General features: G+C 62.9%; 53 protein-coding genes (1 of these 53 only partly in view). 24 read left to right on the top strand and 29 right to left on the bottom strand.

Translation table 11 applies throughout. The features are described from left to right. From ACIQ17_RS02355 to ltnD, 4 genes are all read right to left on the bottom strand, one after another. Window positions 1-1612: efflux RND transporter permease subunit (locus ACIQ17_RS02355; protein ID WP_398464972.1), on the bottom strand; the 1612-nt coding region annotated here is incomplete at its 3' end. Between the two features lie 313 nt (window positions 1613-1925). Further along, window positions 1926-3203, bottom strand: a complete 1278-nt coding sequence (gene otnK, locus ACIQ17_RS02360; RefSeq protein WP_398464974.1) for a 3-oxo-tetronate kinase — start codon at window positions 3201-3203, stop codon at window positions 1926-1928. After that, window positions 3200-3982 (bottom strand): 2-oxo-tetronate isomerase, encoded by a 783-nt coding sequence (gene otnI, locus ACIQ17_RS02365; protein WP_398464976.1) that lies wholly within the window; start codon window positions 3980-3982, stop codon window positions 3200-3202. The genes otnK and otnI overlap by 4 nt, the downstream gene beginning before the upstream one ends. A 14-nt stretch (window positions 3983-3996) precedes the next feature. Then, window positions 3997-4914, bottom strand: a complete 918-nt coding sequence (gene ltnD / locus ACIQ17_RS02370; protein ID WP_398464978.1) for an L-threonate dehydrogenase — start codon at window positions 4912-4914, stop codon at window positions 3997-3999. A 108-nt stretch (window positions 4915-5022) separates the two neighbouring features. On the opposite strand from ltnD, the gene ACIQ17_RS02375 reads away from it, so the two are divergent. Continuing rightward, complete coding sequence (locus ACIQ17_RS02375; protein WP_398464980.1) at window positions 5023-5685, top strand: aldolase; 663 nt, start codon at window positions 5023-5025, stop codon at window positions 5683-5685. A gap of 263 nt (window positions 5686-5948) precedes the next feature. Here ACIQ17_RS02375 and ACIQ17_RS02380 read toward each other — a convergent pair whose 3' ends face one another. From ACIQ17_RS02380 to ACIQ17_RS02410, 7 genes are all read right to left on the bottom strand, one after another. Then, window positions 5949-6149 carry a hypothetical protein gene (locus ACIQ17_RS02380; RefSeq protein WP_398464982.1) on the bottom strand — a complete coding sequence of 67 codons (201 nt, stop codon included), beginning with the start codon at window positions 6147-6149 and terminating at the stop codon, window positions 5949-5951. A 32-nt stretch (window positions 6150-6181) separates the two neighbouring features. Next, window positions 6182-6886, bottom strand: coding sequence for an ABC transporter ATP-binding protein (locus ACIQ17_RS02385; RefSeq protein WP_398465085.1), 705 nt, complete (start codon window positions 6884-6886; stop codon window positions 6182-6184). After that, window positions 6870-7604 (bottom strand): ABC transporter ATP-binding protein, encoded by a 735-nt coding sequence (locus tag ACIQ17_RS02390; protein WP_398464984.1) that lies wholly within the window; start codon window positions 7602-7604, stop codon window positions 6870-6872. Before ACIQ17_RS02390 ends, ACIQ17_RS02385 begins: the two co-directional genes overlap by 17 nt. Then, window positions 7601-8584: a branched-chain amino acid ABC transporter permease gene (locus ACIQ17_RS02395; protein WP_398464986.1), complete on the bottom strand. Its 984-nt coding sequence runs from the start codon at window positions 8582-8584 to the stop codon at window positions 7601-7603. Before ACIQ17_RS02395 ends, ACIQ17_RS02390 begins: the two co-directional genes overlap by 4 nt. Next, the gene (locus ACIQ17_RS02400) at window positions 8584-9462 is read right to left on the bottom strand and encodes a branched-chain amino acid ABC transporter permease (protein ID WP_398464988.1); all 879 of its coding nucleotides are present in this window, start codon (window positions 9460-9462) and stop codon (window positions 8584-8586) included. The genes ACIQ17_RS02395 and ACIQ17_RS02400 overlap by 1 nt, the downstream gene beginning before the upstream one ends. 138 nt (window positions 9463-9600) lie before the next feature. Beyond that, on the bottom strand, window positions 9601-10851 hold the full coding sequence (locus ACIQ17_RS02405; protein ID WP_398464990.1) for an ABC transporter substrate-binding protein: 1251 nt from the start codon (window positions 10849-10851) through the stop codon (window positions 9601-9603). Between the two features lie 82 nt (window positions 10852-10933). Continuing rightward, on the bottom strand, window positions 10934-11752 hold the full coding sequence (locus tag ACIQ17_RS02410) for a putative hydro-lyase (RefSeq protein ID WP_398464992.1): 819 nt from the start codon (window positions 11750-11752) through the stop codon (window positions 10934-10936). Between the two features lie 135 nt (window positions 11753-11887). Between ACIQ17_RS02410 and ACIQ17_RS02415 the strand changes: the two genes are divergently transcribed. The 3 genes from ACIQ17_RS02415 to ACIQ17_RS02425 are packed head-to-tail and all read left to right on the top strand — an operon-like array spanning window position 11888 to window position 15050. Next, complete coding sequence (locus ACIQ17_RS02415) at window positions 11888-12835, top strand: LysR family transcriptional regulator (RefSeq protein WP_398464994.1); 948 nt, start codon at window positions 11888-11890, stop codon at window positions 12833-12835. A 43-nt stretch (window positions 12836-12878) separates the two neighbouring features. Next, window positions 12879-14126 (top strand): Zn-dependent hydrolase, encoded by a 1248-nt coding sequence (locus ACIQ17_RS02420; protein WP_398464996.1) that lies wholly within the window; start codon window positions 12879-12881, stop codon window positions 14124-14126. Between the two features lie 15 nt (window positions 14127-14141). After that, complete coding sequence (locus ACIQ17_RS02425; RefSeq protein ID WP_398464998.1) at window positions 14142-15050, top strand: NAD(P)-dependent oxidoreductase; 909 nt, start codon at window positions 14142-14144, stop codon at window positions 15048-15050. Window positions 15051-15169: 119 nt separating this feature from the next. On the opposite strand, the gene ACIQ17_RS02430 is transcribed toward ACIQ17_RS02425, so the two are convergent. Beyond that, a complete protein-coding gene (locus ACIQ17_RS02430; RefSeq protein WP_398465000.1) occupies window positions 15170-16240 on the bottom strand; it encodes a tartrate dehydrogenase in 1071 nt (356 codons plus the stop codon). Window positions 16241-16376: 136 nt separating this feature from the next. Here ACIQ17_RS02430 and ACIQ17_RS02435 point away from each other — a divergent pair, with 136 nt between their 5' ends. Beyond that, on the top strand, window positions 16377-17150 hold the full coding sequence (locus ACIQ17_RS02435; protein ID WP_398465002.1) for an SDR family oxidoreductase: 774 nt from the start codon (window positions 16377-16379) through the stop codon (window positions 17148-17150). A gap of 165 nt (window positions 17151-17315) precedes the next feature. Here the strand turns inward: ACIQ17_RS02435 and ACIQ17_RS02440 are convergent, their stop codons facing one another. The 3 genes from ACIQ17_RS02440 to ACIQ17_RS02450 form a co-directional block, all read right to left on the bottom strand. After that, a complete protein-coding gene (locus ACIQ17_RS02440) occupies window positions 17316-18245 on the bottom strand; it encodes a 4-(cytidine 5'-diphospho)-2-C-methyl-D-erythritol kinase (RefSeq protein WP_398465004.1) in 930 nt (309 codons plus the stop codon). A gap of 4 nt (window positions 18246-18249) precedes the next feature. After that, window positions 18250-20076, bottom strand: coding sequence for a tetratricopeptide repeat protein (locus ACIQ17_RS02445; RefSeq protein ID WP_398465006.1), 1827 nt, complete (start codon window positions 20074-20076; stop codon window positions 18250-18252). Window positions 20077-20396: 320 nt separating this feature from the next. Then, window positions 20397-22055 carry an electron transfer flavoprotein-ubiquinone oxidoreductase gene (locus tag ACIQ17_RS02450; protein WP_398465008.1) on the bottom strand — a complete coding sequence of 553 codons (1659 nt, stop codon included), beginning with the start codon at window positions 22053-22055 and terminating at the stop codon, window positions 20397-20399. A 154-nt stretch (window positions 22056-22209) separates the two neighbouring features. Here ACIQ17_RS02450 and ACIQ17_RS02455 point away from each other — a divergent pair, with 154 nt between their 5' ends. After that, window positions 22210-23031, top strand: coding sequence for a uracil-DNA glycosylase family protein (locus ACIQ17_RS02455; protein ID WP_398465010.1), 822 nt, complete (start codon window positions 22210-22212; stop codon window positions 23029-23031). A gap of 3 nt (window positions 23032-23034) precedes the next feature. Here ACIQ17_RS02455 and ACIQ17_RS02460 read toward each other — a convergent pair whose 3' ends face one another. The 4 genes from ACIQ17_RS02460 to ACIQ17_RS02475 form a co-directional block, all read right to left on the bottom strand. Further along, a complete protein-coding gene (locus ACIQ17_RS02460) occupies window positions 23035-24543 on the bottom strand; it encodes a glycosyltransferase family 39 protein (RefSeq protein ID WP_398465012.1) in 1509 nt (502 codons plus the stop codon). An 80-nt stretch (window positions 24544-24623) separates the two neighbouring features. Then, window positions 24624-25376 carry a ribonuclease HII gene (locus ACIQ17_RS02465; protein WP_398465014.1) on the bottom strand — a complete coding sequence of 251 codons (753 nt, stop codon included), beginning with the start codon at window positions 25374-25376 and terminating at the stop codon, window positions 24624-24626. A 70-nt stretch (window positions 25377-25446) separates the two neighbouring features. Then, window positions 25447-25905, bottom strand: a complete 459-nt coding sequence (locus ACIQ17_RS02470; RefSeq protein ID WP_398465016.1) for a VOC family protein — start codon at window positions 25903-25905, stop codon at window positions 25447-25449. Between the two features lie 116 nt (window positions 25906-26021). Continuing rightward, window positions 26022-27182, bottom strand: coding sequence for a PA0069 family radical SAM protein (locus ACIQ17_RS02475; RefSeq protein ID WP_398465018.1), 1161 nt, complete (start codon window positions 27180-27182; stop codon window positions 26022-26024). Between the two features lie 161 nt (window positions 27183-27343). On the opposite strand from ACIQ17_RS02475, the gene ACIQ17_RS02480 reads away from it, so the two are divergent. Together ACIQ17_RS02480 and ACIQ17_RS02485 are read left to right on the top strand one after the other, a co-directional pair. Further along, window positions 27344-27913 carry a glycosyltransferase gene (locus ACIQ17_RS02480; RefSeq protein WP_398465020.1) on the top strand — a complete coding sequence of 190 codons (570 nt, stop codon included), beginning with the start codon at window positions 27344-27346 and terminating at the stop codon, window positions 27911-27913. Between the two features lie 153 nt (window positions 27914-28066). Then, on the top strand, window positions 28067-28987 hold the full coding sequence (locus tag ACIQ17_RS02485) for a GNAT family N-acetyltransferase (protein ID WP_398465022.1): 921 nt from the start codon (window positions 28067-28069) through the stop codon (window positions 28985-28987). 150 nt (window positions 28988-29137) lie between these two features. On the opposite strand, the gene moaB is transcribed toward ACIQ17_RS02485, so the two are convergent. After that, window positions 29138-29698, bottom strand: a complete 561-nt coding sequence (gene moaB, locus ACIQ17_RS02490; RefSeq protein ID WP_398465024.1) for a molybdenum cofactor biosynthesis protein B — start codon at window positions 29696-29698, stop codon at window positions 29138-29140. 119 nt (window positions 29699-29817) lie between these two features. After that, complete coding sequence (locus ACIQ17_RS02495) at window positions 29818-30753, bottom strand: neutral zinc metallopeptidase (protein WP_398465026.1); 936 nt, start codon at window positions 30751-30753, stop codon at window positions 29818-29820. A gap of 247 nt (window positions 30754-31000) precedes the next feature. On the opposite strand from ACIQ17_RS02495, the gene ACIQ17_RS02500 reads away from it, so the two are divergent. Together ACIQ17_RS02500 and ACIQ17_RS02505 are read left to right on the top strand one after the other, a co-directional pair. After that, window positions 31001-32134, top strand: a complete 1134-nt coding sequence (locus tag ACIQ17_RS02500; protein ID WP_398465028.1) for a site-specific DNA-methyltransferase — start codon at window positions 31001-31003, stop codon at window positions 32132-32134. A gap of 232 nt (window positions 32135-32366) precedes the next feature. Further along, window positions 32367-32699, top strand: coding sequence for a hypothetical protein (locus tag ACIQ17_RS02505; protein WP_398465030.1), 333 nt, complete (start codon window positions 32367-32369; stop codon window positions 32697-32699). A gap of 110 nt (window positions 32700-32809) precedes the next feature. Here the strand turns inward: ACIQ17_RS02505 and ACIQ17_RS02510 are convergent, their stop codons facing one another. Both ACIQ17_RS02510 and ACIQ17_RS02515 read right to left on the bottom strand, forming a co-directional pair. Next, window positions 32810-34135: a methyl-accepting chemotaxis protein gene (locus ACIQ17_RS02510; RefSeq protein WP_398465032.1), complete on the bottom strand. Its 1326-nt coding sequence runs from the start codon at window positions 34133-34135 to the stop codon at window positions 32810-32812. Further along, the gene (locus tag ACIQ17_RS02515; protein WP_398465034.1) at window positions 34098-34634 is read right to left on the bottom strand and encodes a PAS domain-containing protein; all 537 of its coding nucleotides are present in this window, start codon (window positions 34632-34634) and stop codon (window positions 34098-34100) included. The genes ACIQ17_RS02510 and ACIQ17_RS02515 overlap by 38 nt, the downstream gene beginning before the upstream one ends. Before the next feature lie 198 nt (window positions 34635-34832). On the opposite strand from ACIQ17_RS02515, the gene ACIQ17_RS02520 reads away from it, so the two are divergent. Together ACIQ17_RS02520 and ACIQ17_RS02525 are read left to right on the top strand one after the other, a co-directional pair. Beyond that, window positions 34833-36122 carry a flavin-dependent oxidoreductase gene (locus ACIQ17_RS02520; RefSeq protein ID WP_398465036.1) on the top strand — a complete coding sequence of 430 codons (1290 nt, stop codon included), beginning with the start codon at window positions 34833-34835 and terminating at the stop codon, window positions 36120-36122. 139 nt (window positions 36123-36261) lie between these two features. Then, window positions 36262-38010: a diguanylate cyclase gene (locus ACIQ17_RS02525; protein ID WP_398465038.1), complete on the top strand. Its 1749-nt coding sequence runs from the start codon at window positions 36262-36264 to the stop codon at window positions 38008-38010. On the opposite strand, the gene mutY is transcribed toward ACIQ17_RS02525, so the two are convergent. Continuing rightward, on the bottom strand, window positions 38007-39137 hold the full coding sequence (gene mutY, locus ACIQ17_RS02530; RefSeq protein ID WP_398465040.1) for an A/G-specific adenine glycosylase: 1131 nt from the start codon (window positions 39135-39137) through the stop codon (window positions 38007-38009). The two genes, ACIQ17_RS02525 and mutY, sit on opposite strands and share 4 nt — an antisense overlap. Window positions 39138-39164: 27 nt before the next feature. Here mutY and ACIQ17_RS02535 point away from each other — a divergent pair, with 27 nt between their 5' ends. The 4 genes from ACIQ17_RS02535 to ACIQ17_RS02550 all read left to right on the top strand — a co-directional run bounded on the left by ACIQ17_RS02535 (window position 39165) and on the right by ACIQ17_RS02550 (window position 41591). Then, window positions 39165-39644: a DUF721 domain-containing protein gene (locus ACIQ17_RS02535; RefSeq protein ID WP_398465042.1), complete on the top strand. Its 480-nt coding sequence runs from the start codon at window positions 39165-39167 to the stop codon at window positions 39642-39644. Between the two features lie 105 nt (window positions 39645-39749). Beyond that, window positions 39750-40406 (top strand): DsbA family protein, encoded by a 657-nt coding sequence (locus tag ACIQ17_RS02540; RefSeq protein WP_398465044.1) that lies wholly within the window; start codon window positions 39750-39752, stop codon window positions 40404-40406. A gap of 293 nt (window positions 40407-40699) precedes the next feature. Beyond that, window positions 40700-40951 (top strand): hypothetical protein, encoded by a 252-nt coding sequence (locus ACIQ17_RS02545; protein WP_398465046.1) that lies wholly within the window; start codon window positions 40700-40702, stop codon window positions 40949-40951. A gap of 217 nt (window positions 40952-41168) precedes the next feature. After that, window positions 41169-41591: a GFA family protein gene (locus tag ACIQ17_RS02550; RefSeq protein ID WP_398465048.1), complete on the top strand. Its 423-nt coding sequence runs from the start codon at window positions 41169-41171 to the stop codon at window positions 41589-41591. A gap of 71 nt (window positions 41592-41662) precedes the next feature. On the opposite strand, the gene ACIQ17_RS02555 is transcribed toward ACIQ17_RS02550, so the two are convergent. From ACIQ17_RS02555 to ACIQ17_RS02565, 3 genes are all read right to left on the bottom strand, one after another. Then, window positions 41663-43270 (bottom strand): amidase, encoded by a 1608-nt coding sequence (locus ACIQ17_RS02555; protein WP_398465050.1) that lies wholly within the window; start codon window positions 43268-43270, stop codon window positions 41663-41665. Between the two features lie 202 nt (window positions 43271-43472). Beyond that, a complete protein-coding gene (gene map, locus ACIQ17_RS02560; protein ID WP_398465052.1) occupies window positions 43473-44234 on the bottom strand; it encodes a type I methionyl aminopeptidase in 762 nt (253 codons plus the stop codon). A 16-nt stretch (window positions 44235-44250) separates the two neighbouring features. Continuing rightward, window positions 44251-44463: a ParD-like family protein gene (locus tag ACIQ17_RS02565; protein ID WP_398465054.1), complete on the bottom strand. Its 213-nt coding sequence runs from the start codon at window positions 44461-44463 to the stop codon at window positions 44251-44253. A gap of 42 nt (window positions 44464-44505) precedes the next feature. Here ACIQ17_RS02565 and ACIQ17_RS02570 point away from each other — a divergent pair, with 42 nt between their 5' ends. Together ACIQ17_RS02570 and ACIQ17_RS02575 are read left to right on the top strand one after the other, a co-directional pair. Beyond that, entirely contained in the window at window positions 44506-44778 is a 273-nt protein-coding gene (locus ACIQ17_RS02570) for a type II toxin-antitoxin system HicB family antitoxin (protein ID WP_398465056.1), read from the top strand. Further along, a complete protein-coding gene (locus tag ACIQ17_RS02575; RefSeq protein ID WP_398465058.1) occupies window positions 44775-44984 on the top strand; it encodes a type II toxin-antitoxin system HicA family toxin in 210 nt (69 codons plus the stop codon). Before ACIQ17_RS02570 ends, ACIQ17_RS02575 begins: the two co-directional genes overlap by 4 nt. A 207-nt stretch (window positions 44985-45191) precedes the next feature. Here the strand turns inward: ACIQ17_RS02575 and ACIQ17_RS02580 are convergent, their stop codons facing one another. Then, window positions 45192-45398: a YodC family protein gene (locus tag ACIQ17_RS02580; RefSeq protein WP_398465060.1), complete on the bottom strand. Its 207-nt coding sequence runs from the start codon at window positions 45396-45398 to the stop codon at window positions 45192-45194. A 498-nt stretch (window positions 45399-45896) separates the two neighbouring features. Between ACIQ17_RS02580 and ACIQ17_RS02585 the strand changes: the two genes are divergently transcribed. The 4 genes from ACIQ17_RS02585 to ACIQ17_RS02600 all read left to right on the top strand — a co-directional run bounded on the left by ACIQ17_RS02585 (window position 45897) and on the right by ACIQ17_RS02600 (window position 51859). After that, window positions 45897-46409, top strand: coding sequence for a hypothetical protein (locus ACIQ17_RS02585; protein WP_398465062.1), 513 nt, complete (start codon window positions 45897-45899; stop codon window positions 46407-46409). Between the two features lie 346 nt (window positions 46410-46755). Beyond that, window positions 46756-50220, top strand: a complete 3465-nt coding sequence (smc, locus tag ACIQ17_RS02590) for a chromosome segregation protein SMC (RefSeq protein ID WP_398465064.1) — start codon at window positions 46756-46758, stop codon at window positions 50218-50220. Between the two features lie 212 nt (window positions 50221-50432). Then, window positions 50433-51413, top strand: coding sequence for a small ribosomal subunit Rsm22 family protein (locus ACIQ17_RS02595; RefSeq protein ID WP_398465066.1), 981 nt, complete (start codon window positions 50433-50435; stop codon window positions 51411-51413). 65 nt (window positions 51414-51478) lie between these two features. Beyond that, on the top strand, window positions 51479-51859 hold the full coding sequence (locus ACIQ17_RS02600; protein WP_398465068.1) for a hypothetical protein: 381 nt from the start codon (window positions 51479-51481) through the stop codon (window positions 51857-51859). A gap of 132 nt (window positions 51860-51991) precedes the next feature. On the opposite strand, the gene ACIQ17_RS02605 is transcribed toward ACIQ17_RS02600, so the two are convergent. Beyond that, window positions 51992-55231, bottom strand: coding sequence for an autotransporter domain-containing protein (locus tag ACIQ17_RS02605; protein ID WP_398465070.1), 3240 nt, complete (start codon window positions 55229-55231; stop codon window positions 51992-51994). Between the two features lie 338 nt (window positions 55232-55569). Here ACIQ17_RS02605 and ACIQ17_RS02610 point away from each other — a divergent pair, with 338 nt between their 5' ends. Further along, window positions 55570-56130, top strand: a complete 561-nt coding sequence (locus ACIQ17_RS02610; protein ID WP_398465072.1) for a LemA family protein — start codon at window positions 55570-55572, stop codon at window positions 56128-56130. A gap of 26 nt (window positions 56131-56156) precedes the next feature. Further along, window positions 56157-56505: the start of a M48 family metallopeptidase gene (locus ACIQ17_RS02615; RefSeq protein WP_398465074.1), read on the top strand. Its footprint extends 779 nt past the window's final position; the window shows 349 of its 1128 coding nt (coding positions 1-349); the start codon lies at window positions 56157-56159; its stop codon lies off the right edge, out of view.

Here is a 56505-nt window from a genome sequence, read left to right on the forward strand (position 1 = left end):
GGCGACGCGCCAAGGCGAGATCGAGCAGGCTGTGATAGCCGGCGCGGAATTTCTCGAACCGGCTCTCGAAGCCGCGCTGGAACTTGACCAGCGGATTGCGTGTCGGCGGCTTCTCGCCCTCGTGATGCACATGCGGCTTGAGCAGATACATGGCCATGGTCGGCACCAGGGTGCGCGACAGGATGAACGACCAGATCATGGCGAACATCACGGCCATGGCCATCGGCACGAACAGGAACTTGGCGATGCCGTTGAGGAAGAACATCGGCACAAAGACGATACAGATACAGAGCAGCGAGACGAAGGCCGGCGTCACGATCTGCGCCGCGCCATCCATGATGGATGTCTCGACATCCTTGCCCTGTTCGAGATGGTAATTGATGTTCTCGATGGTGACCGTGGCGTCGTCGACGAGAATGCCGACCGCGAGCGCCAGGCCGCCCAGCGTCATGATGTTCAGCGTCTCGCCGAACAGCGACAGCATGATGATGGCGCCGAGCACCGCGAGCGGGATCGACACCGCGATGATCACCGTCGAGCGCCAGCTGCCGAGGAACAGCAGGATCATCACCGAAGTCAGCGCGGCCGCGATGACACCTTCATGCGCCACGCCCGAGATCGCGCCGGCAACGAACATCGACTGGTCGCCGATATAGGCGATCTTCAGTGCGTCCGGCAGCGCGGGCCGTACCTCCTCGATTTTCTTCTTCAGGCCGGAAATGATGTCGAGCGTGGAGACCGAGCCGGCCTTCAGCACCTGCATCAGCACCGAGCGGTTGCCATCCACATGGACGATATTGGTCTGCGGCGAGTTGCCGTCGCGCACCGTGGCGACGTCGCCCACATAGACCATGGCGCCATTGACCTGCCGGATCGGCAGATTGGCCAGTTCCTCGATCTTCAGCGGCGAGTTGTTGAGGTTGATGGTGTATTCGAACTGACCGATCTTCTGCGAGCCGACCGGCGTGATCAGGTTCTGCGCCGCCAGCGCATTGGCGACATCCTGTCCCGACAGCCCGCGCGCCTGCAACGCACCGGGATTGAGATCGATCGTCACCTGACGCTGCTTGCCGCCGAACGGGAACGGAATCGCGGCGCCGGGCACCGTCACCAGCGAGGTGCGCAGCTGGTTGAAGCCGATATCCTGCAGTTGCTGCTCGTTGAGGCCGTCGCCGGAGAGCGCCACGTTGATGATCGGCACCGTGGAGGCCGAATAGTTCATGATCAGCGGCGGCGTCGCGCCAGGCGGCAGCTGCCTCAGCAACGTCTGCGAGATCGCGGTAACCTGTGCGTTGGCGGTGCGGATGTCGACATTCGGCTGGAAGAAGATCTTGACGATGCCGAAGCCGTTATAGGAATTGGCGACGATATGCTCGATGTCGTTCACTGTCGTCGTCAGCGAGCGCTGGAACGGCGTGGTGATGCGGCCGGCCATCTGGTCCGGCGGCAGGCCGGTGTAGGACCAGACCACGCCGATGACCGGAATGCGGATTTCCGGGAAGATGTCCGTGGGAGTGCGCAGTGCAGCGAGCGGGCCGACGATCAGCAGCAGCAAGGCCAACACCACGAATGTGTAGGGCCTGGTCAGAGCAATGCGCACCAACGCGATCATGTATCGACGGTCTCCAGGCCGCACGCTGCTGCGGTGCAGCGTAATTCCGGCGGGATGATTTAGCTCAACTTCAGCGGTTTAGCTATGCAACGAAGGCTGATGGGCCTTCACTTCGCCGCTATTGTTAATCGTTTGAGCGCGCGGCGTGGCGCCAGGACAACAGTTTTATACTTAAAAAGACGAGGTTTTCGCGCTCGTCACAACGCTGTCACCACTGAATAAAGATGAACGATTTGTAATGCATGAGAGAGTAGCAGAAGCCTGCCCATTCCGGCAGCCCTCCGCTCGTTACATAGGCGCAAAAAGCCGACTGCTACGGCATCAGCTTGAGGGCGTCGGCGAAGAAATCCGGTCCGCCGAAATTGCCGGATTTGAGCGCTAGCACCATGTCACCCTGCGCCGCGCCCACGGCGCGCAGCACCGGAACGCCGGCCGCGATTTCGGCGCCGACGAGGAAACCGGGAATGCCTAGTCTGTCGACCACCGCACCCGATGTCTCGCCGCCGGCCACGACCAGACGCCGGACACCGGCGCCGACCAGCGCTTCAGCGAGATCGGCCATGGCCTGCTCGATGGCGTGGCCAGCCGCGTCGCGACCGTGCCGCTTCTGCAGCTGCGCCACCTGATCCGGCGTCGAACTGCTGGCGATCAGGATCGGACCCTTGCCGAGATGTTCCTTCGCCCAGGCGATGGCGCGCTTCACCTCCTCCTTGCCGGCGACGACCTTGTCAGGATCGAGATGCAGCACAGGCATGGCTTGTTCGGCCTTTGCGATCTGCTGCAGGGTCGCCTGCGAGCAGCTTCCGGCGAGACATGCCGCAGTTCCGCCAACCGGCTTCTCTGTCAGCGAGGTGGCGCTGTCGGCCTTCACGCGGCCAGAGGCCACGAGCCCACGCGCAAGGCCGAGACCCAGGCCGGACGCGCCGACTGACACGCGATGATCGAGCGCAACAGCGCCGATGGTTTCAAGGTCCTTTGCGAATACGGCATCGACAATGGCCGCACCAAAACCGTTTTCCGACAAACCATCGAGATGCGAACGCACGACATCCGCACCGCTGGCAACGATACCCAGATCAACCAGCCCGATATTGGTCTCGCTCTGCCGCGCCAGCACGCGCACGAGATTGGAATCGTGCATTGGATTGAGCGGATGGTCCTTCAGCGGACTCTCATTCAACGGAACCGCGCCGACAAACAGATTGCCCTGATAGACCGTGCGCCCGGTCTCCGGAAAAGCGGGGGTAACCAGCACGAGATGATCACCGGCGTCACTGCGCAGGGCGTCCATGACCGGGCCGATATTGCCCTTGTCGGTGGAGTCGAAAGTGGAGCAGATCTTGAACAGCACGTGGGATGCGCCGCGACCGCGAAGCCACTTGTCCGCTGCGCGCGACTTCTCCACGGCCGCACCCGCCTCGATCGAGCGGCTCTTCAGCGACACCACGACGGCATCCACATCGGGCAGCTTGAGATCGTCGGCTGGAATGCCGATGGTCTGTACGGTGCGCAGGCCGTTGCGGGTCAGCGTATTGGCAAGATCCGAAGCGCCGGTGTAGTCGTCGGCGATGCAGCCCAGTGCGAGCGTCATACTTTCACTCCCGCATAGGGCTTGAACCAATCGAGGCCAGCGACGGTGTCGCCGGCGGGACGATATTCGCAGCCGACATAGTTTTCATAGCCGAGACGATCTAGCTCGGCGAACAGGAACGGATAGTTCAGCTCTTCGCCCGCGGGCTCGTTGCGCGAGGGCACGCTGGCGATCTGGATATGCCCGATCAGTGGCATCATCTCGCGCAGCCGCATGGTGACGTCGCCGTGCAGGATCTGGCAGTGATAGATGTCGAACTGCAGGCCGAGATTGGGAATGGCGAGTTCATTGATGATGTCGCGGGCGAACATGAAGTCGTTGAGGAAATAGCCGGGCACGTCGCGGCCATTGATCGGCTCGATGACCACGTCGATGCCGTGATCACCGAGAAAATCCGCCGCCCATTCGACCGATTTCTTGAAGGCATCGACGGCGGCGGGATCGTTGCGATCGGCAATGCCCGCCATCATGTGCAACCGGCGCACGCCGGTGGCCTCGGCATAGGGCAAGGCCGTGTGCAGGCTCTGGCGCAGATCGTCGAATTTGTCCGGGCGCGCGGCAAAGCCTTTTTCGCCTGCATTCCAGTCGCCGGGCGGGAGGTTGAACAGCACCTGCTTCAGGCCATTGCGCTTCAGGCGGAGGGCAACGTCTTCGGGCTTGTGCTCATAGGGGAAGAGGAATTCGACAGCGGTGAAGCCGGCATTGGCAGCGGCATCGAAGCGATCGAGAAACGGGTGTTCGTTGAACATCATGCTGAGATTGGCGGCGAAACGGGGCATTGATCGTCTCCGACTTACTTGGTCTCGCCCGGGAGCGTCGTCCCGGTCACCTGCGCATACATGCGCGCCACCGACGCATCGTCGTCGCGGCCCATGCCGGCAGCGGATGTCATCAGGAACATCTGCAACGCCGCAGCTGACACCGGCACGGGGAATTTTGCGGTGCGCGCCATGTCCTGGATGATGCCGAGGTCCTTGACGAAGATATCGACCGCGCTGCGCGGCGTGTAATCGCCATCGAGCACATGCGGCATGCGGTTCTCGAACATCCAGGAATTGCCGGCCGAGGCGGTGATGACCTCATAGACCTTGCGGATGTCGAGCCCCTGCCTGGCCGCAAAGCTGATCGCCTCGGAGGCCGCAGCGATATGCACGCCGGCGAGGAGCTGGTTGATCATCTTGAAGGCGGCGCCCTGCCCGGCAGCATCGCCGAGTTCATAGAGCTTTGCCGACATGGCATCGAGAGCGGGGCGCGCCTTGGCGAAGGCGGCAGCGCTACCGGAGGCAAGGATCGTGAGTTCGCCCTGCGCCGCACGCTGCGCACCGCCGGAGATCGGCGCATCCAGATAATGGCGGCCGGTGGCCTCGAGTTCGCCGGCCAGACGGCGGGCGACATCGGGATCCATGGTGGCCGAGGACACGAAGACCGCGCCCTTCGGCAGCGTCTCCGCGACGCCATCGGTGCCGAACAGAATGCTGGCGGTCTGCGCGCCATTCACGACGACGCTCACGACGATGTCGGCATTCTGGGCCGCCGCGGCCGGCGAACTGGCACCCTCGCCGCCATCCTTCACGAAGCGGGCGACAGCCTCGGCCGCGACATCGCAGCCGACCACGGCAAAACCCGCCTTCTTCAGCGACAGGGCCATGCCGTAGCCCATCGATCCCAGACCGATAACGGCCACACGCGGCTTTTCAGATGCAGATGACATGGCGACTTCCTCAGTTCCTCATGAGCCGGCTGGCGCGGCCTTGTCCTTTCGGTAACACGGCTTGGCCATCCTGCGAAAGCATGGGACAAAGCCGTGGCGAGGAACATCATGAACGACACACAGTTGCGTGACGACATTTGCCGGCTCGGTCGCTCGCTGTTCGAGCGCGGGCTGACGCCGGGCTCGTCCGGCAATATCAGCGTCCGCTGTGCCGACGGCGGCTGGCTGGTGACGCCCACCAATGCCTCACTCGGCTGGCTCGATCCCGCGAAACTCTCGCGGCTGGATGCGCAGGGTCGGCTCATCTCCGGCGACAAGCCGACCAAGGAAGTGCCGCTGCATACGGCGCTGTATGAAACGCGCGGCACGGCACAGGCGATCGTGCATCTGCATTCGACCCATTCGGTGGCAGTATCGATGCTGCCCGAGGTCAATCCGCGTGCGGTGCTGCCGCCGATGACGCCGTATTACATGATGAAATGCGGCGCGACCGCGCTGGTGCCATATTATCGTCCGGGCGACCCCGCCGTGGCGGATGCAATCAAGGGATTGGCCGGGAAATATTCATCCGTGCTGCTCGCCAATCACGGCCCCGTGGTGGCGGGCGACAGCCTGGAGGCCGCGGTCTATGCGATGGAGGAGCTGGAGGAGACGGCAAAGCTGTATCTGCTATTGCGCGGGCTCAATCCAAGGCATCTGTCGCCGGAGCAGGTGAGTGATCTGGTGAAGACTTTCGGTCTGACGCTGCCGGAGCACGGGCACGATCACTGATCGTGCCCTCCGCTATTTTAGCAGTTTATCATAGGTCGCGTGAGTTCCGATCCAGAACCATAGCAAACCATCCTCAACGGGCATGGCGAGAGCACGATGATTTCGCCCGACACCAACGGATATGAAGCGGCCTACTTTCTTGAGATACAAAGAGGGATGCTTCGGGTCGACTTTTACCAAGGCAAAGTTCTTGTCTGCCAGTAGCTGGACGTGTCGAGTCAGTTGTCGGTATGCGGCCCAGAAATCCGGACTCGCATGATGCTTCATAACTCGCGAGATCGTCCTGTACGTTGCTCTTTCAAAGCCTCATCGGCCAAACGGTCAAGCCGACCAGCCTCGGCGTCCTCCGCGATCTTTCGATCGAATTCTGCTGCATCGAACGCTTCGAACCAGGCGCGAAACTTCGCCAACTCTGCCGGCGGCAGGCTTTCGACAGCTTTCTCGATGTCCTCGACCTTTGACATGCCGGCAACCTAGCACAACGGCGCCTTGCGGCCTACAGCCCCAGATACGCCTTCCTGACATCGGGATTGGTCGCGATCTCCGACGCCTTGCCCTGCATCAGCACGCGACCGGTCTGCAGGATATAGGCGCGGTCGGCGATCTCCAGCACTTCGGCCATGCGCTGCTCGACGATCAGCACCGTCATGCCCGTGTCGCGGATCTTCTTCACGGCCTGGAAGATCTCGTCCACGAGCTTCGGCATGATGCCTTGCGAGGGCTCGTCGAGCATCAGCAGCCGCGGCCGTGTCATCAGCGCGCGGCTGATGGCCAGCATCTGCTGCTCGCCGCCGGACAAGGTTTCGGCGCGCTGTTCGAGGCGCTCGGAGAGACGCGGAAACAGCTCGAACACGAATTCCAGCGGCTTTTCGCGATCCGCCTGGCTGCGATACATGTAGCTGCCGAGCTTGAGATTGTCCTCGACCGACAACCGCGGAAACAGACGGCGGTTCTCCGGTACATAGGCGATGCCGCGCGCGGTGATCAGATGCTGCGCCATGCCGTTGATCTGCTGGCCATCGAAAGTAACCGTCCCCGAGCGCGGGCGCTCGGCGCCGGCGATGGATTTGATCAGTGTCGACTTGCCAGCCCCATTGGCGCCGCAGACAGCGACGACCTCGCCCTTGGCGACGTCGATGGTGACGTCCGAGATGGCGACCAGCCCCTGATAGGCGGTGGTGACGTCACGCACCGACAGCATGGCGATCCCCGAGATATGCACTGATGACTTCTGGATGCCGGACGACATCCGCGGGTTTGCCCTCGACAAGCTTCTTGCCGAGATTGAGCACGATGGCGCGATCGACCAGCGGCATCACGATCTCCATGACGTGCTCCACCATCAGCACGGTAACTCCGGTCTCGCGGACTTTTCGCACCAGTGCGACGCCGGATTGCGCCTCCAGCGGCGTGAGGCCGGTGAGGCATTCGTCGAGCATGAGCAGCTTCGGCTCGGTGGCGAGCGCACGGGCGACTTCGAGTCGGCGCTTCTCGGAGGGGATGAGCTCCCGCGCGAGCTTGTCGGCGCGCGGTGCGAGGCCACAGAATTCGAGCACCTCATGTGCCTTGCGGCGCGCATCCTTCATCTTGTCGTTCCGAATCAGTGCGCCGACGATGACATTGTCGATGACTGTCATGGTCTCGAAGCTTTTCACCACCTGGAAGGTGCGCGCGATGCCGAGCGCACAGCGCTCGGCGGCGGGCATGCGGGTGACGTCCTTGCCATCGAACCAGATCGAGCCCTGGGTGGGCGGCAGCACACCGGCGATCAGGTTGAACAGTGTCGACTTGCCGGCGCCGTTGGGGCCGATCAGGCCGACGATCTCGCCGGCACCGACGGAGATCGACACATCGCTGTTGGCGACCAGGCCGCCAAAGCGCTGCCAGACGCCACGCGTTTCCAACAGAGGCGCACTCATTGCGGCACTCCTTTCGAGGCCGGGCGGCGCGAGAACAGGCCGATCAGGCCATCCGGCCGCGCCAGCGAGATCAGCACGATGACCGCGCCATAGAGGATGAGATCCACGCCGCGGCCGGAGCCGCCAATGAAGGAGCGCGTGAGCTCGGTCATCGGGATCAGGATGACCGCACCCAGCACCGGTCCCCACAGCGTACCGATGCCGCCGAGCACCGCAGGCAGCGCCATCAGCAGCGAGAACTGGAAGGTCATGACGCTTTCGGGATCGATATAGGAGACGAACTGCGCGTAGAACGCGCCGCCGATGGCGGTGAGAAAGGCGGAGACCGCCGCAGCGCCCATCTTGGAATTGAACACGACCACTCCGAGGCTCTCTGCCGCATCGGGATTGTCCTTCACCGCGCGCCACCAGAAGCCCCATTTCGAATCTTCCAGCCACCAGGTGATCAGCCAGGCGACACAGCAAAACACCAGCGCGAAGTAATAGAAGGGCAGCTTGCTGCGCGTGAACTGGAATTTGGCCCAGCTGTCACCACGCACGGGGATGTCGATGCCGAGCGCGGCGCCGGCCCATTCCCAGTTGTGGAACAGCAGGAAGCCGATTTCGGCGATCACGATGGTGGCGATGACGAAGTAATGGCCACGCAGGCGGAAGGTGGGATAGCCGAGCGCCAATGCGATCACCGAGGAGATCGCGCCGCCGGCCAGCATGCCGAACCAGGGCAGCACACCGAATTTGGTGAACAGCAGCGCGGTCGTATAGGCACCGAGGCCGAAATACAGCGCATGGCCGAGAGAAATCTGGCCGCAATAGCCGCTGAGGATGTTCCAGGCCTGCGACAGCGCCGCATACATCAGGGTCAGCACCATGATGTTCTGCACATAGACGTCCTTGACGAAGAACGGCACGCAGGCGGCGATGGCGGCGAGGAACGCGGCAAGAATGAGGTCGCGGCGGCGGCGTTGGGTAAAGCTGTCCATCAGATCGATCCGAACAGGCCGCGCGGCCGAATGAAGACGACGAGGAGATAGACGGCATAGATGCCGACCGACTTCAGCGAGGGCGGCAGGATCATCGCCGTGGTCGCCTCGACAAGACCGACGATGATGCCGCCCGCGAACGCGCCGAACACGCTGCCGAAACCGCCGAGTGCCACGGTGACATAAGCGATCAGCGCGAAGGACGCGCCGACATCTGGATAGATGTAGAAGAAGATCGCCATCACGCCGCCGGCAAGGCCGATCAGCGCCGAGCCGAGGCCCCAGCCAAGAGCGAACACCTTGTTCTTGTCGATGCCGACCAGCGCCACGGCGCCGGCATCCTCACGTGTGGCTTCCAGCGCGCGACCGAAGTCGGTCTTCTTCATGAAGAAGTACAGCGCGCCGAAGGCGGCAATGGAGATCAGCGCACCGACCAGTTGCGGCACCGGCAGGAAGACGCCGAAGAACGAGATGGTCTTGCCGCCGAGCATCGAGGCCGGGATGCTGCGATAGTCAGGTGTGAAGAAATACTGCGCGAGGCCGCGCATCAGGATGGCAAGGCCAAAGGTCGCGAAGATCTGCACCATGCCGATATTGGCTTTGGCCCGCATCGCGAAGCGGATGATGATCAGATAGATCACCGCACCGAACACGAACATGCCGGCGGCGACGATGGGGATCGACAGCAAGGGATCGACCGCCCAGAACATGAAGAGGAAGAAGGTGAGATACATCGCCAACATCAGGAATTCGCCATGGGCGAAGTTGGTGACGTCCATCAGGCCGAAGATCAGCGCGAGGCCGACGGCGAGCAAGCCGTAAAGCAGCCCCATCAGCAATCCGCTGGCAAGGCTCTGGATGATGGTCGCGGCGGTCACGAAGCAATCCTCTCATGTCATCCCGGCGAAAGCCGGGATCCATAACCACCGTCATCGTAGTGCTTGATGACGGTGAGGCTGGCGTTAGATCAGTTCGTCGGAGGTTATGGGTCCCGGCGTTCGCCGGGACGACAGACCTTACGGCATCGGCCAGATCGCATCCGCCACCGCGGCCTGCGGCGGGAAGATGGTGACGAACTTGCCGCCGGTATATTGCAGCAGCACCGGATCGGCATTGTTGTTCTGGCCCATCTCGTCGAACTTCACCTTCGCCCAAGGCATGATCGTGCTTTCGCCCGGCATGTCGGTGGCGACCAGCGCCTCGCGGATCTTCTCGCCGTCCGTGGACTTCGCGCGGTTGATGGCATCCGCCATGACGATCAGGCCCATGAACTGGCGCGACGAATAGTCGTTGAAGTCCTTGCCGGACTTCTCCTTGAACATGTCGTTGATCTTGCCGACCATCGGACGCTTGGCGGCGAGATCGATGGAGAACGAGCCGCGCGAGATCACACCCGGGATCTTGTCACCGACGGCATCATACAGCGCCTTTTCGGAGAAGCCGGCGTCCTGGGCAACGATGTTCTTGGCCTTGTAGCCGAGCTCACCCATGGTCTTGATGAGCAGAATGCCATCGGTGGTGTAGCTCGACGGCATCAGCACGTCGGCATTGGCCGCCTTGAGCTGCTGCACTTCGGCCGTAAGCGACGGCGAATTGGCGCGATACTTGATGTCGGCCACGATCTTGTAGCCGCGCTCGCTAGCCAGCTTGAGCTGCGCATTGGCGGAGTCGGTGCCGAAGATGGTGTCTTCGTGGAACAGCGCGAGCGTCTCGATCTTCTGGCCCTTCTTCTTCAGCGCATCGAAGAAGTCGAACATCGCGGTCGAGAACATTTCGTCATGCGGCGCAGCGCGGAAGTAATATTTCAGGCCACGACGGTGCAGGCTGGGCGACGAGTTGTCGGCAGACAGGAACGGGATCTGATAGCGCTCGCAGATCTGGCTGACAGTGACGGCGACAGCGCTCTGATAGGTGCCGACAATGGCCGAGACCTTTTCCTGCGTGATCAGGCGCTCGGCTTCGGCGCGGCCCTTCTGCGGATCGGCCTGATGGTCGGCAAAAACAAGGCGCAGCTTGGCGCCGCCAAGGCCGGTAAAGCCCTCGCCCTTCGCCATCGGCAGATCGAAATCGTAGTTCTTGTTGACGATGTCAGCCGCCGTCTCGAATGCGCGCTGCGCATCGACGCCGATCTGCGCGCTGGCACCGGACAAGGGATAGATCACGCCGATCACGACTTCCTTGGCTTGCGCGCGCACCGGCGTCGCAAGCGGAAGCAGCGCGGCAGAGGCAGCGCCTCCAAGCAAAACGTCTCGGCGAGAAATCGGCATGTCAGCGTCCTTTGTGATCGGCGACTATCGATAGGAACTAATCGAGGTTACGGTAAAGCCCGAAAGATCGGCAAGCTGCTTCTTATAAAACAGCGAGTTGCTTATTCTTGAGGTCGGTGATGAGCATCACGCCCGGCGCATGCGTGATCGCAAACGGCACTTTCGCGGCTGCGATGACGGCCTGCGGCGTGACTCCGCACGCCCAGAACACCGGGATCTCGTCATCATTGATGTGCACTGCATCACCGTAGTCGGGCTTACTGATATCCTTGATACCGATCGACTGCGGCAGGCCGAGATGCACCGGCGCGCCATGCACGGACGGAAAGCGCGAGGTGATTTGCACGGCGCGGATCGCATCGGCCGGCTTCAGCGGACGCATGGACACGACCATCGGACCGGCAAAGGGACCTGCGGATTTGCAGGCAATATTGGTGCGATACATCGGCACCAGCGTATCTTGCTCGATGTGACGGATCGGCAGGTCCTCAGCCATCATCGGCTCTTCAAAGGAATATGAGCAGCCGATCACGAAGGACACGAGATCATCGCGCCAGTATTTGCTCACCTCAGCCGGACGATCGATCGCCTCGCCATCCTTCCAGACGACGTATTGCGGAATGTCAGTGCGGATATCGAGATCGAGACCGAGCGCGGGAATACGGGGATCGCCGGGATCGGACATGCCGATGATCGGGCACGGTTTTGGATTGAGCTGGCAGAAGCGGTGGAATGCGGAAGCCTGGGCTTCCGGCAGGATCACCAGATTGCCCTGCACATAGCCGGGTGCGACGCCCGCGGTGCTGGCATATTTGCCGGCCCGATATGCGCGCCGGGCAACTGCACTTGGCTGGTCGCCGGCGTCCGCTTCGTCAAGATCACGCTTCGCCAGATTGCTCATAGCACCCTGCCTGAATATTCGCCTTGCCTGAGTTTTGACCTCGACTTAGTGGGACACAGCGCTAGGATAATGTCTAATCGTGTTTTCTGATCGCCTCCCATAAATCGAATTTATCTAAAGGGACGACACAGCGAGATGGCAGACTTCAAGGCGCTGGAGACGTTCCTCTGGGTGGTCAATCTCGGCAGCTTTCGCGGTGCAGCGCAAAAGCTCCACACGACCCAACCCGCCATTTCGCAACGCATCGCGCAGCTCGAACATGAAGTCGGCGTCCGCCTGTTGCAGCGCGATCGACGTGTCGCCTCTCCGACCCCCGCAGGCCGGCAGATGCTTGTCTATGCGGAGAAGCTGATCGGGCTGCGCTCGGAGATGATGGCCGCCATGGGCGACCGCTCGGCCATGCGCGGGGTGTTGCGGCTGGGTGTTGCCGAGACCATCGTGCACACTTGGCTGTCGAAGCTGATCAAGCAGGTGAACGAGGCCTATCCGAACCTTTCACTGGAGATCGAGGTCGATATCACGCCAAATCTGCGCGCACGTCTTCTCGCTCAGGAGATCGAACTGGCTTTCGTCGTCGGGCCGCTCGCCGCATCGGACGTGCAGAACAAGGTACTATGCGACTATCAGATCGGCTTCCTCGCCAGCCCGTCCCTCGGGCTTGGCAGCGAGACACTGTCGGTCGAGGATCTGGCTAAGCATCCGATCATCACCTTCCCGCGCAAGACGCGTCCCTATGAGATCGTGCGCTCGCTTTTCAACCGGCCTTCGCTGCCGCCCATCCGGCTGCATGCCAGCGCTTCGCTCGCCACCGTGATCCATATGGCGATCGAAGGTCTGGGGATCGCGGTGATCCCGACGGCGATCGTGCAGAACGAACTCGCGGACGGACGGTTGCAGTTGCTCGACACCAATGTGCCGATCCAGCCGCTCACCTTCGCAGCGAGCTGGCTCGCCTCACCCGATACGGTGGCCATCGAACTGGTCGCAAGCCTCGCCGCGCAGCTCGCACAAGAGAGTGCGGCATCATGCACGGCGCCGCATATCAGCCCCTTGGTTGACGCGCTGGCGACGGCGGGTCATTGAAACACACCACATTCCACCACGCGAAACTCCCAGGACGGACGGCATGACCAAGCTCGGCGACAATCTCAAGATCAATTCCGCGCGGCTCTGGGACGCGATCAACGAGACGGCGAAATTCGGTGGCACCGCGAAGGGCGGCGTTCGTCGCCTGACACTCGGGCCCGAAGACAAGCAGGTGCGCGACTGGTTTCGCAAGGCGTGCGAGGATGCCGGGCTCGAAGTGAAGGTCGATGCGCTCGGCTCAATGTTCGCGCTACGCAAGGGACGCGACATGTCGAAGCCGCCGATCGGCATTGGCTCGCATCTCGACACCCAGCCAACCGGCGGCAAGTTCGACGGCATTCTGGGCGTGCTCGGCGCGCTGGAAATGGTACGCACGCTGAACGATGCGGGGATCGAGACCGAAACACCGATCTGCATCGCCAACTGGACCAATGAGGAAGGCTCGCGCTTTGCGCCGGCCATGATGGCCTCGGCGGCCTATGTCGGCGATTTCACCACCGACGATATTCTGTCGCGCAAGGACATCGCCGGAGTGACAGTGGGCGAGGCGCTCGACTCCATCGGTTATCGCGGCGATGTCGCCGTCGGCACGCAGAAATTCTCCGGCTTCGTCGAGCTGCATATCGAACAAGGTCCGATCCTCGAAGCCGAAGGCAAGACCATCGGCGTGGTCGAAGCCGGCCAGGGCGTGCTGTGGTTCGATGGCAAGATCACCGGCTTCGAGAGCCATGCCGGCTCGACCCCGATGCCGCTGCGCAAGGATGCGCTGGGCACGCTGTCTGAGATCGTGCTGGCCACCGAACGCGTGGTGACCGAGATCGGCGCGCTGGGCACCATCGGCGAAGCCGTGATCGCCAATCCGTCACGCAACGTCATCCCGGGCGAGATCGCGTTCACCATGGACCTGCGTAGTGCCGATGAAGGCAAGCTGGAGGCCATCGAAAAGGGTGTACGCGAGGCCATCACGGCGATTGCGGCCAAGCGCAAGGTGGAGGTCGCCTTCGACAAAGTCTGGCACAAGCCGCCGACGCACTTCAACAAGGAGTTCGTCAGCGCCGTCGAGAGCGCCGCGGAGTCATTGGGTTACTCGCACCGCCGCATCACCTCCGGCGCCGGCCACGATGCCTGCAACCTCAACAACATCATGCCGACCGCGATGGTCTTCATCCCGAGCAAGGACGGCATCAGCCATAACGAGCTGGAAAGCTCGACTCGGGACGACTGCGCCGCCGGCGCCAATGTCCTGATGCACACCGTGCTGGCGCTCGCCGGCGTTTCGTCGAAGTAGTCCGGGGGACCATCCATGCGCGGCGTATTCGTCGATGCCAGTGACGAACTGGCGAAAATTCTCGAACGTCTGGCCCAACCGGGTGACATCGCGATCAAGATCAATCGTGATGAGGACATCAAGTCGGCCGACCTGCCAAAAGTGCTGGACGGCGCCGAGATCGCCATCGTCGATCACACCTATGTGCCGACCGATGTGGCGAAGCAGTGCACCGGCCTGAAGCATATCGTCTTCCTCGGCACCGGCGCGCGGAGCTACATGCATATCGAGGAGCTCGCTGGGCTCGGCATCGAGGTGCATCTGATCCGCGGCTATGGCGACACTGCTGTCGCCGAATGCGCCATCGCGCATATGTGGGCCGCCGCGCGCGGTCTTGCCGAGCAGGATCGTGAAATGCGGGCCGGCAACTGGCTGCGTGACGAAGGCATGGAACTGACCGGCAAGACCATCGGCCTGATCGGCTTCGGCGGCATCGCTGCCGAGGTCGCCCGCATCACGCTCGGCTCGGGCATGAAGGTGCTGGCCTGGAATCGTTCGCCGAAGAGCCATCCCGGCGTCGAATTCACCGACATGGAGACGGTGCTGGCGAAGAGCGACGTGATCTCGATTCATCTGCTGCTCAATGACGAGACCCGCGGCATGATCACCCGCGAGCGCATCGGCCAGATGAAGAAGGGCGCCATCCTGATCAACACCGCGCGCGGCGCCATCGTCGATCAGGACGCGATGATCGAGGCGCTGCGCTCCGGCCATCTGCGCCATGCCGGTCTCGACGTGTTCGAGATCGAGCCACTGCCGGCCGGCCATGTTCTGACGACGATCCGGAATGTGACGCTGTCATCGCACTCCGCCTTCCGGACGCCGGAGGCGAGCATCAATCTGATCGATGCGGCGTGGAAGCATTGCAGAAGGATTGCGGGGTAGACGCCGCAATCGCTGCTCTCTCAGTTGTCGTGCCCGGGCTTGACCCGGGCATCCACTTGAGAGCTTGGTGCAAAGCTGGATGGCCGGGTCAAGCCCGGCCATGACGTGGGGTAAAGCTCTTACTCGATCATCTCCGCCACGGCCTTGCCGCAGGCCGTCGTATCCGCCTGACCGCCAAGGTCACGCGTCCGCAGCGTGCGTTCCGCCAGCGTGCGCTCGATCGCCTTGACGATGGAGTCGGCCGCTTCCTTCTCGCCGAGATGCTCCAGCATCATCGCGCCGGACCAGATCATGCCGATCGGGTTGGCAATGCCCTGCCCCGCGATATCCGGCGCCGAACCATGCACCGGCTCGAACACCGACGGAAAATCACCGGCCGGATTGATATTGCCCGACGGCGCGATGCCGATCGTCCCGGTGCAGGCAGGACCCAGATCCGACAGGATGTCGCCGAACAGATTGGACGCCACCACCACGTCGAAGCGATCGGGGTTCATGACGAAATGCGCGGTGAGAATGTCGATGTGGTACTGGTCCCACTTCACATCGGGATAGTTCTCGCCCATCGCCTTCACGCGCTCGTCCCAATACGGCATGGTGATCGCGATGCCGTTGGACTTGGTCGCCGAGGTCAGGTGCTTCTTCGGCCGCGACTGGGCGAGATCGAACGCGAATTTCAGAATGCGATCGACACCGGTGCGGGTCATCACCGTCTGCTGGGTGACGAATTCGCGATCCGTATCCGGGAAGCTGCGGCCGCCGACGGCCGAATATTCGCCTTCGGTATTTTCACGCACCACCCAGAAATCGATGTCGCCCGGCTTGCGGCCGACCAGCGGGCACGGCACGCCGGGCATCAGGCGCACGGGACGCAGGTTCACATACTGATCGAATTCGCGGCGGAACTTGATCAGCGAGCCCCACAGCGAGATGTGATCCGGAATTTTGGCCGGCAGGCCGACGGCGCCGAAATAGATGGCGTCATGCTGGCCGATCTGGGCCTTCCAGTCGTCCGGCATCATCTGGCCGTGCTTCTCGTAATAGTCGTAGGACGAGAAGTCGTAGTGATCGAATTTCACCTTCACGCGGTGTTTCTTGGCCACCGCCTCGAGCACGCGCAGGCCCTCCGGCATCACTTCCTTGCCGATGCCGTCGCCGGGGATGACTGCAATCCGATATTCTTTGCTCACGTGAGGTTTCCTTCGCCAGATTGGATTGCCGGCAGGTTTGGACCAAAGCCGGCGCGCGATCAACGCTGCAGTGCAATGTTGACCGCAATTGGTGCGGCAGAATAATTCGAATGTCATTCCGAGCCGGAGCCCGTCCATGGATCTTCACCTGCGCGGCAAGCGCGTCCTGATCACCGGCGCCTCCAAGGGGATTGGCGCGGCTGCGGCGGAGGCTTTTGCCGAGGAAGGCGCCCATGTCCGTCTCGCCGCCCGCAATGTGGAGAAGATGCAGGCGCTGGCCGACAGCCTGCGGTCGCGCCATCAGATCGACGTATCCATCCATCCCACCGATTTGCGCAAGGCCGAGGATCTTGCCGCCCTGGCGGCGGCCTCCAGCGATATCGACATTCTCGTCAACAATGCCGGCGACATTCCCGGTGGCACGCTGGACAAGGTGGACGAGCCAACCTGGCGGCATGCCTGGGAGCTGAAAGTGTTCGGCTTCATCAATCTGACACGGCTGGTCTATGCGCAGATGAAAGCGCGCGGCGGCGGCGTCATCGTCAATGATATCGGCGCGGCCGGTGAAAAGTTCGACGCCAACTACATCTGTGGCAGCGCCGGCAATGCGGCACTGATGGCCTTCACCCGCGCGCTCGGCGGCAAGAGCCTGAAGGACAATATCCGCGTGGTCGGCATCAATCCCGGTCCGGTGGCGACCGATCGCTATGTCACGCGGATGCAGGCGCAGGCCAAGGCGCAACTGGGTGACGAGAACCGCTATCGCGAATTGGAGAAGAACTTCCCGCTCGGCCGCGCCGCCAAGCCGCGCGAGATCGCCGACCTGATGGCCTTTCTCGCCTCGGATCGCGCCGGCTACACGTCCGGCGTGATCTACACGGTGGATGGCGGATGGAGCGCGGGCTGGTAGGCGGAATCGCACAGAAGCCAGCGTCGAAACTCGATGTCGTCCCGGCGAACGCCGGGACCCATAGCCTCCCGCAATATAATTGAGACGACATCGGCTACGACGACGGCGTTTTAGCCAGCGCTACGGCGGGTATGGATCCCGGCGTTCGCCGGGATGACAGGGGAGTCAGCTCAGCGCACCCGCATGCACCCACCACAGCGGATGCGCGAGCTGGATCGCATGGGCGGCGCGCTGCGCATCGGTGTCATTGTCGAACAGTGCAAAGCATGTCGCGCCCGAGCCGGACATACGGGTCAGGCGAACGCCTTCAGCAGCGCCGAGCGCGGCCAGCACATCGCCAATGATCGGCTCGACCTTCAGCGCAGGCGCTTCGAGATCGTTGGTGCCGGCGCTCACGGCCGCAATCCAGTCCTCGACCGATGCGCCTTCCGCCGGCCATGAGCGCGTCTTCAACACATCGGTGACGCCGACGCGGAGCTGGCCGTTCTTCAGGCCGAGTTCCTGAAACACATCCTTGGTCGCCACCGGCACACGCGGATTGACCAACACGCAAGGCAGCCGCGGCAAGCTGAGCTGCAGCAGGTTTTCGCCCACCCCCGTCATCACGCAGGCATGCGACTGCACGCAGACCGGCACATCGGCGCCGGTCAGACGCGCCACATCCATCACGCGGGGATCGTCGAGTTCGAGATTGTTGGCACGCACCAGAAGGCGGAGCGCCGCCGCTGCATCTGCCGAACCGCCACCGATGCCGGCAGCCACGGGCAGATGCTTGTCGAGCGCGAAGGTGCCAAAGGACAGGCCCTCGACCTGCTCACCGAGCAGCCTTGCCGCCTTGATGACCAGATTATCGGCGCTGTCGCCGCATTCCGCCGCGCGTGGTCCCGTCGCGGTCAGTGCGAGATCGCCACCGGGCTGAAAGGTCAGCCTGTCGGCGCAATCGGCGAACACCACGACGCTTTCCAGATCGTGATAGCCGTCGGCTCGCCGCCCGATGACGCGCAAGGTCAGATTGACCTTCGCGCGCGCACTGTCTTCCAGGGAAGAGCTATCTTCCCGAGCAGGCTGCCCAACGCCCGCCGATGCCCCCGTCATACGCCTAGCCGCCTTTGTCGTTGTCTTTCTTCGCCTCCGGCTTGTCGGCCGAAGCCGCCGCCGGCGCTGTTTCGTTCAATGAGCAGCCTTCCGGCTTCTCACCACCATCGGGCACGCATTTCTGCATCTTGGCCTCGATCTTCGGCAGCTCTTCGGCTTCCGGCTTCAGGTCCTTTGCGTGCTGCCACTGGAAGCGTGCTTCCAGCTTGCGGCCGACGCGCCAATAGGCATCGCCGAGATGGTCGTTGATGGTCGGATCTTCCGGCTTCAGATCGATGGCACGTTCGAGATGCTTGGTGGCGTCCTCGTAATTGCCGATGCGGTAATAGGCCCAGCCGAGCGAGTCGACGATGTAGCCGTCATCCGGACGCTGCTCGACCGCGCGCTTGATCATCTTCATGGCGTCGTCGAGATTGATGCCCTGATCGATCCAGGAATAGCCGAGATAGTTCAGCACATGCGGCTGTTCCGGCTGCAGTTCGAGCGCCTTCTTCATGTCGACTTCAGCCTTGGCCCACTGCTTGGAGCGCTCGAGGCAGATGCCGCGGAAATAGAAATAGACCCAGTTCGGCTTGTCCTGATTGGCCGCAACGACATCGATGCCCTTGGTGTATGTCTCGGCACAATCAGCGAATTTCTTGCGGCCGCGCTCGATATTGCCGAGCGCCATGATGGCTTCGAGATCCTTCGGATCGCTGGTGGTAACGTCCTTCAGGATCTTGATGCCCTCGTCGCTGCGATCGGCGGCGTCGAGATTGGTCGCCTGCTGGATCATCGCATTGCGCTTCAGCGCCGAATTCGCCGGCATGCGCTCATAGACCTTGATGGCCATCTTCGGCTTCTTCACGGACTCATAGAGATCCGCGAGAGACAGCAGCGCCAGCGAGTGGTCCGGCTTGAGATACAGAGCGAGCTGCAGATAGACCAGCGCGAGGTCTTCGCCGCCGCGACGGGTCAGCGAAGCGCCGATGCCATACAGCGCCTCGGACGCACCGGCCTGCGGGCTGTCCACCAGCGCCGGCAGCTTCTTGCCAGCCTTGGTCTCGCGGATGCCTTCCAGCACCAGCGGATGGCGAGCCAGCTTCTTGTTGAAGGTCTCATAGACGGCCAGCGCGGCAGCGTCGTCCTTGTTGCGCGACGTCCAGCGGCCATAGGCATCGACCACGCGCAGCGCGCTGTCGTCGAGCTTGAAGGCGCGTTCATAACGCGTGCCGGCGTCCTTCTGCTTGCCTGCGAGGTCGTAGATCAGGCCGGCATGCAGGTCCTTGAAGATCGGATACCATTCGGGACCGGCCAGCTTGTCGATATTGGAGATGGCGGCCTTGGTGTCGCCGGCGCCGTAGCTCGCCCAGGCGCCGAGCAAGGTCGCCACCAGATCGGTGATCGGACCGCGCACCGACTGATTGATGTTGGTCTGCGCCGCCGCGTATTTCTTCGACTTGAGATCGCGCACGCCGACCACGAGGCGGGCTACGCGATTCGACTTGTCGATGATCAGGATGCGCTCGGCGAGCTTCACCGCCTCGTCGATATCGCCGTCGGCGAGCGATGAGATGAAGGCGCGATCGAGCAGTTCGTTATTCTTCGGATCGGTGCGCAGCGCGGAGCGGTAAAACGCCGCAGCCGAGGTCGCATCGCGTTCCACACTGGCATGACGCGCGGCGAGATAGCTGCCGGCCGTCGTCATCTGCCGCAAGTCCTTCGCCGTCGGGAAGGTCGCCGAATTATCGGCGAGATGATCCGGCGTCTGGGCGAAGGACTGCGCGGGCAGCGCCAGAACGGCGAGCGTGGCTGCAGCGAGCGTCAAGCGGTTGAAACGGGAGGACAACATCAAGTTCGCCTAGCTCCGAGGATCATTGGGCAATCGTGGGCGGAAGTTCGGGCACAAACGCGATCAGAAAAGCGCAACAGGCGCGGATGCGCTGCCGACCCGGCAACATAGCGCAGTGCGACAATGCCGCTTTTGGCGGGTATTCGCAAGGATCGGGGGCGCAGATGCACCAAGGGGGCCTGTCGGGTTCGGGCAACCGGAATGCACCGGATATGCCTGCAAACGCGCTTAGTGTGGCGGGATCGTGACATTACAAACGATACGGGGCGCCGATCACCGACGCCCCGCTCACGACTTTGTGCCTTCTGGCGAATTCGGACTTACATCGCCTCGTAATTCGGACCGCCGCCGCCTTCCGGAGGCACCCAGGTGATGTTGCCGTTCGGGTCCTTGATATCGCAGGTTTTGCAGTGGACGCAGTTCTGCGCATTGATCTGGAAGCGCGGCTCCTGGCCCTCACCCACCCACTCATACACGCCCGCTGGGCAGTAGCGGTTCGACGGGCCCGCGAAGACGTCGTGTTCCGATGACTTCTGCAGCGCCATGTCGGCGACCTTCAGGTGGATCGGCTGGTCTTCCTCGTGATTGGTGTTCGACATGAACACCGAGGACAGGCGATCGAAGGTGATCTTGCCGTCCGGCTTCGGATACGGGATCGGCTTGTAGTCCTTCGCCGGCTTCAGCGTCTTGCGATCGGGCTTGGCGTGCTTCTGCGTGCCGAACAGCGAGAAGCCGAGCGTGTTGCACCACATGTCGAAGCCGGCGAACAGCATGCCGATGCGGTTGCCGAATTTCGACAGGAACGGCTTGACGTTGCGGACCTTGTAGAGATCCGCACCGACGGACGAGCTGCGCCAGCCATTCTCGTATTCGGTCAGCTCGTCATTGGCGCGGCCGGCAGCGAGCGCGGCAGCAACGTGCTCGGCGGCCTGCATGCCGGTGCCCATGGCGTTATGCACGCCCTTGATGCGCGGCACATTGACGAAGCCCGCAGCGCAGCCGATCAGCGCGCCGCCAGGGAACACCAGCTTCGGCACTGACTGATAGCCGCCTTCGGTGATCGCGCGCGAACCATAGGCCAGGCGCTTGGCGCCGACGAAGGTGTCGCGGATCATCGGATGGGTCTTCATCCGCTGGAATTCCTCGAACGGATAGAGATACGGATTTTCGTAGTTCAGATGAACGACGAAGCCGACCGCCACGAGATTGTCGTCATAGTGGTAGAGAAACGAGCCGCCGCCGACATTGTCCGGGAGCGGCCAGCCCATCGTGTGCTGCACCAGACCCTTCTTGTGTTTGGCGGGATCGATCTGCCAGATTTCCTTGAGGCCGATACCGAATTTCGGCGGCTCGCAATCCTTGTCCAGCGCGAATTTGGCGATCACCTGCTTGGTCAGCGAACCACGCGCGCCTTCGGCGAACAGCGTGTATTTGCCGAGCAGCTCCATGCCGCGGGTGAACGAGTCCTTCGGCTTGCCGTCGCGGCCGATGCCCATGTCGCCGGTGGCGATACCGCGCACCGCGCCATTGTCGTCATACAGCGTTTCGGTCGCGGCAAAGCCCGGATAGATTTCGACGCCGAGCGCTTCCGCCTTGGCGCCGAGCCAGCGCGTCACCATGCCGAGCGAGGTGATGTAGCAGTGGTGGTTGTTCATCAGCGGTGGATTGATGAAATTCGGCAGGCTGATGCCGCCGGTTTCGGTGGTCAGGATGAACTGGTCGTCCTTGACCTGGGTCTTGAGCGGGCAGTCCGCATCCTCGCGCCAATCGGGGATCAGCTTGTCGAGATTGACCGGATCGATCACCGCGCCCGACAGGATGTGGGCACCGACTTCGGAACCCTTCTCGACCACGACAATGGACAGGTCCGCATTGAGCTGCTTCAGCCGGATCGCGGCCGACAGGCCGGACGGTCCCGCGCCGACGATGACGACGTCGAATTCCATACTCTCGCGCGGCGGAAGTTCTTCAGTGCTCATAATCTTGATCTCAGACCCGTTTCCAACCCGTTCAGAACGCTTCTAAGGGCTGTTGTTTCCGATTTTTGACGGAAGAACAACCACCGAAATTCACAGAGGGCACTGCCACGGGTGGCGATCCCGGCCGGATGCTGGCATATCTGAGGACATCGCCATGATGCCTGAACCCGCCCCCACCGTTGCCCAGCTGCTCGCCTTCTATCTGGAGGCCGGGGTCGATTGCGCGCTGATGGATGAGCCGGTCAACCGGCTGCTGGACGACGATATCGGCCTGCATCCGCCTGCAGAGGCCGCGCCGAAGCGCCCGCCGCTGACTGGCATGCCAACTCCGGCACCGCGGCCGGCGCCCACCAGGACCGAAGTGGCCCCCGATGTGGCCGTTGCTGCCGCCCGCGAGGCCGCGCGCACCGCGCCTACCCTGGACGCTCTGCGCGGCATGCTGGAGAGTTTTGACGGCTGCGCGCTGAAGGGAACGGCGACGCGCCTGGTGTTTTCCGACGGCAATCCGCAGGCCCGCATCATGTTTGTGGGCGAGGCTCCCGGCCGCGACGAGGATATCGAGGGCCTGCCCTTCGTCGGCCGCTCCGGCAAGCTGCTCGACCTGATGCTGAAGGCGATCGGGCTCGACCGCACCACGGCCTATATCGCCAATGTCATCCCGTGGCGTCCGCCGGGTAACCGCACGCCGACGCCGCAGGAGACGCAGATCTGCCTGCCCTTCATCCAGCGCCAGATCGAGCTGGTGAACCCGGATATCCTGGTGACACTTGGCAATCCCTCGACCCAGACGCTGCTGCAGACCCGCGACGGCATCATGAAGTCGCGCGGCCGCTGGGTCGACTACGACACCGGATCGCGAAAAATTCGCGCAATCGCGACCTTCCACCCGGCCTATCTGCTGCGCTCGCCGTCCTACAAGCGGCTGACCTGGATGGATCTGCGGTCGGTGGCCAAGGCGCTGGAAGCGGCGAAGTAAGAATTACGGACCCTTGGGCCGAATGATCGCCCAACCCACCCGCAGCACCGGGCGGCTGCCGTTGATCAGCCGGTCGAACGCCCGCGGCACCTCTGGCACCAGGCCGGGAAAGCGCGCGACGAGGTCCGCCGGTGGCGTTCCAATCGTGTCGGTAGCGCGCCAGATCACGACGCCACCGGTCTCCATGAACTTCGCCTGCGTGGTCCATGGCGTCCGTTCGGGCTGTGCGTCGTTCAGCAGATGCGGCCGCGCGGCGCCCATGCCGATCAGCGCAGCAAGCTGCTGATCGCCGGTGACGGCGACAAGCTTCTGCCCGGTGCGGCGCTCGAAATTCTCGCCGAAGAAACGCCCGATCTCGCGCGCAGGCAATGCGGTGCGATCCTCGGGTCCATCGACCCATGGAAACAGGATGACATTGACGAGCACCGCCAGTGCCGGCGCCACGATGGCCGCGGCCCAGACCTTGCGCAGCACACGCTGGCGCCGCAGCGTGATCAGATTGCCGGAGGCGACCACCACCGCAAGACCGGACATCACCAGCGCAATGCCGGTGCCCCCGATGACATTGCTGCGGCCATAGAGCGCGGCAAACAGGCTGCCGAGCAACGTCGGCGCGAACGCGAAGAAATAGACATAGGCGCGGGCTGTCACATCGACCGGCGGACGAAAGATTACCGGGGCGTCTTCACCGTCAGGCACGAGCCGGCGCCAGTTCATGGCGGTCAGCACGAACACGCCGGCGGTGGCCGCCACCAGCCAGGCAAGAAGGATGCCCCACTGTTCGGCCTTGCCCACAAGATCCGTGAGCACCGGCGGAGGCGGCAACACGGTGAAGCCGGAGCGGATCACCCAGACGGCGTAAGGCAGCGCCAGCACGGCGATCACGACGAGCGCAAAGAACGGATCAAGCGAGGCGAGATGGCGCCGGCCCCGCGTGGTGGCGAGGCCGAACAGCAAGGGCAACGGCAGCAGCCACATGGCCTGCGGGGTGACCAGCAACAGCAGACCGGCTTCAATGGACAGCGCGAACCACGCGTTGCGACGCCCCTGCCCGATGGCCAGCCATGCATGCAGCAGGAACATGGCCCAGAGCGGACGCGCCAGCACCAGCGGGCCGAACTCGACGCCGGGTGTGGAGAAGGCCGTGACCGTCATGGTCAGCAGCACGGCGATCACCGCCTGCGGACCGCCGACGATATGGCGGCCGAGTTGATAGACCGCGCGAAACATCAGCACGGCGCAGAGCTGCGCCAGCACATAGACGCCGAAAATGTGGTTGCCGGCCGCGCGGAAGGCGATATCGGCCAGCCAATAGGCCAGCGGCGGGCCGTATTCGGTCCCGACCTGATATTCCCGGCCATAGGCCAGCACGGTGGCGAGATCGCCGGGCGGGCCGCGATAGAGCAGCAGCGGCACCACCAGCCAGAGCAGCGCCTGACACAGCACCACGATCCAGAACACCAGCCGCGGCCGGGCGCGGATCAGTTCGACGATCAGGGAAGTGAAGCGCATGAACGTCCGGACCGGCCCGCGAATGACAGAAGCTCACAGGTGATACGGCGCGTAGGCTCTTTAGGCAACCGCGCGGCCGGTCAGGCCGAAAGGTCGAGGGTCGCCTGCACCTCGACGGTCTCGGTCTCGATCACGATGGTTTCGCGGCGCAAGCGTGCGGCGACTACCGGGGCGAACAGGCTGCGGTGATGGATGCTGGGGCCGAGTTCGTTGAGCGCCTTGAGATGCTGCGGCACGCCATAGCCCTTATGGACCTCGAAACCGTAGCCGGGGCATTGCTCGGCCAGCCGGCACATCAGCCGGTCGCGCGAGACTTTTGCGATGATGGAGGCGGCGGCGATGGACAGTACCAGTGCATCGCCGCCGATCACGGCTTCGCAGTTGGCGTCGGTGTCGATCCTGTCGCGCCCATCGACAAATACGTGCTTTGGCGCTTCGGGCAGCGAGGCAACCGCGCGCGCCAGCGCCCACAGCGAGGCGCGCAGGATGTTGTCACGATCGATCCGGGCGGGCGAGGCATAGGCGACAGCGAAAGACGACGTCGCGCAGATTTCTTCGAACAGCGCATCGCGCTTCGCCTCGGTCAGCTTCTTGGAATCATCGAGGCCCTTGGGAATGCGCTTGGGATCGAGAATCACCGCTGCAGCCACCACCGGGCCGGCGAGTGGTCCACGGCCGGCCTCGTCGCAGCCCGCCACCGGCCAGATACCCTGCTTCAACAGCGCACGCTCGCGCTTGAAGCTGGGGGGCCCGACAACGATCGGCTTGCGCGGCCTGGCAGCCGCCGTCTTGGGCGATGCTTTGGCCGGTTTGCTCTTTGAATCCCGAATCATGGGCGGATCGTGCGCATCCCGCCCATGCTGCGCAACCGGGAACCCGGAATCGTGCCCGCTATCCCGACCGCTAGTCGGCCAGATGTACCCGCCGGTCGTCGCCGACCTCGATGCCCGGCGCCACCACGACATCCCAGGCGTGGCCGTCGGGATCAGCGAAATAACCGGAATAGCCGCCGTAATCGGTCGTGTGCGCCGGCTTGATCAGCGTCGCGCCGCAGGAGACGGCGAATTCCAGCACGGCATCGACCTCCTCGGGCGAACGGCAGTTCCAGCCCATCGTGGTGCCACGAAATGCCTGCGGACGCGGCTGGTCCGGCAGCTTGGCGTCATCAGCCAGCTGGTCCCACGGAAACAGCGCCAGCAGACTGGCGCCGGTGTCGTAAAAGGCGATCGCCTCCCCGGTCTCCTTCGCCTTTCGCGTGAAACCGAGCGCTTCGTAAAAGGCGATGCTGCGACGGATGTCATGGACGCCGAGGGTCACTGCAGTCAGGCGGGGCACCAGTTTTGGGCGATTGTCGTTCGTCATTTGCGGTCCTCCTGATCACTCAACACAAAAAGCGGAGAAGGGGTCGCCGGCCGGCTCTGGTTTCCGGTCGGCGCCCCTCCCCCGAGTTGCTCCCAAGATTGCGAGACCTTCAGGAGTTAGAACAAATTCAGTTGCTGGCCGGCCCCGGCCGGCTTTGCGAAATGATCCAGCGTGAGCTTCGCGCGCTTCTTGTTGAGGCCGAGCTTGGCGCAAGCGACCTCGAAACGGCGGCCGATCATCCAGGCCATCGGCCCGGTGCCCTTCATGCGCGTGCCCCACTGCGAATCGTAATCGCGGCCATCACGCATCTCGCGGATCAGCGTGAACACATGGCGATAGCGATCCGGATAATTGGCCATCAGCCACTCACGGAAGAGATCGCGCACCTCCAGTGGCAGGCGCAGCAAAACATAGCTCGCCTCCTTCACGCCGGCATGGGCGGCGGCATCGAGGATGCGCTCGATCTCGCTGTCATTCAGCGCCGGAATCACCGGCGCCACCATCACCGTGGTGGGAATGCCGGCCTCGGACAGCTGCCGCAGCGCCTCCAGCCGCTTTGGCGGCGTCGAGGCGCGTGGCTCCATGGCACGTGCCAGCTTCGGATCCAGCGACGTCACCGACAGCGCCACCTTGGCGAGATTGCGCTTCGCCATCCGCGCCAGGATATCGATATCGCGCACCACCAGCGCCGACTTGGTGACGATGCCGACCGGATGCCCGGTCTTCTCCAGTACTTCGAGAATGCCGCGCATCACCTGGCGCTCGCGCTCGATCGGCTGATAGGGATCGGTATTGGTGCCGATCGCGATCATCTTCGGCTCGTATTCCGCAGCCGACAGCTCCTTCTCGAGCAGCGCCGGCGCATCCGGCTTCACAAACAGCTTGGATTCAAAATCCAGCCCCGGTGAGAGACCGAGATAGGCGTGGGTCGGCCGTGCGAAGCAGTAGACGCAGCCATGCTCGCAACCACGATAAGGATTGATCGAACGGTCGAAGCCGATATCCGGCGACTCGTTGCGCGTGATCACTTTTCGCGCCGTGTCCGTCGCCACCGTGGTCTTGAACGGCGGCAGGTCGTCGAGGCTCTGCCAGCCATCATCGAAGGTGACGCGGGCCTCCTTCTCGTAACGACCGCTGTCATTGGATTGGGCGCCGCGACCACGCCGCCGCTGGCGGTCGATCGCGACCTCGATCGCCGGAAACGGCGATGGCATTCCCGCGATTTCGGACGGCGCGGGAGCAGCCTGCATCTGAAGGGTTGCGGCGTTCTGATTCATGAAGCCACGCTAGCAGCTTCAAAGAACATATCAAGAACAAAGACGCGGGCGAGCTCTTTTCCCACATGCGCCGTCTTAGCCATGATTAGCATCAAGGGCTGTTTTCAGTATGACGAAATGATAACGCAGCCGCACAGGCTTTGAGGTATTATCCACATCCCATGCTCAGCGTGATCATCCCCACCGAAGGCGTCGAACAACCCGCGGTCGCGACTTTGGCGGCGCTGGTGCCGGGCGCCGCTGCGGGTGTGATCCGCGAAGTCCTGCTGGTCGATCGCGCCGGCACCGACGTGATCGAGCGCGTCGCTGATGTAGCCGGCTGCGGCTACCTCACCTCCACCGGCTCGCGCGCCGCGGCGATGGCTGCCGGCGCCAGGGCTGCACGATCGCCCTGGCTGATGTTCCTTCATGCGGGCGCCGTGCTGGACAGCGGCTGGATCGAAGAAACCCAGCAATTCATCCAGCGTGTCGGCAATAGCGATCGTCCCCGCGCCGGTATCTTCCGCTATGCGCGCTCGCCCTATGACGAGACCGGCTTTCGTGATGGCGTGAAGCATCTGCTTCGCAAGGTCACTGGCCCCAAGGCCGACCAGGGCCTTCTCATCGCGCGCGATCACTATGAGCGCCTCGGCGGCCATGCGGATGCCCGTGGCGCTGAAGCCCGGCTCCTGCGCCAGCTCGGCCGGTCGGCGCGCACCATGCTGCGCAGCCGGATCATGATGGTGGCGTAGGTCTTTTCTCCGTCATTGCGAGGAGCGCAGCGACGAAGCAATCCAGCCTCGCGCGAAGGAAGGCTGGATTGCTTCGCTTCGCTCGCAATGACGGACAAAAATTCATTGCCATGATACTTGCCAAAAGCAACCATTTGATTGACATTAGCAACCATGACGCAATCAACCGACCACATCGCTGCCGTCCGCGCGTTCAACCGCTCCTATACGCGACACCTCGGCGTGCTGGACCAGCAATTGCTGGAGAGCCCCTATTCTCTCACCGAGGCGCGGGTGCTGTATGAACTCGCCCACAAGGAAGCGCTGTCGGCCCGCGAGATCGGCGACACACTTGGCCTTGACGCCGGCTATCTCAGCCGCATTCTCAAAGGCTTCACGGACAAGAGCCTGATCACGCGAAAAACTTCGGCCAGGGATCGCCGTCTTCATCAATTGAGCCTGACCGCCAAAGGCCGCCTCGCCTTCGGCCGCCTCAATCGCGGATCGCATGATCAGGTGGAAACCATGCTGGACCGGCTCGGGCCCGATGCGCCGCGCCTCGTCCGGGCCATGACGACCATCGAGAAGCTGCTGGAAAACAATGGGGCGCCGGTGCCCACCGCGACCCTGCGCAGCCCGCGTCCCGGCGACATGGGCTGGGTGGTGCAGAGCCACGGCGCGCTTTATGCGTCGGAATACGGGTTCGATGCCTCGTTCGAAGGTCTGGTGGCTGACATCGTCGCCAAATATCTCGCGGGTTTCGATCCCTCGCGTGAACGTTGCTGGATCGCCGATATCGATGGTCAGCAGGTCGGGTCGATCTTCCTTGTGAAGGGATCGGACGATGTGGCGAAGATCCGCCTGTTGCTGATCGATCCAGCCGGTCGCGGCCAGGGCCTCGGACATCGCCTGGTGAATGAAGCCATCGGCTTTGCGCGGCAATGCGGCTATCGGAAGATCACGCTATGGACGCAGAGCAATCTGCTGGCCGCACGAAAGATCTATGAGCGCGCCGGCTTCAAGCGCGTCGCCAGCGAACCGCATCGCAGCTTTGGGCAAAACCTAGTGGGCGAAACGTGGGAGCTCGTTCTGTGATCAAAGAACTCAATTGTCGTCGCCCGGCCGTACGCGCAATTGCGCGCTAGGACCGGGCGATCCAGTAAACGCCGACGCCTGAGTTCGACCCAAGATGCTTGTGTCTACTGGATCCCCGCTTTCGCGGGGATGACAAGCACCGGGTAATCTTTAGGCCGACGCGCCCTTCGCTTTCGGCCGCCGCAGATGCTCATCCAGTCGCGGCATGATCTCGACGAAATTGCATGGCCGCGTACGGTAATCGAGTTGCGCATTCAATATGCCGTCCCAACCATCGCGGCAGGCACCGGGCGAGCCCGGCAGGCAGAAGATGAAAGTCGCGCCTGCCGTACCGGCCGTGGCACGGCTCTGGATCGTCGAGGCGCCGATCTTGGCGTGGCTCAGCATGTGGAAGGCGATGGAGAATCCATCCATCCGCTTTTCGAACAACGGCTCGATAGCCTCCGGCGTCACGTCGCGGCCGGTGAATCCCGTACCGCCCGTCGTGATGATCGCATCGACGCCCGGATCGGCAATCCATGATCTCACCACCGCACGGATGGCTTCGACGTCATCAGTGACGATCTCGCGCTTCGCCAGCGCATGGCCGGCCGCGGTCAACCGATCCGCCAGCGTCGTGCCGGACTTGTCGTCGGCGAGCGAACGCGTGTCGGAGATCGTGAGCACCGCAATGTTGAGCGGCACGAAGGTCTTGGTTTCGTCGATGGACATGAGATGCTCCGAACTTTGCAACCGTCATTGCGAGGAGCGAAGCGACGAAGCAATCCAGTCCTTGGTTTTCTGGATTGCTTCGCTGCGCTCGCAATGACGGTCGAGGCGAAATCGTGCGATCAAAGCCGATCCGTCCCGAAGGTGTTGCAGGCCTGGATGGTGCCCTGCTGATAGCCGACCATGAACCAGCGCTTGCGCTGCGCGGCCGAGCCATGGGTGAAGGAATCCGGCACCACGCGGCCCTGCGCCTGGCGCTGCAGCGTGTCGTCGCCGATCGCCGCCGCGGTCTGCAGCGCTGCATCGATGTCGCCGGCCTCGAGGAAGCCCGGACGTTTCTTCTCCTCGCGATTGACCCAGACGCCGGACAGGCAGTCCGCCTGCAATTCGACGCGCACCTGCAGGTTATTCGCTTCCGCCTTGCTGCCGGCGCGCTCCTGCGCCTGCGACACGCGCGGAATGATTCCGAGCAGGTTCTGCACGTGATGGCCGGCTTCATGCGCGATGATATAGGCCGTGGTGAACTTGCACGCATTGCCGGAGCAGCCGCGAAACTTGGTCTCGACCTGACGGAAGAAGCTCGTGTCGAGGTAGATCTTCTTGTCGGGCGGGCAGTAGAACGGCCCCATCGCCGACTGCGCGCGACCGCAGCGGCCGCCATTGGTGGCGTTGCGAAACAGCACGATCTGCGGGCCGACATATTTCTGGCCGCTCTCGCGGAAAATCTCGCTCCAGCGATCGTCGATCTCGCCGAGGATGCCGGAGATCATGCTGCCCACCTCGTCGCTCGGCGCGCCCGACTTCGGTGGCGATGAGCGGCGATCGGTCTGATAGGTCGGCGCCTGCCCGCCGCCGGTGAAAATCTCCGCGCCAGATATGAGCAGGCGCGGATCGATTCCCAGCGCCCAGCCGACCAGGCCGAGCACCAGCACCGTGCCGATGCCGAGACCGCCACCACCGCCCGGAATGCCGAAACCGCCACCGCCGCCATAACCACCGCCATCATCGTCGCGACGGTCGTCGATATTGTCGCTGCGACGGAAGTCATCGTAACGCATCGGGCAATTCCTTCATTTCAATTCGCAGCGTTTGAACCAATTGCGAATAACCAGCGCAACATAACGCGGAAACAGCGCAATATTTCCATCGCGTTAAGCATAAGCATTAGCCTGCCCGGCAAAACTTGCCTAGCGCGATTCCATTACCAGTTAAGTCGATTTTTACTTTGCCCGTTCACTATACCAGTCAGTCGGTTGTTTAGTCCCGCGTCGCCGACAGCGTCGCCTGAGTCAGAGTAAGTGAGTCATGGTTGGTTCGCGTAGCGGGGCGTCTTTGAAGGCGTCCCGCACACAACTTGAGTACGGTCTCCAGCATCGCATCGTCGTCGGCGATTGCGTCGCCGAGATGTCAAAACTGCCGGCAGGTTCGGTCGATCTGGTGTTTGCAGATCCTCCCTACAACCTGCAACTGAAGGGCGACTTGAAGCGCCCCGATGATTCCCATGTGGATGCCGTCACCGATGACTGGGACAAGTTCTCGTCATTCGCAGCCTATGACGATTTCACGCGCGCCTGGCTGCTTGCCGCGCGCCGCGCCATGAAGCCGTCGGCCACGCTCTGGGTGATCGGCTCCTATCACAACATTTTCCGCGTCGGCGCGATCATGCAGGACCTCGGCTTCTGGGTCCTCAACGATATCGTGTGGCGCAAGTCCAACCCGATGCCGAATTTCCGTGGCCGTCGCTTCACCAATGCGCATGAGACCATGATCTGGGCCGCGCGCGACGAGAAGGCGAAGGGTTACACCTTCAATTACGAAGCGCTGAAGGCTGCCAATGACGACGTGCAGGCACGTTCGGACTGGCTGATCCCGCTCTGCACCGGCGACGAACGCCTGAAGGGCGACGACGGCAAGAAGGTGCACCCGACGCAGAAGCCGGAAGGCCTGCTGGCCCGCGTGCTCCTGTCATCGTCGAAGCCTGGCGATCTCGTCATCGATCCGTTCAACGGCACCGGCACCACCGGTGCCGTCGCCAAGCGTCTCGGCCGCTCCTATATCGGCTTCGAACGCGATCGCGAATACGCCAAGGCTGCAGAAGCGCGCATTGCCGCCATCGAACCGCTGCCCGATGCCACGCTAGCGCCGTTCATGACCGCCCGCAGCGCCCCGCGCGTCGCATTCGCCGAACTGGTCGAACGCGGACTGATCTCGCCCGGCACCAAGCTCGTCGACGCCAAGAAGCGCCACGGCGCCCTGGTTCGCGCCGATGGCGCCATCATGTTCGGCGACAAGGTCGGCTCGATCCATCGCATGGGCGCCATGGCGCAAGGTGCGGCAGCCTGCAACGGCTGGACCTTCTGGCATGTGGAGACGAAGAAAGGCCTTCGCCTGATCGACGAACTCCGCGCGGAAATCCGCAGCGAGATGGGCGCGGGCTAGGTTTTCGCACATCGATCTGACGACAAAGCCGGGCTACAGCGCCCGGCTTTTTTCATTTGCGCACTCGCCATCCGCACCAATGACAGCAAGCGGCCGATTTTGCCGGCAAAGCTTGCCGAGCAGCATCTCCGCGCCGTCGCCGCGTCAGCGCATCTCTTTCATATTCCTGAGCATTTCCGATGGCGCAGATCTTGCGTTGTGATCCGCACAGATCACGCGCAGAGGAATTCGGATGTCCGGCTCGATCATCGACAGCATGCAGTCTTTCGCCCTGCCGAACAAGTTGCAGGCCAACAAGACCTCGTCCGCGCTCGCGGCCACGAAACAGGTCGAACAGACGGCTGAAGAGAAGTTTCTCGATTACGCCAAGAAGTCACCCGCGGAGAAAATCCGCGATGCATTGCTGCAAAGCATCGGCGTGACCGAGGAAGAGATGAAGAACATGACGCCCGAGCAGCGCAAGGATGTCGAGCAGAAGATCGCCGACAAGATCAAGGAGACGCTGGAGCAGAAAGCCGGCAAGGGCGAGAGCACAAGCGGGTTCTTCACCGACATCCAGGCGTAAGCGCCGATCGTAGGGCGGATTAGCGAAGCGTAATCCGCCGGCCGGGTTTATGGTCGAAGCTCCGCGGCGGATTACGGTTTCGCCTAATCCGCCCTACGGTCCACAGTCCGTCAGGCCACCGCGGCCTGATGCACCAGGCTCTCACGCGCCTCGCTGAGATAGCCGCGAATTTTCCGCGTCAGCAGCCCCGACTGCGACGACAGATCGTCCGAAGCCACCATGGTCGAGGTCGCGAGTTGCTCGGTGTCCTTGGCGGTGGTCGCCAGCGACTGGATGTTGGTCGAGATTTCGCGCACCACCGCAAAGGCTTCGTCGATATTCCGCGCGATGTCTGCCGTGGCCGACGACTGCGCTTCCGAGGCGCCGGCGACCTTGCCGGTGATCTCGTTGACCTCGGCGATCACGGTCCCGATCTCGCTGATCGAGGCGGACACCTTGTCGGTGGCCGACTGCACCTGGCCGATTTCCTTTTCGATCTCGGCGGTGAAGTTCGCCGTCTGCGTCGCCAGCGCCTTCACTTCATGCGCCACCACCGAGAAGCCACGCCCGGCATCGCCGGCACGCGCGGCCTCGATGGTCGCATTCAGCGCCAGCAGATTGGTCTGGCTGGCGATGGCGTTGATCGACGTCACGACCTCACTGATGCGCGCCGCCACATGACGCAGCACATCCACATTGCCCGCGGCATCCGCGACACGCTCCACCGCACGGCCGGCAATGGCCGCCGAACGATTGACATCCGCGCCGACCTCGCTCGCGCTCGACGACAGTCGCGCGGTGGCGGACGCCACCGACTGCATGTTCGCCGCCGCCTGTTCGGAGGCAGCAGCCACCGAGGTGACGCGCGACAGCGTCGAGGACGCACCGCTGCGCAAGTTGCCCGCGGTGCCGTTCATTTCTGCAGCGCCGCTATCGAGTGCCGAAACGATACCGCCTACCGCCGTTTCGAGCTCCGCGGTCTGCTTCTCGAATTGCACGATGCGGTCGGCGATCTTGTCGGTTGCCGCGTTCATCGCACTGGCACCCTGCAGGAGACCACCATGCAGTCCGCCCGGCAGGATGCGGCGATAATATTTGTTGTCGTTGAGCGCAGCCATCGCAGCGGTGGACTCGCGCACGAAGGCGTCGCAGCCGTCGATCATGTCGTTGATGCTGTGCAGCAGCTCGCCGGTAATGCCCTGTACGGGAATGCCGAGGATCCGCGCTTCAAAGTCGCCCTGCGCGATACGCTCGCAGGCGACGCGCGCCTTCTCGATCAATTTCGCGGTCTTGCCCATCAGCACCAGCGCCAGCACGGCTGCGGCGAGCGCGATGCCCTGCAGCGTCATCGAAGCAGTGGAGAAGCCAGCAAATTGCAGCACCAGCCCGAGCGCCAGGCCGGCGATGACGAGCAGCGTGCTAAGCTGCGCGCGTGACAGAAAACATAAGTTCGTCATAGCTGACTTTCTGGGATGCAACGAAATCGGTGAGAGCCTTGTAACCTGCAGCAAGGGACTCCTTGCCGTTGACGTGCCGCTTTTCGATGGCCAGCACTTCGGCATAGAGCGGCGCGATCGTGGTCTTGATCAGATCCGGTGCCGGCATGCGGCGATTGGAATGATAGCCGGTGAGCTTGCCCTGCAAATCGTAGGACGGGGTCACGTGCGCGAATACCCAGTAGTGATCCCCGGTGGCCGCCATGTTCTTCACGAATGCGAAGATCTCGCGCTTTGCCTCGATCGTGTCCCAGAGCAGTTTGAACACGCTGCGCGGCATATCGGGATGGCGGATCAGGCTGTGCGGCTGCCCGATCAGGGCAGCTTCATCGTAGCAAGCCATCGTGCAGAACAGGCGGTTCACATAGGTCATCCGGCCCTTGAGGTCCGTCTTTGACACTATGAGCTCGGACGCCGGGAAGAATGTTTCGCGGCCGGTCGGCCTGATCTGTTGGGACATCGTTGGCCCTGATCCATTTTACCATCGTTAATGTGCAAAGGTATTAGGGGAACGCAGCTGAATTTTGCGTTAAGGCTTCGTGCACCATGGCAGCGCCAAGCAAGCCTTGCCGCGGAACGAAATTGCCGCGAGGCAATTCGGTTGCTCCCCTCGCCCGTCCCATGTCATGACCTCCCTGAAATCAGGGGAGGGAAAACTATGACCGTTCTTATCGCCGGCGGCGGGATCGGCGGCCTGACGCTCGCGCTCAGCCTGCATCAGATCGGCATTCCATGCCGCGTGTTCGAAAGCGTGCCGGCGCTCAAGCCGCTTGGTGTCGGCATCAATGTGCTCCCCCATGCCGTGCGCGAACTGATGGAGCTCGGCCTGCACGACAAGCTCGATGCAGCCGGGGTACGGACCCGCGAACTGGCCTATTTCTCGAAGAACGGCAAACCGATCTGGAGCGAGCCGCGCGGCGTCGAGGCCGGTTACAAATGGCCGCAATTTTCGATCCATCGCGGCACCCTGCAACAGATCCTTTTGGACACGGCCATCGAGCGCCTCGGCGCCGACAACGTGCTGACCAGCCACCACATCACCGGCTGGACGGACACCGATAGCGGCATCCGCGCCGATTTCATCGACCGCGCCACCGGCAAGCCGGTGGGTAGTCATGACGGCACGCTGCTGATCGCAGCCGACGGCATCCATTCTGCCATCCGTCAGAAGCTCTATCCGAGCGAGGGCGCTCCGATCTGGAACGGCCGCATCCTCTGGCGCGGCGTGACCAGGAGCAAACCGTTCCTTACTGGCCGCACCATGATCATGGCCGGCCACGAGATTCTGAAATTCGTCTGCTACCCGATCTCGAATACCCCGGACGCCGACGGCCATTACGACGTCAACTGGATCGCCGAACGGCACATGCCCCCGACCTATCAGTGGCGCCGCGAAGACTACAACCGCACGGCCAGGCTCGAGGAATTCCTGCCCTGGTTCGAGAACTGGACATTCGACTGGCTCGACGTCCCCGGCCTGATCCGCAATTGTCCCCATGCCTATGAATATCCGTTGGTCGATCGCGATCCCATCGATCGCTGGACCTTCGGCCGCGTCACGCTGATGGGCGATGCCGCGCATCCGATGTATCCGATCGGATCGAACGGTGCGTCCCAGGCGATCCTCGACGCGCGCGTGCTGACGCGGGAAATTCTCGCCAAAGGCGAGGTTCCAGCTGCACTGGAGGCCTATGAAGCCGAGCGCCGTCCCGCGACCACCGACCTCGTGATGCTCAATCGCAAGAATGGCCCGGAGCAGGTCATGCAGATCGTCGAGGAACGCGCACCCAATGGTTACGGTGTGGTGACCGAAGTCTTGTCGCAGCAGGAGCTTGAGGATATCGCGGCGAACTACAAGCGCGTCGCAGGCTTCCAGGTCGAGGGCCTCAACGCCAAGCCACCCATCGTGCCGGCCCCGTCCGTTACGCATTTGTCCAGTGCGGGATGAGCAAATCCGGGCGTTAAGACCTGCTCAACCCTGTCGATTCATCCCGGATTCAGGATGATCCTATGGCAGGTTGGTACCGTTAGGGATTGGCAATTGGCCTATGTCAGGACTCGGACAATCGTTAGTCCAAGGCCCGTCCATGCGTCCCCTGATCAACAAGCTAGCCGAGCGCATCCGCTCGACCGAAGACCTCCTAACGGTGCGTGCGCATATCACGATTGCGTTCGCAGCCATGATCGTGGTGCTGATCGGCGCATTGGCTGCAGGCGCGGCTCTCGTCAGCTATCGCAATACGTCCGAACTTGTGAACGCGCGTCTGGCCGCGGTTGCCTCGATCACGGCGGAGCGGCTCGATCGCTACATGGCGATCCGCCAGCAGGAAGTTCACCTGTTCTCGAAACTCGAACTGCTTCAGGGCATGTGGCAGGGCGATCACGCTGCCCTGCGCAAGGCGCTCGAGCAATTGCAGAACTCGTTCAGCGACTTCGCCTGGATCGGCTTCGCGCAGCCGGACGGCAAGGTCGTCGCCGCCACCAAGGGGATGCTCGAAGGCGCGTCCGTCGCGCAGCGACCATGGTTTCGCACCGGCCTCAACGACCCCATCGTCGGTGACGTCCATGAAGCCGCATTGCTGGCCTCGCTTCTCGCCAAGCGCGCCGATGGCGAACCGCACCGTTTCGTCGATATCGCACTTCCCATCCGCAATGCGGACGGTGTTCTGATCGGCGTGCTCGGCGCACATCTCGACTGGCAGTGGGCGCAGACCATCATCGCCCGCTCGGAAGCGCTCGATCAGGATTCCGACACCACATTGATGGTGGTGTCGAAGGCCGGCACTGTTCTCGTCGGGAACGGCATGAACACCACACGCTTTGCCGGCGAGCGCCTGGCCACCATCCTGCAGACCCGCGCCGGCACCTTCGCCGAGAAGGTCGGCGAGCAGAACAAGCTGATCGCCTATTTTGTCGGGAACGGGCATCGCGAGTATCAGGGCTTGAACTGGATCGTCACAGCCAGCCAACCGGCAGACGTTGCTCTGGCTGCAGCCGTTCACTCAGCCAAGAACATCCTTTTCATCGGCGCCGCCGTTGGCATTTTCGGCATGGCCCTCGCCTTTCTGATCGCCCAGCGCATCTCCGCACCGATCCATGCCATCACGCTTGAAGCCGACCGCATCGGTCGCGCCTCCGGTCCATCCATGCTGCCGCGCCAGCGTGGCTCGCTGGAGGTCGTACAGCTCACTCAGGCATTGCGATCCCTGCTCCGCCGCATCGGCTTCGCTGAGGAACGCACCAAGGAAGCCGAACTGCGCGCCACCGAGAACGCCTTGCAGTTCAAGGACGACCTCAGCAAGCTGCGCCGGCTTGCTGACACCGATTATCTCACCGACCTGATGAACCGGCGCTCTTTCATTGTGGCCGCGAATGACGCGATGGAATTTGCCGTGCGCTACAAGCGCAGCATCGCGACGCTGATGATCGACATCGATCACTTCAAGAAGATCAACGACACCCACGGCCACCATGTCGGCGACATCGCCATCAAGAAGATCGCGGAGATCATTCAGGGCAATATCAAGAGCACCGACCGCGCCGCGCGCTTTGGTGGCGAGGAATTCGTCGTGCTGCTGCGCGAGGCCGACGAGCAGACCGCGCAGGCGTTGGGCGATCGTATCCGTCGCGCCGTCGAACTGGCCATCATCGGCGAAGGCGACATTCGACTGTCGACTACCGTTTCTGTGGGCGTATCGCTGATCGGCGATAGCGACCGCGACGTGCAGGACATGATCGAACGCGCCGACCAGGCGCTCTATGTCGCGAAGAACACCGGCCGCAACCGTTGCTTCCTCATGCCGGTCACCGAAGAGCGCGGTATCCGCGCTGCCTAGTCATCCAGTCCATGCGCAATGACCTTGCGCATGACATTCGGTAGCGCTTCGCCATCCAGCGTCGCTATCGGCACCCATCGCATGCCTTCCGGCGCCTTCGCGCGCGCAGGAACGCTCGCTGTATAGACCACGAGCTCCAGCGGAAAATGCGTAAAGACATGACTGACAACGCCGACTTTGCGGTGCCATGCCGTCGCGTTCTTCAGCATCGGCGCTTGCCCCAGCGCATCCGCATCGCCATGCCCTGCGAGCCAGTCGGATGTCGGCACTTCGGTCATGCCGCCAAGCAGGCCCTTTTCCGCGCGGGTGCGAACCAGCAATTCGCCATTTCGCGTAACCACGAAGGCCGCGCCGCGCCGTAGCGTTCCGCTCTTCTTGGGCGCCTTGCGCGGAAAGGTCTCCTGATCCCCCCGCGCCATGGCCGCACAATTGTCGTTGACCGGGCAGAGCGAACAGGCCGGTTTCTTCGGCGTGCAGATGGTGGCGCCAAGATCCATCAGCGCCTGCGCGCTATCGCCGGCACGCGACGGGCCGAGCAGGGTCGCCGCCAGCCCCACGATGGTCGGCTTCGATTTCGGCAGCGCTTCCTCGACGGCGTAGAGCCGCGATGTGACGCGCTCGATATTGCCATCCACCGGCATGCATTGGCGCTCGAAGGCGATTGCCGCGATTGCCGAGGCCGTATAGGGGCCGATGCCCGGCAGCGCCCGCAGGCCCTCCTCTGTATCCGGAAACACGCCGCCATGGTCGCGCAGCACGGTCACCGCGCAGGCGTGCAGGTTGCGCGCGCGGGAATAGTAACCCAGCCCGGCCCACATCCGCAGCACGTCGTCCTGCGACGCACGACCGAGATCACTGACGGTCGGCCACCGCTCCAGGAATTTCATGAAATACGGTCCCACCGCCTGCACGGTGGTCTGCTGCAGCATGATCTCCGACAGCCAGACCCGATAGGGATCGACGGTCTCCCCCGGCAGCGCCCGCCACGGCAGGCGGCGGCGATGGCGGTCATACCAGGCCAGGATCTGCGCCGGCCGCTGCGCCGCGGCGGCTTCCCCGCTATCCAGCGGCGCGGCGTCCGAAGCTGCTGATTTCTTTCGTCGGCTGGCGGGGGCTGATAGACTCATGCCGACATGTACCCAAATCGCTCGTTCATGAACAAGCCTGGTCCCATTTCCGCAAAGCCGCTCTCCGCCCTCCTCGGCGGCGTGTTCGCGGATGCCTATGCCAAGCAGGGCTTTGCCTCGCGCGAGCTGGTAACGCGCTGGGCCGAGATCGCCGGCACCCAGGTGGCGCATTTTTCCGAGCCGCTCAAGATCCAGTGGCCGCGGCCGGTGGACGGCCAGCCGCAGGAACCGGCGACCCTGATCCTGCGCGTGGAAGGCCCGATGGCGCTGGAAATCCAGCACATGTCGGACATCATCCTGGAAAAGGTGAACCGGTTCTTCGGCTGGAACGCGGTCGGCAAGCTGGCGCTGCGCCAGGCCCCCCTGTCACGGGCAACAGCCCGGAGGAAGATCAAACCGATCGATCCGACCGCCGTCGCGCGGGTTGCCGAGACGCTGCCGGAGGTCGAGGACGCCGCCTTGAAGGATGCCCTGGCGCGGCTGGGAGCCGTTATCAAGCGAAGTTGAGTGCTTTTCGGGCCTTTGCAGTTCCGGCATCCGCTTGCCACATTTGGCGTTTCAAGTTAGCGAAGCGAACTTTTACTGGCCAAATCGCCACTTCGGAGCAGTCCCTTGATCATCACGCGCCGCGAATTCACCGCCGCCCTCGCTTTGACCGGCGCCGCCGCAGCCATCGGCCTGTCGCCGCTGCGGCTGATCTCGGAGGCTTCCGCGCAGACTGCCGCCGATGTCGCCAAGCCGGTGTCGCTGCCGGACATGGCACTGGGCCCGAAAGACGCCGCCGTGACCGTGGTCGAATTCGCCTCGATGACCTGCGGCCACTGCGCGAACTTCACCGAAAACGTGTTCCCGAAGATCAAGGCCGAGTTCATCGACACCAACAAGATCCGCTTCGTGTTCCGCGAATTCCCGCTCGACATCAAGGCCGCGGCCGGTTCGATGCTGGCGCGCTGCATCGCCAAGGAAGACAGCGGCAAGTATTTTGCCGTGGTCGACATGCTGTTCAAGCAGCAGCAGGAATGGGTGATGAAGAACACCGCCGAAACGCTGACCCGCATCGGCAAGCAGGCCGGCCTCAGCCAGCAGCAGGTGGAAGAGTGCCTGAAGGATCAGGCGCTGCTCGACAAGATCGCGGCCGACCAGAAATTTGCCAATGAAGTGCTCAAGGTCAATTCGACCCCGACCTTCTTCATCAATGGCGAGATGCTGCGCGGCGAGCAGACCTTTGAGGAATTTTCCAAGAAGATCACGCCCCTGCTGAAGGGTTGAGGCCGACTTCACACCGCAAAAGTGATCATGGCCGGGCGCAGTCCCGGCCATTTTTTATGGGGCGATTGCCTTCGTGCCGCCGCAACGGCCGCAAGTCTGCCGCAAGAAACGACACGCGAAGCACGCGCATAACACCCGATTTCTTGCGGCAATCTTGCGGCAGCCCGGCAGCAGCGGATTTTTTGGGAACGGACCGGACTCGGCCGCGTTGTGCCAGATTGAAACCGCCGGCGCCGTGCTCCCGTAGCTGCGCCATTGTGCCCTTAGTGCCCCCGCAACTGCATCACCCCGACATGCCAGCACGCGCCCCCCACCTCCCGCACTACATCGAGCGCACCGCGTTGCAGAAGCTCTGCGCCGTGGCGGAACTTCCCGCGACCCATCTGCTGCCCGCCGGTCAGAAGACGCTGGCGAACATGGTGCAGAAGGGCTGGATCGAATCCTCCCCCGGCAGCATGGCGCGCTATCGCATCACGGCACAGGGCGAGACCGCGCTGAAAGCGGAAATCCCGATGCCGCGCACCACGCAAGCGCGCGCGCGCTGACACCCGCACCGGAATTAACCATCTTAACGCCCCGGTAACGCGCATTAAGAAGTGCTTAAGCGGCATCTCCGCAATCTCCTGGAATATTTCAGGGGGTGCGTGATGTTTGGAAATCTCGTCGTCGATTTTATTGGTCTGGCCTTTTTGGGCCTCTGCATCGCCGTGCTCGGCATGCCGCAGCATCGCCGGCCGGACGAACTGGCCCGCGACATCTGACGTGACCGGCACAACGCTTCACACCGGACAGTGCCATTGCGGCGCGGTGCGTTTCGAAGCTGTACTCAGCGATGGCTTCAGCACCGTTCGCCGTTGCACCTGCTCCATGTGCCGCATGCGCGGCGCGGTCATGGTGATGACCGCGCCCGGCGGGGTCACCGTGCTGCAAGGCGCGGATGCGCTGACGAGCTATCGCTTCAATACCAGGGTGGCCGAGCATTTCTTCTGCGCGCGTTGCGGCGTCTACACGCATCACCAGCGGCGATCGGACCAGGCATCCTATGCCGTCAACGTCGCCTGTCTCGATGGCATCAGCCCGTTCGATTTCACCGAGATACCGGTGAATGACGGCATCAACCATCCGAACGACACGGGGAAGCCGCAGCGGCAGGCGGGGACGTTGAGGTTTGTTCCGGAAGATTAACTCGCCGCCCCTCATGGTGAGGAGCACGCATTTTAGTGCGCCCCTCGAACCATGAGCTGACGGAGCGCCGCTTATCCCTCCCGCGTCCACAGCTGCCGCACCAGCATCCCCGCCCGCTTCTCGATCGCCGCGGCCGCATCCAGCGCCATGTCCTCGCGATAGCGCCCGGCGATCAACTGCACGCCGATCGGCTTGCCGTCATGCAGCGCCACCGGAACCACCGCGCCGGGCAGGCCCAGCACATTGATCGCCGAAATGAATCGCAGGTCGTTCCAGAAGATCTTGCGGATGCGCTCGGCGCTTTCCACATCAGCGCGCGGCCCCGGTGTCGGCTGCACCGTGGTCGGCGCAAGCACCACCGGGTAATCCTCGAAGAACATCTGCCACGCCCGGATATGCGTGCTGCGCGCCGCCGTCGCATTCATCCACGCCGCGAGATCAAGCGTGCCGGCCTTGGCCTTGATACCGGCCCAGGCCTTGTGGAAGTCGTCAGACGTCACCGCCAGCATCTTGGCTTCCTGCAGCACCATGGTCTCGTTGGCGATGATGTCGCACCAGGTCTGCCAGACCCCGCTGATGTCAGGCACCTCGACCTCGGTGACGCGATAACCTGCGCGCTCCAGATGGTCGGCGGCCTGGCGCAGCGCCGCGGTCACCGATGGATCGACCTTCATGTCATCCGGCATTTTCGCCAGCGCGACCTTGATCGGGCCTTTCGGCTTCGGCCCTTCCAGCGGCGCCGGCACCCACCAGGGATCTCGCGGATCGCGCTGGCTCATCACGCCGAGACCAAGCCGCACATCCGCGACGCTGCGCGCCAGCGGTCCCTGCGCAGACATCAGATGCGCCATCAGCGGCCGTTCCACCGCGGCGCTTTCGTTGAAGGCGGGGATACGGCCCTGGGTCGGCTTGATGGTCGCGATGCCGTTGCAATGCGCCGGCCAGCGCAGCGAGCCGCCGATGTCATTGCCATGGGCGATGGTGCCGATGCCTGCCGCCACCGCCGCCCCCGCGCCACCCGACGAGCCGCCGCAGGTGATGTCCGGGCTCCACGGATTCTGCGTGAGGCCGTGGAGCGGATTGTCAGTGAAGGCGCGGAAGGAGAATTCAGGCGTGTTGGTGAGGCCCAGCACGATGGCGCCGGCCTTCCTGAAATTGCGCACCACCGGCGAGTCCGACGGCGCGACGAGGTTCGCCAGCGCCGACACGCCATTGCTGTTGGCCTGCCCTTCGAAGTCGATATTGATCTTGATGGTGATCGGCACGCCGTGCAACGCGCCGCGGTCCGCGCTCTTGCGCATCTTGTCGGCCGCCCGCGCTGCCGCCAGCGCCTGCTCCGACAGATCGACCACCACCGCATTCAGCTTCGGATTGACCGCCTGCATATGCGCGACCTGCGCCTCGGTGACCTCAAAGGCCGACACGGCGCCGGACCCGATCGCCGCAGCCGTCTCCACCGCTGTCCACTGCCAGACCGGTCCCTTTGGCAGGCGCGCCTTCGCCGCTGCCGCGAACGACGATTTGGCTTTGGATATCTTCGATTTGGCTGCGTTGGATTTGGCTGTCTTGGCCTTGGCTACCTTGGATTTGGCTACCGGACGTTTGGCTGCCGCCGTCTTTTTCACCTTGCGTGACTTGGCCGCTTTCGCCGCTGGACGCTTCACCGTTGTCTTTGCCACCACGAAGTCTCCATTCCATCGAACAGACGCAGCCTGCCAAGACATCAGCGCAAGGGCAACGCGGTGTTCCGTGCAAAATGCAGAAAGACGCGCGTACGGGGCGCCTTGCATATCCTGGCCCGCGGCAAGGTGAGGCACCTCGATCACTTTCAGCCCTCATCCGAAGGATGAGGGGCAGAGTTGGGATGGGGGCTGACCAGGATCAGCGCTTCTCATCCGGCCGCAGCGTCAGCACCTTCACGCCCTTCGCCGTCACCGCCACCGTGTGCTCGAACTGCGCCGACAGCGAGCCGTCGTCGGTCACCACGGTCCAGCCGTCATCCTCGGTGCGCACTTTGGCGCGGCCGCGATTGAGCATCGGCTCGATGGTGAACACCATCCCCTCGCGCAGCACCATCCCGGTATTCGGCTTGCCAAAGTGCATCACCTGCGGCGCTTCATGCATCTCGCGGCCGATGCCGTGGCCGCAATAATCGCGCACCACCGAATAGCCTGATCGCTTGGCATGGCGCTCGATGGCAAAGCCGATATCGCCGAGCCGCGCCCCCGGCCGCACCGCGCGGATGCCCTGCCACATGGCCTCATAGGTGGCCGCGACCAGACGCTTCGCAGCCAGGTTCACCTCGCCGACCAGATAGGTCTTGCTGCTATCGGCGATAAAACCGTTCTTCTCCAGCGTGATGTCGAAATTGACGATGTCGCCATCCTTCAGCACATCGGCGCTGGAGGGAATGCCGTGGCAGACCACCTCGTTGATCGATGCGTTCAGCACGAATTCAAAGCCATACTGCCCCTTGCTCGCCGGCCGCGCCGCAAGGTCCTCGGTGATGAAGCGCTCGACCATGTCATTGATCTCGAGCGTCGAGCGGCCGACCAGTTTTGTGCGATCCAGCAGCGCGAACACCGAGGCCAGCAGCCGGCCGGACTCCGCCATCAGCGCCAGCTCCTGCGACGTCTTTGTCATGCCTGCGGCGCCCTGGTCATGCCGCGCTCGCGGCAAGCGATGGCGTCTCCACCCCCGCCGCGCTCATCTCGCGCGCCAGGATTACCGTGAAGCTCAGGGCCGGATTGGCCTCGCAGAGCATGCCGATCTTGATCCAGTAAGCGGCCTGCGCATTGATCGAGCGGCAGGAAACTTTGGTGGCCTTGCGAAGCTGCTCATGCAGTTCGTCGTCGATGCTCACGATGCCCATGGAAGGCTCCATATATGATTCATATACGGACCGTATAATGATGTGCGGCTGGAAAGCCAAGCCCTTGATCTCGTTCCTCAGCTGCCCGATCTTACCGGCAAGGAGATCATCATGAAGATCAGGATCGTCGTGCATGATGCCGAGGAAGGCGGCTACTGGGCCGAAGTCCCGGCCATTCCCGGTTGCGCCAGCCAGGGCGAGACAATGGATGAGTTGATGGTCAATCTGCGCGAAGCAATCGAGGGATGCCTGTCGGTTGAAGTCGAGGCGCCTGCCCCCGGTGGTGACGTCCGGATGTTAGAGCTGACCGCATGACATCGATATCCGGCCGCGCCTTTGCTCGTTTGATCGAGCGGCGCGGCTGGGTTCTTCTGCGCGTCAATGGCAGCCATCACATCTATGGAAAGCCCGGCAGTGTCATTCGGCTTTCGATTCCCATTCATGGCAATAGCGCGCTGAAGACCGGATTGCTGAGACATCTGATGAAGGCCGCAGAAATAAGCGAAGACGATCTGAGCTAGAGCGGCGACCAACGCCCTAGTCTCAGGCTAGCGCATGAGCGACGACCAAACTTCTCGTCTCTCAGTTGGGCATATCGTTGCAGGTACCTGCAAAGACACTCAATCAGCGCAACACAATCCAATGATCAGGGAAATTTAGAACCACATCTGATTTAGTACGCCCCGCAACTGGTCATTGCGGGGCGTCACATTTCGTACTTGGGTCGATTAGCGACGTGCGATGCCAACTGCAATAGCGCGTGGCCGCTCAAACAGCTTCAAAACCGCGACATTGAACGTGCCACTCATCTGCTTCTTACCGTCGAACCATTCACAAATCGTGCGGCCAAAGCCATCGTCGCCCGCAACAGTCATGGCCGGGCCGCCGCTTTTCACTTGTACGACGTCGCCGGGTTTCCAAGTATTTTCGCTCATTTCATTCTCCTATAATTCCCATCGATTGACCGAGAGTTAGGAGATGGATTTTGTCCGCCAAAACGGCTGGGAGGCGAGCCTCCCAGCCACCGGCACTAGCTATTGTGCAGCATCAGATGCCGCAGCAACGCCAGTGCCCACACACGTGCTCAAGCCGGCCGAACCGAAACCTGAGGTATGCGTTGACCCAATGACAGACCTTCGTCCTCATTGGTCATCACCTCCTTCGAGGTGCGGACTATTGCGGTCTCAAGCAAATAAGCGTATATCGGCTTTTATAGACCATACGATATCGCCTTCGCTCTCGGTCCACCTCAAGCACCCGAGAGACGCTGGCAACTACTAAGGCCTCAGGGTTCCTACCCCTGGGGCCTTTTCGTTTTCAGGCACCGCAACATTACTAAAGTAGCCCAACTCGGCTCGGAATGCAACTCTCGACGAGCAGCAGAATTTCCGTTAAGACTCCGTTAACTATGATTCCAAGTTTAGGAGTTGCCTGTGACACTCGGAGCGGAAATAGTACCCGCATCGCATGGGTCGAAATCCAGATCAGGCAAAAAAACGTTGAGTAAACAGAGTACTACCGACCTTATTGATCGCCTTCTGCGCATCCGCGCAGACATGGTCGAAAAATTGAAACAGACAGATGCTCTGATCGAAGAAATTCGAAACTTCGAAAACAAAGTCGCCACTCTATCGGGCGATGCACAGTCGGAGCTGAGTTTCACAATAGGCTCCCCAACTCAGCGCAGACGCGGTCATGTTTCACCTGAACAAATTGCCGACGAGGTCTATGAGCTCATTCGCGAAAAAGGGCGCCCCATGAAGCGAGGCGAAATCGCCAGAGCCCTCTTAGAGCGCAATATTCCTTTGGCGGGCAAGGACAGGAACAAGAATGTCGGAACCATACTTTGGCGACATCAAGATCGGTTCGTAAACATACCGAAACTTGGATACTGGATCGCCGACACGGATTTGCCGGGAGTGTTCTCTAGTCATAAAATTGGATAGCTATTTAACTTAGCTAATCAACAACTCCTGGCAATTCGGACGAATTGAAGCGGTATCGCTTACATAGCCAGTGAGACAGCTACCTCGCCAGCAGCCCAGGTTCGAGACGCCACTTCTCTCACGCAAACAAGATAATTCCTTCGTTTGCCCGCCCTTATCCCCTGCAAAACCCTTGGGACAACGCGGGTTCCGGCGTTGTGCGGCTGCCCTCGTCTCGCCATTGTCGGGCCCAATTGAGAGCCGTGCCCGTGAGTCCCGGGGCGGCGCGATGGTTGCATCCATGCTATTGTTCGCGCTGGGGGATTCGCGGTGGCCGGCCTATCGGCTTAATTAGAGTACCGCTTACATGAAACTCACGCGCCTGCGCCTGAACGGATTCAAGTCGTTCGTCGAACCGACCGATTTCATGATCGAACCCGGCCTGACCGGCGTCGTCGGCCCCAATGGCTGCGGCAAGTCCAATCTCGTGGAAGCCCTGCGCTGGGCGATGGGCGAGACCTCGCACAAGTCGCTGCGCGCCACCGACATGGAAGCGGTGATCTTCGCCGGCTCCGGCAATCGCGCCTCGCGCAACCATGCCGAAGTGACCATGACCATCGACAATGCCGAGCGCACCGCGCCGGCCATGGTCAATGACGCCGAGATCCTGGAAATCACCCGCCGCATCGAGCGCGACAACGGCTCGAACTACCGCATCAATGGCCGCGATGTCCGCGCCCGCGACGTGCAGATCCTGTTTGCCGACGCCGCCACCGGCGCGCGCTCGCCGGCCCTCGTCCACCAGGGCAAGATTGGTGAGATCATCCAGGCCAAGCCGGAATCGCGCCGCCGCGTGCTGGAAGACGCCGCCGGCGTCGCCGGCCTGCATGCGCGCCGCCACGAGGCCGAGCTGCGCCTGAAGGCGGCCGAAACCAACCTCACCCGCGTCGAGGACGTGATCGGGCAGCTGTCCGGCCAGATGGAAGGCCTGAAGAAGCAGGCCCGCCAGGCCACGCGCTTCCGCGAAGTCGCCGCCAAGGTGCGCAAGGCAGAAGCCATGCTGTTCCACCTGCGCTGGATCCAGGCGCATGCGGACAATGCCGATGCCGCCACCACCCACGACCGCAACACGCTCGAACTCGCCGAAGCCACACGGATCCAGGGCGAATCGGCGCGCATCCAGGCGATCCGTGCCTCCGAATTGCCCGCGCTGCGCGAGGCGGAAGCCGCTGCCGCCGCCGGCCTGCAGCGCCTGACCAATGCCCGCGACCTGCTCGACCGCGAAGAGAAGCGCGCCGAGGAGCGCGCGAAAGAGCTCGACAGCCGCCTCAACCAGTTCGAGGCCGACGTCGCCCGCGAAATGAAGCAGGCGGAAGACGCCGAAATCGCGCTGATGCGTCTCGAAGAAGAAGACGCCATGATCAAGGAAGAGATCATGCAGCGCGTCGAGCTGCGCGGCGGCGTCGATGAGCGCGTCTCCGAGGCCGAGGCCGTGCTGGCCGCGGCCGAGCGCACCTTTACCGAACTCACCACCGCCCATGCCGACATGACGGCGAAGCGCAACCAGCTGCAGTCGAATGTGCGCAGCCAGGCCGATCGCCTGACGCGCCTGTCGGAAGAGATCGCCCGTGTCGAAAGCGAGATCGATGCGCTGACCGCGCAGACCTCGGGCTTCGGCGATCTCGACGAACTCGCGATGCTGATGGAGACCGCGCAGGAAATCCTGCTGCAGGCGGAATATTCGGTCGGCGAGAACGAGGCCGCTCATATCGCTGCCCGCCAGACGCTGGACGCTTCGCGCGCGCCTCTGGTGGAAGCCGACAAGAAGGTGCAGCGCCTCGAGACCGAAGCGCGCACGATCTCGAAGATCCTGAACGGCGAGACCAAGAATCTGTGGCCGCCGATCATCGACGGCGTCACCGTCACCAAGGGCTATGAGAAGGCCTTTGGCGCCGTGCTCGGCGACGATCTCGATGCGCCCGTCGATCCCTCGGCGCCGATGCGCTGGACCAATGCCGGCGAACACGCCGACGATCCGGCGCTGCCGGAGGGCGTCGAGACGCTGGCCGCGCATGTGAATGCGCCGGTGGAGCTGCAGCGCCGCCTGAAGCAGATCGGCATTGTCACGAAGGATCAGGGCGCGGCGCTTGTCGGCCAGTTGAAGACCGGCCAGCGCCTCGTGACGCTGGAAGGCGACGTCTGGCGCTGGGACGGTTTTGTGGCCGGCTCGCATGCGCCGACCGGCGCCGCCCGCCGCCTCGCCGAGCGCGCCCGCCTCACCGATATCGAAGCCGATCTCGAAAACGCAAAACTCGATGCCATCGCCAAGCGCGAGGCGCTGGAAGCGGCCGAGCAGGCGCTGAAGACGGCGGCCTCGGCGGAAGCCGCATCGCGCGATGCGCTGCGCAATGCCCGCCGCGAGGTCGACCAGGCCCGCGAGCGCCAGGCCAATGCCGAGCGCGAGATCAACCGCCACGCCGCCCGCCGCGCCACGCTGACCGAAGCGCAGTCGCGCCTCTCCAACGACCGCATGGAAGCCGAAGCCGGTCTCGAAAGCGCCCACATGGCGCTGGAGGAGCTGCCGGAGACGGCGGATGCGGAAGCAAAACTCTCCGACGTCCGCAACGAGATCGAGGGCCATCGCCGCGCTGCGGCGCAGGTCCGCGCCGAAGCACAGGCGCTGGCCCGCGAGGCTGAACTCGCCGATCGCCGCGTGCAGGCGATCATCGCCGAGCGCAATGACTGGGAGAGCCGCAAGTCTTCGGCGAGCCGGCAGATCGAGACCGTGGCCTCGCGCCAGGCCGAGCTCACCCGCGAACGCGCCGAGCTGGAAGACGCGCCCGCCCTGTTCCTGCAGAAGCGCCGCGCGCTGATCTCGGAAGTCGAGACCGCCGAGCAGGGCCGCCAGATGGCCGCCAACGCGCTGCAGGCGGCCGAAAACATGATGCGCGACACCGATCGCGAGGCCCGCACTTCGATCGAATTCCTGTCGCAGGCGCGCGAGGCCTGTGCGCGTTCGGAAGAGCGCATGGAAAGCGGCAAGCGCCGCCTCGAGGACATCGAGCGCGAAATCCGCGACATGCTGGAAGTGGAGCCGGAAGGCGTCGCGGCACTCGCCGAAGTGCGCCAGGACGACAAGCTGCCCGACCTGCATGAGGTCGAAACCGAGCTGGAGAAGATGCGGCGCGACCGCGAGCGTCTCGGCGCCGTCAACCTGCGCGCCGAGGAAGAGCTCAACGAGATCGAGGGCACGCATAACGGCCTGGCCACCGAGCGCGACGACCTGGTGGAAGCGATCAAGAAGCTGCGCACCGGCATCCAGAGCCTGAACAAGGAAGCGCGCGAGCGCCTGATGACCTCGTTCGACAGCGTCAACACCCACTTCAAGCGCATGTTCGTCGAACTGTTCGGCGGCGGCGAAGCGGAGCTGAAGCTGATCGAGAGCGACGATCCGCTCGAGGCCGGCCTCGACATCATCGCCAAACCGCCGGGCAAGAAGCCGCAGTCGCTGTCGCTGCTGTCGGGCGGCGAGCAGGCGCTGACCGCGCTGGCGCTGATCTTTGCGGTGTTCCTCACCAACCCGTCGCCGATCTGCGTGCTGGACGAAGTCGACGCGCCGCTGGACGACCACAACGTCGAGCGGTTCTGCAGCCTGTTGCATGAAATGATCGCGACCACCGACACGCGCTTCATCACCATCACGCATAACCCGATCACCATGGCCCGCATGCATCGCCTGTACGGCGTGACCATGGCGGAACGCGGCGTGTCGCAGCTGGTGTCGGTGGATCTCGAGAACGCGGTGAAGATCCTCGATCAGGAAGTAGCGTAACTAATACGCGATGCTGATGGTCTCCCTCCCCCCAGCCGCGCAGCGGCGCAGTGGGGAGGGTGGCGCGTAGCGCCGGGTGGGGAGCCCCACGGTACGGCGTTTGTGGAACCACCCCACCCGTCTCGAAGCTCGCTGGACGCTCGCTTCGATCCACCCTCCCCACTGCGCGGCTACGCCGCTTGAGGGAGGGATCAGAGGAGCGTCGTTGCTGAATGACCTCGCCCGATCTCCCCGCCTATCTCACGGCAACGCTCGCTTCGCGCCTGCAGGGCGTTTCGCGCACCGACGCCGCGCAACGCTCCGACACCATCTCCAAAACCTATCGCTCCGGCGGCGGATCGACGACGATCCGCACCGAGAGCGACGCCCTCGCCTATGCGCTCGCACGGATGCCAGCGACCTATGCCGCTGTGATCGCCAGCCTCAATGCCCTGCAGGAAATCCGCCCCGATTTCGCGCCGGCCTCAATGCTCGACTGCGGTGCCGGGCCGGGCACGGCGACATGGGCCTGCGCCGAGGCATTCGATTCTTTGGCATCATTCACGCTGCTCGATGCCAACCCGGCGCTGCGCGCACTGGCGATGGAGCTGGCGCGCGAGAATGATCGCAGCATCGCCTACACGCTCGGCGACGCAACCGCTAAGATCGCCGATGCAGCTTCGGCTGATCTCGTCATCGCCAGCTATGTGATCAACGAACTCACCGATACCGCGCGCGAAAGACTTGTCGCGGCGATGTGGGCGAAGGCGAATGATACGATTGTTATCGTCGAGCCAGGTACACCAGCCGGCTATCAACGCATCCTCGACGCGCGCGCGCAGCTGATCCGCGCAGGCGCGCATGTGATCGCGCCCTGCCCGCACGATGACGCGTGTCCGCTGGTGAAACCGGACTGGTGCCATTTCAGCCAGCGGCTGCAACGCTCCCGCGTGCATAAACAACTCAAATCCGCAGAACTTCCCTATGAGGACGAGAAATTCATCTATCTCGCGGTCTCACGTGCACCGATCGCGCCGCGCCCCTCGCGGGTGCTGGCGCAGCCGGTGACGACGAAGATCGCGATCACGACGAAACTCTGCACGAAAGACGGCGTGATCGCCGCCGTCGCGCCGAAGCGCGACAAGGCGACCTACGCCAAATTTCGCAAGCTCGATTGGGGCGATGCGGTTTTCGAGCATTCATCATCGGAATAATTGTCCATGGCGGGCGTTCTTCCTGGTGACGCGACTGCGTCGCCATTCATCAGGGAGTTCCGCTCATGACCAGATCATTCGCCGCCGTTGCCGCGCTGGCCGTTCTTTTCACCGCATCCGCCGCCTCCGCGCAGGCGCTGAAGACCGCCGACACCGACAAGGGCAAGGTGTTCGTGGATGCCAAGGGCATGACGCTCTACACCTTCGACAAGGATGCCGGCGGCAAGTCGGCCTGCAATGGCCCCTGCGCCGAGAACTGGCCGCCACTGTTCGCTGCCGACAGCGACAAGCCGACCGCCGACATGACCATCGTGGTGCGCGACGACGGCAAGAAGATGTGGGCTTATAAAGGCAAGCCGCTCTACACCTTCAAGAAAGATACGGCTGCCGGCCAGACCACCGGCGACGGCTTTCTGAACGGCGCATGGCACGTGGCAAAGCCATAAGATACGCGTCATGGCCGGGCAGCGCGAAGCGAGCTTCGCTAGATGACCCGGCCATCCAGCTTGATGCTGAGCATGCCGTAAAGATGGATCCCCGGGTCAAGCCCGGGGACGACAAATTCAGGTTATGCGTGATCAGAACGCGTGCTTGATCCGGCCCATGACCTGATGCGTGACAGCATCGCTGCCGCCGACGATGGCATCATAGTTCACTGACAGCACCGTGAGCGGCGCCAGCTTGCCCGACAGGCCGGCACCGAGCACACCGCGATCACGCAGGCCTGATGCAGTCGACGTCACGAACGAACCCGGCAGCGTCGTGTCGGCAAAGCTCGCATTGATGCCACGAATGCCATCGCTGAATTCGTGCAGCCAGGCGAAGCGCAGTTCCGGCGTCAGGATGCCGCCGTTATATGCGACATCGTAAGCGAAGCGCGCGCCGACGCTGGACCGCAGCGATTCCGCGCTGTCGCTGCCGACGATCAACGCCGCCGCGCCACCACGCTCGGTGAAGCCGTCGGTCATCACCCGCATATATTGCAGCCCGATTTCAGGCGTCACCACCCAGCCGCTGACGCGGATGTCGGTGCCGACGGTGCCGCGGACAGCATAGTGATCGCCGCTGAACTTGGCATCGTTGGACAGGCCGAGCGCCATGCGCGAGGTGGTGTAGTCGCTGAAGCCATAGAGGCCCATCAAGGTCGCGAACCAGGTCGGCGCCTGATACGTGCCGTAGCCGCCGATGGTGCCGGTCGCGACGCGCGTGTTGCTGCCGTTGCCGTCGAGCTCACCGCGGGTGAAGGCGTAGCCACCGAACACGCCGGCAACGATGGTGTCGCTCAAGCGCTGGTCATAGCCAGCCAGCACATTCACCGTATTCGCCTTGAAACCCGGCGCATCGGCGCGCGCGCCTTCGCGGGCGAAGCTCGCGCCAGAGGTGACGAAGAAGCCGTGATCCGCCGTCACCGCGATCGGGCGCAGCGTCGGCGCCTTGTTGATCGGCGCATAGGCCATTGCTTCAGCGACGCCGGTGCCCCAGCCGGCTTCCGCCAGCGACGAGCCCGCGCTGCCCGGGAATGCCATCACGGCGGCCAGCGCGCGATCGCCGCCAAAATTGCGGTCGAACATGCCGCCGTCGAACATCGCCATGGCATTGCCGAGGCCGGAGACGTCGGTGCCGAGGCCGTTGAGGCGATTCTGCGTCAGATGCTGGCCGACCAGCGATGTCGTCTGCTGCACATTGTTCATGCCGATGCGGCCGAGGCTTTGATACGAGCCCGGTGTCAGTTGCGACAGTGCCGCGCCGACATCGCCAGAACTGGCGACACGGTCCAGCATATCGACCACACCCAGGCCCGTGGCATTGAGCGGCAGATTGTCGAACAGCGCGGCGACGCCGCGGGCATTGGCGCCGGCCAGCGCGGAGAAGGACGGCGCATTGGCATTGACCACCTCGAAGGACGTATAGAGCGTGCCGCCGATATTCACCGTCTGGCCACCCTGCAGGGCCTGGCGGTTGGTCTCGGACAGGCCGACCTTGTTGTAGTTCAGCGTGTCCGTGCCTGCGCCACCATCAACGAGCCCGGCAATGCGTGAGCCCTTCATGATGTTCAGCGTGTCGTTGCCACCTTCCAGATTGATGGCGCGGCCGGTATTGCCGATGATAGTGCCGTAATTGGTGAGGATATCGGAGCCCTCGCCCGTCTGGATCGCCGAACCGTCACCGCGAATGAAGCGCGTGGAGCCGGCGGCATAAGTGACGCCGTTCAACGTGCCGTTGGCGGGATCCGGATTGCCGTTCTGCAGAATGACGGTGGCGTTCGGATCGGGAATGATGCCGTTGCCGATGATGGTCCCGTAATTGACGATGGTGTCGTTGTCGGCCGCAGTGCCGGTCTTGTTCTCGAAGCGGATGGCGTAGCTGTTCTGGCCAATAATGGTTCCGGTGACGTAGTTGGTCAGCGCGGTTGCCGCGCTGCCGCTGCGGGAATTGTCCGGATTGGAGTCGTTATTGACGACGATGCCCGCACCGGCGCCGGAAATGGTGCCGTAGTTCGCGATCGTGCCGCCGCCGATGCCGAGACCTTCGCTGTTATTCAGGCGACCGCCCGCGTCATAGCCCTTGGCACCGGTGCCCTGGATCAGACCGTAATTGGTCAGCGTCAGTACGAAGTCGGTGTCGATGCCGTCACCGTCGCCGCGCAACGAGGTGCTGTCGATCTTGCCGGTGATGGTCCCCCAGTTGGTGACGATCGCATTGCCGCCGGAGCCGACGCCCGCGCCGTTCTGTCCGGTGATGGTCGCGCCGGCATAGTTGTAGACGGTGATGACGCTGTTGATGTCCGACGCCGTGCCGCTCTTGGCGCCGGAGATCGAGCCGTAATTGTGCACCGTGCCCGTGTGACCGGTCTGCAGATCGATGCCATCGGCACTCGGACGATCGGTCGGCGCCGGTGCGGCATTGGCAATGATCTGGCCATAATTGGTGATGGTGAAATTCTGGCCGGGGCGAACCGCATCTGCGTCGGTCGAGGAGATCACGCCCGTGGCGCGATTGATGATTGCGACTGAAGCCGAGGCCGAATTGACATTGTCCAGATCAATGGCTTGTCCGCCATTCGTCGTTCTGATCGTGCCGGCGTTGTCGATCACGACATTGACTGCCGCAGTCGTGGCCGCGATGCGGATGGCATCGTCCTGAGACTGGATGATGCCGCCGACATTGTTCGTGACCTGGAGCGCCCTCACCGCCGCCGGCGTATCCGGATCGACATTGATGGCCCGGCTGTTCGATCCGGTTGCGTCGATCATGCCGCTGTTGTTGACGATCGTCGTACCGCCGCCGGCGCGAATCACATCGCTGCCCGTCGAACGCAGCGTGCCGGAGGCTGCGTTGTTCACCTGCACCGTGGCCGTCGCCTGCGCGTTGTTGGCGAACTGAATCACGCGATTGTTGGACGTGACCAGCACGACACCGGCGTTGTTGATGGTCACCAGACCATTGGCAGCAAGGTTGTTCAGATGAAAGGCGTTGCCGACGGTGGAGATCAGCGCGCCATTCAGATTGTTGACGGTCAGGTCGGAAACCGAGGTCGCGCCGCTCGTATCGATACCGCGCGCGGTGGCCTGTATCGTTCCGGCATTGTTGACGATGACACCGGTAACGGCGTTGGTGAAGCCAATGCCTGTGCCGCTCGACAAGGTTGCGTTGGTTTCAATCGTGCCGGTTTCAGCCGCGGTCAACGATCCCGCCGTAGTCCTCGTCGTGCCGCTCACCACGGTGAACGACGTTGCCTCCGCCGCCATTGGCGCGAACAGCGCCGCCACGACAACACCCATCGCAAGCCGGCTCGCGCCGCACTGCCACTTCTGCATCACTCAAACCTCAGCCCTGGAAAAGTTTAAGGCTCATTAGGTTTCGTGGATGACAGTCAGGTGACGAAACGCGCAGTCGCGCCAACCCGCAGGGCGGCTGGCAGAGAGACATGCGAGGTGATGCGGAGTTACAACAGATACATGTCCCGATACGTGTATGAGCCACACCATTCACCTGTGAGCGGGTGAAATCGTCAGAGGCCGTGCAGCTTCTGCACGGTGAACATATTCCCGGCCTGCGACGACACACGAGTCGCCCTGGCCCGGCGGCCGCTGCCTTCTGGTTGCAGGTTCGGCTATGGTACAGGTCTCATCGTTTTTCTGGGGGAGTTCTCTAAATGTCGACCGGCTGGATCGTTCTTGGCGTCATCGTCGTCATCGCGTTTTTTCTGTTCGCCACCTACAACCGGCTGGTGGCCCTGCGGCAGCGGGTGGATCAGTCCTTCGCCGATATCGACGTGCAGCTGAAGCTGCGCCACGACCTGATCCCGAACCTCGTCGAGACCGTGAAGGGCTATGCTTCGCATGAACGCGGCACGCTCGAAGAGGTCATCAAGGCGCGCAATGCGGCGATGAGCGCGCAGGGACCGGGCCAGGTCGCGGCGGCTGAACAGCAGCTCTCCGGCGCGCTCGGCCGGCTGATCGCGCTGGCTGAAGCCTATCCGGACCTCAAGGCCAATGCCAATTTCCAGCAATTGCAGAGCGAGCTCTCGGATATCGAGAACAAGATCGCCGCCGCGCGCCGCTTCTTCAACAATGCGGTCTCGGAATACAACACCGGCATCCAGCAGCTGCCCGCAGCCCTGTTCGCCGGCGCGCTCGGCTTCCATCCGAAACAGTTCTTCGATCTCGGCGAGAACCGGGCGCAGGTCGAGGCGGCGCCGCAGGTCAAGTTCTGACCGCGGCCTGAGCCGGGCAGCGCATCATGGCAGCTTACGGTCTGTACACGCATATCGCATCGAACAAGACGCGTTCGATGCTGCTGCTCGCCGGCCTGTTCGTGCTGATCTATGTGATCGTGTTCGCCGTCGCGCTGGTGCTGGAAGTGTGGAGCAACAGCCGCGGCACGCTGCCCTACTATCTAAATGCTGCATTCCGCGATCTGCTCCGGGCGATGCCGCTCGCCACTATCGGGGCTATCGGCTGGATCATCATCTCCTATTTCGGTCATCAGAAGATGATCGACATGATCACCGGCAGCGCCAGCGTGACGCGGAAGGAACAGCCGCGGCTGTACAACCTGCTGGAAAACCTCTGCATCTCGCGCGGCATCA

Source organism: Tardiphaga sp. (genome assembly GCF_044340795.1).
Taxonomy (GTDB): domain Bacteria; phylum Pseudomonadota; class Alphaproteobacteria; order Rhizobiales; family Xanthobacteraceae; genus Tardiphaga.

Excerpts from the sequence above, each read along its gene's own strand:
- ACIQ17_RS02450 (WP_398465008.1), bottom strand. The coding sequence starts at position 22,055 with ATGAGCACTGAAGAACTTCCGCCGCGCGAGAGTATGGAATTCGACGTC.
- ACIQ17_RS02565 (WP_398465054.1), bottom strand. The coding sequence starts at position 44,463 with ATGGGCATCGTGAGCATCGACGACGAACTGCATGAGCAGCTTCGCAAG.
- ACIQ17_RS02465 (WP_398465014.1), bottom strand. The coding sequence starts at position 25,376 with ATGATTCGGGATTCAAAGAGCAAACCGGCCAAAGCATCGCCCAAGACG.
- ACIQ17_RS02455 (WP_398465010.1), top strand. The coding sequence starts at position 22,210 with ATGATGCCTGAACCCGCCCCCACCGTTGCCCAGCTGCTCGCCTTCTAT.
- ACIQ17_RS02405 (WP_398464990.1), bottom strand. The coding sequence starts at position 10,851 with ATGCCGATTTCTCGCCGAGACGTTTTGCTTGGAGGCGCTGCCTCTGCC.
- ACIQ17_RS02415 (WP_398464994.1), top strand. The coding sequence starts at position 11,888 with ATGGCAGACTTCAAGGCGCTGGAGACGTTCCTCTGGGTGGTCAATCTC.
- ACIQ17_RS02410 (WP_398464992.1), bottom strand. The coding sequence starts at position 11,752 with ATGAGCAATCTGGCGAAGCGTGATCTTGACGAAGCGGACGCCGGCGAC.
- ACIQ17_RS02375 (WP_398464980.1), top strand. The coding sequence starts at position 5,023 with ATGAACGACACACAGTTGCGTGACGACATTTGCCGGCTCGGTCGCTCG.
- otnK (WP_398464974.1), bottom strand. The coding sequence starts at position 3,203 with ATGACGCTCGCACTGGGCTGCATCGCCGACGACTACACCGGCGCTTCG.
- smc (WP_398465064.1), top strand. The coding sequence starts at position 46,756 with ATGAAACTCACGCGCCTGCGCCTGAACGGATTCAAGTCGTTCGTCGAA.
- ACIQ17_RS02605 (WP_398465070.1), bottom strand. The coding sequence starts at position 55,231 with ATGCAGAAGTGGCAGTGCGGCGCGAGCCGGCTTGCGATGGGTGTTGTC.
- ACIQ17_RS02595 (WP_398465066.1), top strand. The coding sequence starts at position 50,433 with ATGACCTCGCCCGATCTCCCCGCCTATCTCACGGCAACGCTCGCTTCG.
- ACIQ17_RS02385 (WP_398465085.1), bottom strand. The coding sequence starts at position 6,886 with ATGCTGTCGGTGCGTGACGTCACCACCGCCTATCAGGGGCTGGTCGCC.
- ltnD (WP_398464978.1), bottom strand. The coding sequence starts at position 4,914 with ATGTCATCTGCATCTGAAAAGCCGCGTGTGGCCGTTATCGGTCTGGGA.
- ACIQ17_RS02520 (WP_398465036.1), top strand. The coding sequence starts at position 34,833 with ATGACCGTTCTTATCGCCGGCGGCGGGATCGGCGGCCTGACGCTCGCG.
- ACIQ17_RS02485 (WP_398465022.1), top strand. The coding sequence starts at position 28,067 with ATGACGCAATCAACCGACCACATCGCTGCCGTCCGCGCGTTCAACCGC.
- otnI (WP_398464976.1), bottom strand. The coding sequence starts at position 3,982 with ATGCCCCGTTTCGCCGCCAATCTCAGCATGATGTTCAACGAACACCCG.
- moaB (WP_398465024.1), bottom strand. The coding sequence starts at position 29,698 with ATGTCCATCGACGAAACCAAGACCTTCGTGCCGCTCAACATTGCGGTG.
- ACIQ17_RS02440 (WP_398465004.1), bottom strand. The coding sequence starts at position 18,245 with ATGACGGGGGCATCGGCGGGCGTTGGGCAGCCTGCTCGGGAAGATAGC.
- ACIQ17_RS02600 (WP_398465068.1), top strand. The coding sequence starts at position 51,479 with ATGACCAGATCATTCGCCGCCGTTGCCGCGCTGGCCGTTCTTTTCACC.
- ACIQ17_RS02505 (WP_398465030.1), top strand. The coding sequence starts at position 32,367 with ATGTCCGGCTCGATCATCGACAGCATGCAGTCTTTCGCCCTGCCGAAC.
- ACIQ17_RS02535 (WP_398465042.1), top strand. The coding sequence starts at position 39,165 with ATGAACAAGCCTGGTCCCATTTCCGCAAAGCCGCTCTCCGCCCTCCTC.
- ACIQ17_RS02435 (WP_398465002.1), top strand. The coding sequence starts at position 16,377 with ATGGATCTTCACCTGCGCGGCAAGCGCGTCCTGATCACCGGCGCCTCC.
- ACIQ17_RS02525 (WP_398465038.1), top strand. The coding sequence starts at position 36,262 with ATGCGTCCCCTGATCAACAAGCTAGCCGAGCGCATCCGCTCGACCGAA.
- mutY (WP_398465040.1), bottom strand. The coding sequence starts at position 39,137 with ATGAGTCTATCAGCCCCCGCCAGCCGACGAAAGAAATCAGCAGCTTCG.
- map (WP_398465052.1), bottom strand. The coding sequence starts at position 44,234 with ATGACAAAGACGTCGCAGGAGCTGGCGCTGATGGCGGAGTCCGGCCGG.
- ACIQ17_RS02545 (WP_398465046.1), top strand. The coding sequence starts at position 40,700 with ATGCCAGCACGCGCCCCCCACCTCCCGCACTACATCGAGCGCACCGCG.
- ACIQ17_RS02390 (WP_398464984.1), bottom strand. The coding sequence starts at position 7,604 with ATGAGTGCGCCTCTGTTGGAAACGCGTGGCGTCTGGCAGCGCTTTGGC.
- ACIQ17_RS02420 (WP_398464996.1), top strand. The coding sequence starts at position 12,879 with ATGACCAAGCTCGGCGACAATCTCAAGATCAATTCCGCGCGGCTCTGG.
- ACIQ17_RS02510 (WP_398465032.1), bottom strand. The coding sequence starts at position 34,135 with ATGACGAACTTATGTTTTCTGTCACGCGCGCAGCTTAGCACGCTGCTC.
- ACIQ17_RS02380 (WP_398464982.1), bottom strand. The coding sequence starts at position 6,149 with ATGTCAAAGGTCGAGGACATCGAGAAAGCTGTCGAAAGCCTGCCGCCG.
- ACIQ17_RS02495 (WP_398465026.1), bottom strand. The coding sequence starts at position 30,753 with ATGCGTTACGATGACTTCCGTCGCAGCGACAATATCGACGACCGTCGC.
- ACIQ17_RS02425 (WP_398464998.1), top strand. The coding sequence starts at position 14,142 with ATGCGCGGCGTATTCGTCGATGCCAGTGACGAACTGGCGAAAATTCTC.
- ACIQ17_RS02445 (WP_398465006.1), bottom strand. The coding sequence starts at position 20,076 with ATGTTGTCCTCCCGTTTCAACCGCTTGACGCTCGCTGCAGCCACGCTC.
- ACIQ17_RS02475 (WP_398465018.1), bottom strand. The coding sequence starts at position 27,182 with ATGAATCAGAACGCCGCAACCCTTCAGATGCAGGCTGCTCCCGCGCCG.
- ACIQ17_RS02480 (WP_398465020.1), top strand. The coding sequence starts at position 27,344 with ATGCTCAGCGTGATCATCCCCACCGAAGGCGTCGAACAACCCGCGGTC.
- ACIQ17_RS02580 (WP_398465060.1), bottom strand. The coding sequence starts at position 45,398 with ATGAGCGAAAATACTTGGAAACCCGGCGACGTCGTACAAGTGAAAAGC.
- ACIQ17_RS02575 (WP_398465058.1), top strand. The coding sequence starts at position 44,775 with ATGACATCGATATCCGGCCGCGCCTTTGCTCGTTTGATCGAGCGGCGC.
- ACIQ17_RS02460 (WP_398465012.1), bottom strand. The coding sequence starts at position 24,543 with ATGCGCTTCACTTCCCTGATCGTCGAACTGATCCGCGCCCGGCCGCGG.
- ACIQ17_RS02515 (WP_398465034.1), bottom strand. The coding sequence starts at position 34,634 with ATGTCCCAACAGATCAGGCCGACCGGCCGCGAAACATTCTTCCCGGCG.
- ACIQ17_RS02470 (WP_398465016.1), bottom strand. The coding sequence starts at position 25,905 with ATGACGAACGACAATCGCCCAAAACTGGTGCCCCGCCTGACTGCAGTG.
- ACIQ17_RS02395 (WP_398464986.1), bottom strand. The coding sequence starts at position 8,584 with ATGGACAGCTTTACCCAACGCCGCCGCCGCGACCTCATTCTTGCCGCG.
- ACIQ17_RS02610 (WP_398465072.1), top strand. The coding sequence starts at position 55,570 with ATGTCGACCGGCTGGATCGTTCTTGGCGTCATCGTCGTCATCGCGTTT.
- ACIQ17_RS02500 (WP_398465028.1), top strand. The coding sequence starts at position 31,001 with ATGGTTGGTTCGCGTAGCGGGGCGTCTTTGAAGGCGTCCCGCACACAA.